Annotated in this window: 53 protein-coding genes; 38 read left to right on the forward strand and 15 right to left on the reverse strand. The window is 62.3% G+C overall.

Annotated elements, in window-relative coordinates; all coding sequences use genetic code 11:
• The 7 genes from BSIN_RS14560 to BSIN_RS14590 form a co-directional block, all read right to left on the reverse strand.
• Positions 1 to 826: hypothetical protein (locus BSIN_RS14560; RefSeq protein WP_143757450.1), on the reverse strand; the 826-nt coding region annotated here is incomplete at its 3' end.
• 137 nt (positions 827 to 963) lie between these two features.
• Positions 964 to 1,272, reverse strand: coding sequence for a hypothetical protein (locus BSIN_RS14565; protein WP_256583814.1), 309 nt, complete (start codon positions 1,270 to 1,272; stop codon positions 964 to 966).
• Between the two features lie 10 nt (positions 1,273 to 1,282).
• Positions 1,283 to 1,498 (reverse strand): hypothetical protein, encoded by a 216-nt coding sequence (locus BSIN_RS14570; protein ID WP_089341029.1) that lies wholly within the window; start codon positions 1,496 to 1,498, stop codon positions 1,283 to 1,285.
• A gap of 780 nt (positions 1,499 to 2,278) precedes the next feature.
• Positions 2,279 to 3,049 (reverse strand): Rap1a/Tai family immunity protein, encoded by a 771-nt coding sequence (locus BSIN_RS26790; protein WP_089341030.1) that lies wholly within the window; start codon positions 3,047 to 3,049, stop codon positions 2,279 to 2,281.
• Between the two features lie 64 nt (positions 3,050 to 3,113).
• A complete protein-coding gene (locus BSIN_RS14580; RefSeq protein WP_089341031.1) occupies positions 3,114 to 3,872 on the reverse strand; it encodes a DUF1828 domain-containing protein in 759 nt (252 codons plus the stop codon).
• Positions 3,869 to 4,321, reverse strand: coding sequence for a hypothetical protein (locus BSIN_RS14585; protein WP_089341032.1), 453 nt, complete (start codon positions 4,319 to 4,321; stop codon positions 3,869 to 3,871). The genes BSIN_RS14580 and BSIN_RS14585 overlap by 4 nt, the downstream gene beginning before the upstream one ends.
• A gap of 491 nt (positions 4,322 to 4,812) precedes the next feature.
• Entirely contained in the window at positions 4,813 to 5,265 is a 453-nt protein-coding gene (locus BSIN_RS14590; RefSeq protein WP_089341033.1) for a hypothetical protein, read from the reverse strand.
• Positions 5,266 to 5,335: 70 nt separating this feature from the next.
• Here BSIN_RS14590 and BSIN_RS14595 point away from each other — a divergent pair, with 70 nt between their 5' ends.
• On the forward strand, positions 5,336 to 5,572 hold the full coding sequence (locus BSIN_RS14595; RefSeq protein WP_089341034.1) for a transcriptional regulator: 237 nt from the start codon (positions 5,336 to 5,338) through the stop codon (positions 5,570 to 5,572).
• The gene (locus tag BSIN_RS14600) at positions 5,569 to 5,934 is read left to right on the forward strand and encodes a hypothetical protein (protein WP_089341035.1); all 366 of its coding nucleotides are present in this window, start codon (positions 5,569 to 5,571) and stop codon (positions 5,932 to 5,934) included. The genes BSIN_RS14595 and BSIN_RS14600 overlap by 4 nt, the downstream gene beginning before the upstream one ends.
• A gap of 30 nt (positions 5,935 to 5,964) precedes the next feature.
• Here the strand turns inward: BSIN_RS14600 and BSIN_RS14605 are convergent, their stop codons facing one another.
• The gene (locus BSIN_RS14605; RefSeq protein ID WP_143757451.1) at positions 5,965 to 6,243 is read right to left on the reverse strand and encodes a hypothetical protein; all 279 of its coding nucleotides are present in this window, start codon (positions 6,241 to 6,243) and stop codon (positions 5,965 to 5,967) included.
• A gap of 10 nt (positions 6,244 to 6,253) precedes the next feature.
• Here BSIN_RS14605 and BSIN_RS25405 point away from each other — a divergent pair, with 10 nt between their 5' ends.
• Complete coding sequence (locus BSIN_RS25405) at positions 6,254 to 6,433, forward strand: hypothetical protein (RefSeq protein WP_143757452.1); 180 nt, start codon at positions 6,254 to 6,256, stop codon at positions 6,431 to 6,433.
• 11 nt (positions 6,434 to 6,444) lie between these two features.
• On the opposite strand, the gene BSIN_RS14610 is transcribed toward BSIN_RS25405, so the two are convergent.
• Positions 6,445 to 6,744: a hypothetical protein gene (locus tag BSIN_RS14610; protein WP_143757453.1), complete on the reverse strand. Its 300-nt coding sequence runs from the start codon at positions 6,742 to 6,744 to the stop codon at positions 6,445 to 6,447.
• A 162-nt stretch (positions 6,745 to 6,906) separates the two neighbouring features.
• Between BSIN_RS14610 and BSIN_RS14615 the strand changes: the two genes are divergently transcribed.
• The 25 genes from BSIN_RS14615 to BSIN_RS14745 all read left to right on the forward strand — a co-directional run bounded on the left by BSIN_RS14615 (position 6,907) and on the right by BSIN_RS14745 (position 31,110).
• Positions 6,907 to 7,278 carry a hypothetical protein gene (locus tag BSIN_RS14615; RefSeq protein WP_256583815.1) on the forward strand — a complete coding sequence of 124 codons (372 nt, stop codon included), beginning with the start codon at positions 6,907 to 6,909 and terminating at the stop codon, positions 7,276 to 7,278.
• A gap of 2 nt (positions 7,279 to 7,280) precedes the next feature.
• The gene (locus BSIN_RS14620; RefSeq protein ID WP_143757454.1) at positions 7,281 to 8,321 is read left to right on the forward strand and encodes a DUF1376 domain-containing protein; all 1,041 of its coding nucleotides are present in this window, start codon (positions 7,281 to 7,283) and stop codon (positions 8,319 to 8,321) included.
• The gene (locus tag BSIN_RS14625; protein WP_089341039.1) at positions 8,290 to 8,925 is read left to right on the forward strand and encodes a hypothetical protein; all 636 of its coding nucleotides are present in this window, start codon (positions 8,290 to 8,292) and stop codon (positions 8,923 to 8,925) included. Before BSIN_RS14620 ends, BSIN_RS14625 begins: the two co-directional genes overlap by 32 nt.
• Positions 8,922 to 9,104, forward strand: coding sequence for a hypothetical protein (locus tag BSIN_RS14630; RefSeq protein ID WP_089341040.1), 183 nt, complete (start codon positions 8,922 to 8,924; stop codon positions 9,102 to 9,104). The genes BSIN_RS14625 and BSIN_RS14630 overlap by 4 nt, the downstream gene beginning before the upstream one ends.
• Complete coding sequence (locus BSIN_RS14635; protein ID WP_089341041.1) at positions 9,101 to 9,592, forward strand: RuvC family protein; 492 nt, start codon at positions 9,101 to 9,103, stop codon at positions 9,590 to 9,592. The genes BSIN_RS14630 and BSIN_RS14635 overlap by 4 nt, the downstream gene beginning before the upstream one ends.
• A complete protein-coding gene (locus BSIN_RS14640; protein WP_089341042.1) occupies positions 9,589 to 9,816 on the forward strand; it encodes a hypothetical protein in 228 nt (75 codons plus the stop codon). Before BSIN_RS14635 ends, BSIN_RS14640 begins: the two co-directional genes overlap by 4 nt.
• Positions 9,813 to 10,082: a hypothetical protein gene (locus BSIN_RS14645; protein ID WP_089341043.1), complete on the forward strand. Its 270-nt coding sequence runs from the start codon at positions 9,813 to 9,815 to the stop codon at positions 10,080 to 10,082. The genes BSIN_RS14640 and BSIN_RS14645 overlap by 4 nt, the downstream gene beginning before the upstream one ends.
• Positions 10,079 to 10,609, forward strand: a complete 531-nt coding sequence (locus BSIN_RS14650) for a terminase small subunit (protein WP_089341044.1) — start codon at positions 10,079 to 10,081, stop codon at positions 10,607 to 10,609. The genes BSIN_RS14645 and BSIN_RS14650 overlap by 4 nt, the downstream gene beginning before the upstream one ends.
• Positions 10,606 to 12,033 carry a TerL gene (locus BSIN_RS14655; RefSeq protein WP_089341045.1) on the forward strand — a complete coding sequence of 476 codons (1,428 nt, stop codon included), beginning with the start codon at positions 10,606 to 10,608 and terminating at the stop codon, positions 12,031 to 12,033. The genes BSIN_RS14650 and BSIN_RS14655 overlap by 4 nt, the downstream gene beginning before the upstream one ends.
• A gap of 292 nt (positions 12,034 to 12,325) precedes the next feature.
• The gene (locus tag BSIN_RS14665) at positions 12,326 to 13,975 is read left to right on the forward strand and encodes a portal protein (protein ID WP_089341047.1); all 1,650 of its coding nucleotides are present in this window, start codon (positions 12,326 to 12,328) and stop codon (positions 13,973 to 13,975) included.
• A 3-nt stretch (positions 13,976 to 13,978) separates the two neighbouring features.
• Positions 13,979 to 14,263: a Bbp19 family protein gene (locus tag BSIN_RS14670; RefSeq protein WP_089341048.1), complete on the forward strand. Its 285-nt coding sequence runs from the start codon at positions 13,979 to 13,981 to the stop codon at positions 14,261 to 14,263.
• 77 nt (positions 14,264 to 14,340) lie between these two features.
• On the forward strand, positions 14,341 to 15,069 hold the full coding sequence (locus tag BSIN_RS14675; protein ID WP_256583816.1) for a hypothetical protein: 729 nt from the start codon (positions 14,341 to 14,343) through the stop codon (positions 15,067 to 15,069).
• 9 nt (positions 15,070 to 15,078) lie between these two features.
• Positions 15,079 to 16,071, forward strand: coding sequence for a major capsid protein (locus BSIN_RS14680; RefSeq protein WP_089341049.1), 993 nt, complete (start codon positions 15,079 to 15,081; stop codon positions 16,069 to 16,071).
• Positions 16,072 to 16,128: 57 nt separating this feature from the next.
• Positions 16,129 to 16,539 carry a Bbp16 family capsid cement protein gene (locus BSIN_RS14685; RefSeq protein WP_089341050.1) on the forward strand — a complete coding sequence of 137 codons (411 nt, stop codon included), beginning with the start codon at positions 16,129 to 16,131 and terminating at the stop codon, positions 16,537 to 16,539.
• Between the two features lie 275 nt (positions 16,540 to 16,814).
• Positions 16,815 to 17,438 (forward strand): phage connector family protein, encoded by a 624-nt coding sequence (locus BSIN_RS14695; RefSeq protein WP_089341052.1) that lies wholly within the window; start codon positions 16,815 to 16,817, stop codon positions 17,436 to 17,438.
• An 8-nt stretch (positions 17,439 to 17,446) separates the two neighbouring features.
• Positions 17,447 to 19,762 (forward strand): phage nozzle protein, encoded by a 2,316-nt coding sequence (locus BSIN_RS14700; protein WP_089341053.1) that lies wholly within the window; start codon positions 17,447 to 17,449, stop codon positions 19,760 to 19,762.
• Positions 19,752 to 20,177 carry a GNAT family N-acetyltransferase gene (locus tag BSIN_RS14705; protein ID WP_089341054.1) on the forward strand — a complete coding sequence of 142 codons (426 nt, stop codon included), beginning with the start codon at positions 19,752 to 19,754 and terminating at the stop codon, positions 20,175 to 20,177. The genes BSIN_RS14700 and BSIN_RS14705 overlap by 11 nt, the downstream gene beginning before the upstream one ends.
• Positions 20,178 to 20,185: 8 nt before the next feature.
• Positions 20,186 to 20,734 (forward strand): virion core protein, T7 gp14 family, encoded by a 549-nt coding sequence (locus BSIN_RS14710; protein ID WP_089341055.1) that lies wholly within the window; start codon positions 20,186 to 20,188, stop codon positions 20,732 to 20,734.
• A 2-nt stretch (positions 20,735 to 20,736) separates the two neighbouring features.
• On the forward strand, positions 20,737 to 22,845 hold the full coding sequence (locus BSIN_RS14715; protein ID WP_256583817.1) for a hypothetical protein: 2,109 nt from the start codon (positions 20,737 to 20,739) through the stop codon (positions 22,843 to 22,845).
• Positions 22,845 to 25,094, forward strand: coding sequence for a lytic transglycosylase domain-containing protein (locus tag BSIN_RS14720; protein WP_089341057.1), 2,250 nt, complete (start codon positions 22,845 to 22,847; stop codon positions 25,092 to 25,094). The genes BSIN_RS14715 and BSIN_RS14720 overlap by 1 nt, the downstream gene beginning before the upstream one ends.
• The gene (locus BSIN_RS14725) at positions 25,095 to 27,686 is read left to right on the forward strand and encodes a hypothetical protein (RefSeq protein WP_089341058.1); all 2,592 of its coding nucleotides are present in this window, start codon (positions 25,095 to 25,097) and stop codon (positions 27,684 to 27,686) included.
• Positions 27,687 to 27,744: 58 nt separating this feature from the next.
• Positions 27,745 to 29,904 (forward strand): glycosyl hydrolase family 28-related protein, encoded by a 2,160-nt coding sequence (locus tag BSIN_RS14730; protein ID WP_089341059.1) that lies wholly within the window; start codon positions 27,745 to 27,747, stop codon positions 29,902 to 29,904.
• A 12-nt stretch (positions 29,905 to 29,916) separates the two neighbouring features.
• On the forward strand, positions 29,917 to 30,201 hold the full coding sequence (locus BSIN_RS14735) for a phage holin family protein (protein WP_089341060.1): 285 nt from the start codon (positions 29,917 to 29,919) through the stop codon (positions 30,199 to 30,201).
• A gap of 1 nt (position 30,202) precedes the next feature.
• Positions 30,203 to 30,622: a glycoside hydrolase family protein gene (locus tag BSIN_RS14740; protein ID WP_059570527.1), complete on the forward strand. Its 420-nt coding sequence runs from the start codon at positions 30,203 to 30,205 to the stop codon at positions 30,620 to 30,622.
• Complete coding sequence (locus BSIN_RS14745) at positions 30,619 to 31,110, forward strand: DUF2514 family protein (RefSeq protein WP_089341061.1); 492 nt, start codon at positions 30,619 to 30,621, stop codon at positions 31,108 to 31,110. Before BSIN_RS14740 ends, BSIN_RS14745 begins: the two co-directional genes overlap by 4 nt.
• A gap of 675 nt (positions 31,111 to 31,785) precedes the next feature.
• Here BSIN_RS14745 and BSIN_RS14750 read toward each other — a convergent pair.
• Entirely contained in the window at positions 31,786 to 32,262 is a 477-nt protein-coding gene (locus BSIN_RS14750; RefSeq protein ID WP_059518389.1) for a winged helix-turn-helix transcriptional regulator, read from the reverse strand.
• 186 nt (positions 32,263 to 32,448) lie between these two features.
• Between BSIN_RS14750 and BSIN_RS14755 the strand changes: the two genes are divergently transcribed.
• From BSIN_RS14755 to BSIN_RS14770, 4 genes are all read left to right on the forward strand, one after another.
• A complete protein-coding gene (locus tag BSIN_RS14755) occupies positions 32,449 to 32,886 on the forward strand; it encodes a PaaI family thioesterase (RefSeq protein ID WP_059518387.1) in 438 nt (145 codons plus the stop codon).
• 147 nt (positions 32,887 to 33,033) lie between these two features.
• Entirely contained in the window at positions 33,034 to 34,086 is a 1,053-nt protein-coding gene (locus BSIN_RS14760; protein WP_059518385.1) for an NADP(H)-dependent aldo-keto reductase, read from the forward strand.
• Positions 34,087 to 34,401: 315 nt separating this feature from the next.
• Entirely contained in the window at positions 34,402 to 35,463 is a 1,062-nt protein-coding gene (locus tag BSIN_RS14765; protein WP_089341062.1) for a permease, read from the forward strand.
• A 63-nt stretch (positions 35,464 to 35,526) separates the two neighbouring features.
• Positions 35,527 to 35,949, forward strand: coding sequence for a hypothetical protein (locus BSIN_RS14770; RefSeq protein ID WP_059518381.1), 423 nt, complete (start codon positions 35,527 to 35,529; stop codon positions 35,947 to 35,949).
• A gap of 361 nt (positions 35,950 to 36,310) precedes the next feature.
• Here the strand turns inward: BSIN_RS14770 and BSIN_RS14775 are convergent, their stop codons facing one another.
• Both BSIN_RS14775 and nodI read right to left on the reverse strand, forming a co-directional pair.
• A complete protein-coding gene (locus BSIN_RS14775; protein WP_089341063.1) occupies positions 36,311 to 37,141 on the reverse strand; it encodes an ABC transporter permease in 831 nt (276 codons plus the stop codon).
• A gap of 6 nt (positions 37,142 to 37,147) precedes the next feature.
• The gene (gene nodI / locus BSIN_RS14780) at positions 37,148 to 38,062 is read right to left on the reverse strand and encodes a nodulation factor ABC transporter ATP-binding protein NodI (protein WP_089341064.1); all 915 of its coding nucleotides are present in this window, start codon (positions 38,060 to 38,062) and stop codon (positions 37,148 to 37,150) included.
• Between the two features lie 229 nt (positions 38,063 to 38,291).
• On the opposite strand from nodI, the gene BSIN_RS14785 reads away from it, so the two are divergent.
• Positions 38,292 to 38,786 carry a universal stress protein gene (locus BSIN_RS14785; RefSeq protein WP_089341069.1) on the forward strand — a complete coding sequence of 165 codons (495 nt, stop codon included), beginning with the start codon at positions 38,292 to 38,294 and terminating at the stop codon, positions 38,784 to 38,786.
• A gap of 99 nt (positions 38,787 to 38,885) precedes the next feature.
• On the opposite strand, the gene BSIN_RS14790 is transcribed toward BSIN_RS14785, so the two are convergent.
• Genes BSIN_RS14790 through lexA form a run of 3 tightly spaced genes read right to left on the reverse strand, consistent with a single transcriptional unit; the run spans position 38,886 to position 40,661 of the window.
• Positions 38,886 to 39,599, reverse strand: coding sequence for a DUF2939 domain-containing protein (locus tag BSIN_RS14790; RefSeq protein WP_089341065.1), 714 nt, complete (start codon positions 39,597 to 39,599; stop codon positions 38,886 to 38,888).
• Between the two features lie 35 nt (positions 39,600 to 39,634).
• Positions 39,635 to 39,955 (reverse strand): hypothetical protein, encoded by a 321-nt coding sequence (locus BSIN_RS14795; RefSeq protein ID WP_059518374.1) that lies wholly within the window; start codon positions 39,953 to 39,955, stop codon positions 39,635 to 39,637.
• A 58-nt stretch (positions 39,956 to 40,013) separates the two neighbouring features.
• Complete coding sequence (gene lexA, locus BSIN_RS14800; RefSeq protein ID WP_069234534.1) at positions 40,014 to 40,661, reverse strand: transcriptional repressor LexA; 648 nt, start codon at positions 40,659 to 40,661, stop codon at positions 40,014 to 40,016.
• A gap of 271 nt (positions 40,662 to 40,932) precedes the next feature.
• Between lexA and BSIN_RS14810 the strand changes: the two genes are divergently transcribed.
• The 5 genes from BSIN_RS14810 to BSIN_RS14830 all read left to right on the forward strand — a co-directional run bounded on the left by BSIN_RS14810 (position 40,933) and on the right by BSIN_RS14830 (position 46,081).
• Positions 40,933 to 41,970 (forward strand): sulfate ABC transporter substrate-binding protein, encoded by a 1,038-nt coding sequence (locus tag BSIN_RS14810; RefSeq protein WP_059518370.1) that lies wholly within the window; start codon positions 40,933 to 40,935, stop codon positions 41,968 to 41,970.
• 147 nt (positions 41,971 to 42,117) lie between these two features.
• Complete coding sequence (gene cysT / locus BSIN_RS14815) at positions 42,118 to 43,008, forward strand: sulfate ABC transporter permease subunit CysT (RefSeq protein WP_059518367.1); 891 nt, start codon at positions 42,118 to 42,120, stop codon at positions 43,006 to 43,008.
• The gene (gene cysW, locus BSIN_RS14820; RefSeq protein WP_256583818.1) at positions 43,005 to 44,018 is read left to right on the forward strand and encodes a sulfate ABC transporter permease subunit CysW; all 1,014 of its coding nucleotides are present in this window, start codon (positions 43,005 to 43,007) and stop codon (positions 44,016 to 44,018) included. Before cysT ends, cysW begins: the two co-directional genes overlap by 4 nt.
• A 12-nt stretch (positions 44,019 to 44,030) precedes the next feature.
• The gene (locus BSIN_RS14825; protein WP_089341066.1) at positions 44,031 to 45,086 is read left to right on the forward strand and encodes a sulfate/molybdate ABC transporter ATP-binding protein; all 1,056 of its coding nucleotides are present in this window, start codon (positions 44,031 to 44,033) and stop codon (positions 45,084 to 45,086) included.
• Positions 45,087 to 45,154: 68 nt separating this feature from the next.
• Complete coding sequence (locus tag BSIN_RS14830; protein WP_059518363.1) at positions 45,155 to 46,081, forward strand: CysB family HTH-type transcriptional regulator; 927 nt, start codon at positions 45,155 to 45,157, stop codon at positions 46,079 to 46,081.
• Positions 46,082 to 46,158: the final 77 nt, after the last annotated feature.

The following is a 46,158-nucleotide window of genomic DNA, read 5'->3' on the forward strand; positions in this document are numbered from 1 at the left end:
CGTACACCCACGCGTCGCCGTACACCCACGCGTCGCCGTACACCCGCGCGTCGCCGTACACCCGCGCGTCGCCGTACACCAGCGCGTTGCCGTACACCCGCGCGTTGCCGTACACCCGCGCGTCGCCGTACACCCACGCGTCGCCGTACACCCGCGCGTCGCCGTACACCCGCGCGTCGCCGTACACCAGCGCGTTGCCGTACACCCGCGCGTTGTCGTACACCCGCGCGTTGCCGTACACCCACGCGTCGCCGTACACCCACGCGTCGCCGTACACCCGCGCGTCGCCGTACACCAGCGCGTTGCCGTACACCAGCGCGTCGCCGTACACCAGCGCGTCGCCGTACACCAGCGCGTTGCCGGACACCCGCGCGTTGTCGTACACCCGCGCGTTGCCGTACACCCACGCGTCGCCGTACACCCACGCGTCGCCGTACACCCGCGCGTCGCCGTACACCAGCGCGTTGCCGTACACCAGCGCGTCGCCGTACACCAGCGCGTCGCCGTACACCAGCGCGTTGCCGGACACCCGCGCGTTGCCGTACACCCACGCGTCGCCGTACACCCACGCGTCGCCGTACACCCACGCGTCGCCGTACACCCACGCGTCGCCGTACACCCGCGCGTCGCCGTACACCAGCGCGTTGTCGAATACCCACGCGTTGCCGGCATGCGCCAGATTGGAATCGGATTCGATATAGCCACCGAGATTGCCGGGTGCGACAAGTGATCCAATTGCAACGAGTGCACGAATACGCTTCAACGTGCGGCCGTCGATCGTGATAATGGTGTCGTCTTCAACGAATTCGTATTTACGAGTAGTCATGGTGGTCCTCGGTGTGGTATTGCGTTGATCAGTGCAAGTGATGCTCGTCATCGTTGATGTGCTTGAGGCCGAAATAGCACTCGACGGCGAGCCAGATAACCAGCGCGACGATTGCGCCAATGGCGATGAAAGCCATGTCAGTTCTCCCGGCGTCGAGCAATACCTTCTGCCGCACGAATCGCCGCGTCCTCGAACAGGTTGTCGAGCAGCCACAGGTAATACGCATGGTTCTCTTTGCTGTCGTGACGCGCGCGGTAGGCGTTCATCAGCTTTGTGAGTCGGGCATCATCGAATTCGCAGGCTTCGGCCAACACATCGCTGGCGTCCATGTCTTCGGTCACGCGATCGACTGCGGCATGAAATGCTTCGCTTTCGTCGTCCAGTGCTGCAAGCACACGACTGTCGCGAGCCTCTACCGCACCGGAGAGTTGAAGGGGGGTAAGCATGGCCCCGACCTCACGCCGACAGTTTTTCAATCGCGACAGCGAGACGCTCGCGAGCAACCGCGATCACGATCTTCGGATCGATACGGCCGAAATTGACGCGCTTTTTCGTTGCGGCGATGTAGCCCTCAAGAAGCGTGATCGCATTCGGCTGTGTCGCGAGATACCAAATGAAATCGACCTCGGCGGCGGTGGACCAGCCGATCGAATCCTTGTTGTCACTGCTCATGATTGCCTCACACTCTATTAATTTGAAATCCTAGATAATTTGTGGTTACGTCTACAGAGATATCGACTTGTGCTGCTGGTCGGCAATCATCATCGATATGAACTGCGTTTAACGGATAGCACTACGAATCAATGCAGTCCGGTCAACACAGTGGAAACTCTCAAGGGCGCGCACTCAGCAATCGATGAAGCTTGCAGGTAGGTTGATGGATGCGGAAGATTCCGCGCCGAATGCGCGCTCTTGAGGGAATGGTGGCTGGTTTCTCGCTGAGCCGACGCCATATATGGCATCAACTCAGCGCCGTCCGCCGTAAGTGGACTGAACTTGCACACCGTCCTTTACAGGCCACTTGGGCGTGGTGTGCTGCAAGGTCTCTCCCGGCTATACCGGCCCTTGCTGGCTTCTGGTAGCCCTGCTGCCGATCACTATCGGCAACCGTTTGACCCATCGCCGCGAAGGCGAGTCCCGTCACGTTCCGGATTTTTCATCGGGGATCGGGGTGCGCTTTTGCTTCTGCCGCGCGGTTCCAGGGGCAGGAGGCTATCGGCCTTTCGGCACTCGCCTCTGTTCATCCGCCAAGTTGTTAAGGAGCGATCCGCCCGGGCGGTGGCGCAGCGCGTTGTGGGCTGCGTTGGAGTGAAATATAGCAACGCTACATAGAAATCGCAATAGCAGAGCTATATTTTTCGTGGGGAAATTTGTAACAGGCAGGAAGATCGGGGGCATTGCGTAGGCGCAAAAAAACCCGCCGAAGCGGGTTGTGTGGCAAGGTCGGGACAACTATGGCAGGGATTTGACGCCGTGCGCGAGGCAATCTCCAAATTGGTACAGCGCCGTCAGAATGCCGTCCTCTCGCGCAGCGTTAGCGGATGTTAGACCGTCACCAGCATTGCCGTGAGATCCAGCCCCAGTCAGTTCGTACCATTTGATCGACTTTGCCGGTATAGCGTCTCGCACCTTGTTGGCAACGGCGGCGTTGGCCTCTCTCTCGCTCAACGATTTTCGGTCGTCCCGGCTAAGATTCGCCGAGGCGGCGAAATACGTAATCTCTGCCAAGTCACGGCATTCGTAATAGCTGCGGGCCGGAGTCTGATTATCGGAGCATGGGTAAGCCTCCCCAATCGCCTTGCGGACTAGCACCACTGCTGGCATGCCCTGGTACTCGCGATGCTGCGCGAGAAAGTTTTGAACCAGTGCGCGAAGGCGCGATGAGCCTACTCCGCTGGGCACACACATTGACCCTTGAGCGCTATCTCTGCGATCGACAGCGCTCTGAATTTTAGTCAACTGGTGAGCCACAGTGTTCTCGTCTATCACGCCAGCAATGAAGGCTGTGGCCGCTAGATGGAGGGCGCCATCGTCAGATGTTATCCAAGAATTGAGCGTGGTTGCCGTGATCCCTTCGGCGCTTGCGCAACCATAGGTGCAGCCGATAGCCACGGCCAGAAGTGTCCGGATTTTCATTTCGCTGTTAGCTTCCCCGTAGTGGTTGTTGTGCCGACTCGGTGAGGATAGACGACTGAAACATTTCCGGAAAGCGCTCGACCCCATCCGCTGACGCGCGCGGACGACCCCCCGCCCCAAATGAAACGCCCCGCGCGGGGCGGGGCGTCGGCTAATGAAGCGTAGGTTGTCTTGCGGCTTTGATGAGCGACGAGTAAAGCATGGCGCTCGCCATCGACCCAATAATTTGTTTTTCGGTCTCGGCTTTCATCAGATCATCGCGGTCGTCAATCACGACTCGAATCTTTGGGGATTCTCCAGGGGCGCTTAATACGTCCCCGAGTTTTCGCATTAGACCGCCTGTCGCTTGCGGGCTCGGGCTAAGCACGTCGACAAGCTCATCGCCCCACATGAACTGAAATACGTATTCGTGATTTGAGATACCTTTTACCTTTGGATTGCGAGTAATCGGCTGATCAGGTTTCAGAATACGCAAGTAGTGCTCAACCTCGTCCGCAAGGTTATTCACGGATTCCGGTATGCCAGTCCACGCTCGCTCCTGTTCGATCAGAGCGAGCATCCCGGTAATGTATGCGGCTACCGATGCGCTGGTGTTTTCGATCTGGCCGATAGCGCGTATCTCTCCATTTTCCTCGACGGTCATGCCATGCTGGGCCAACAGGCTCCGAATAGCCGATAGCCTCCGCCCATGGAACGGATCGATTCCGCTCGAACTCAGATGAAACAGCGTGTCACCGTTGTCGCTGATGAGCGAATGTGCACCTTGTTCGACTACGTAGAACGTGACCGCGCTGCCATCCGCGAAGCTAAAGGGGGTTCCGATCTCGAACGCGCGCTCACCGTTCACCGTTTTCACGGTGCGGCAGTCATAGGCGAGCCTCTTGTGCAGCCAGGCGCAGTCGATGGTCATGGTATGTAGATATTTCCGTCGAAGCTAATGTTCGATCTGCAGAATACCGCAAAAAACTCGTCGAGCGGGGTCTGGCAGGACAGCGCCACGTCGTCCAGAGGCAGCGTCGTGTCGCCGCGATGCTCGTGCGGGCCGTAAAGCGCTCCCGCCGGGCCGTTATGTGATCGCCGGTGCACCGGCTGGACTTCGATCTGGTGAACGCGCCACTTTGCGCCGTGACGGAGGACAAATACGGTTGCCGTCGTTCGACATGCATCGACAAGCAACGGAGCCTTTGTTTCCACCTCGATCGTCATGCCTGGAATCGTGGCGCCGAGCTCGTCTTCTGGGCGCACAATTGCCAGAAGGTAGCCGACATGATTCCGCCGAGGCGTCAGCGCAATGTCGCCGCGCAGGGCCTTCGTCATGGCAATTAGCGGTTCGGCTTCTGCACGTGAAAGGTCGGGCATACACTGTATCGTGCGATTGTTGTACGCGATCCCCGGCTCGCGATCAGCCTTATCGTAACCGCACCATGCAGAACGCGTCTGATGGCAGGTTGCGAATTATAGCAGGCGGTCCAATCCTGCTCCGATCGATCGTGTCGCAGTGTGCGCCCCTTCCAGCAATCCGATTGAAAGCCCCGCGTTTCCTTGGCAAACTACTGTACATGCATACAGTGTTTCATCACAAGAAAGAGCGGAGCGAGACATGGGCGCGGATGGCAAGGGGGCGGGGCTGCGGTGCAGGGTGGGGGATCTGGCGATCGTGACGAAGTGCGGGGTGCCGGAGCGGATCGGAATGATCGTTAGAGTGGTCGCGCCAGCGGGCGATGGCAAGCACGATTGGCTAACGAAGCTTCAAGGAGACGGCATCCATGCCAAGGATGTCCATACGGGTAGGTTCCGGATGTGCGTCGAGGCCTTGGTACTCGATTGCAATTTGACGCCGATTCGCGGCCTCAGTCGCCCATCTCAAACCGTCCGGGGGGATCGTCTCGGCGAAAAAGCTTGAGTGTTTGATGTAGCGCTTTGAAAACTTCCGGGCTCATGCCCTCGTTGCTCGCCTCGACGATGGCCGAAATGAGCGCGCGGCCTTCCGGGTGCAATCTCTTCGAATTCTCGGAAGCCACCTCTTGAGCGGCGGTTTCGACGATTTTTCTGTTTCCGACGAGTTCGGCCGCAGCCATGACATCAAGCGCTATCCGCGGACTGATTTCCTCAAGCCCACATCCGAATGCCTTTGCATAGGCGATGGCAGCGTCGCGCCCAATGGGGCGCTTCGCGGTGATGTGCTGGTAAACCATAGCATCGCCACCCGGCAGTGAATGTTCGACGGCGAATTCTTTTCGATTGATTCCTCGAAATCTATCGGCGAGGCGCTCGGCCTCTTCAGCGGGTGTCCAGATCTTCATGTAGCGATGCTATTTAAAATTTCATGGAGCATGGCTTGCTTTGTTGATGTAGCGCTGCTACATTTCGGCCATGGACATTCTCACCTACCTCTCGATCCGGAATACCTCCCAAGCTGATTTCGCTAAGGCGCTTGGCGTATCGCAAGGGCTTGTTTGTCAGTGGATCAAGAAGCGGAGGCCTGTTGCTGCCGATCGCTGCGTTTCCATTGAGCGAGTCACCGGTGGCGCAGTAGGCCGCCGCGACCTCCGCCCCGACGACTGGCAAGACATCTGGCCTGAACTAACAGAGCAGCAGGAGGTGGGGTGACCAAGAACACAATCGCATCGGTCACCCTGATCGGGGTGACGGCACTTGAGGGTGCCGCGTTCGTCGCATGGAAGGGGTTCGGCATCGATGCGGCGGGCAACGTCCTGATGTTCTGGCTGTCGTTCATATCGGTCATTGGCATTCTCTTGCTGGCCGCTCTCCCGCGGGACTTCGGGCCGCAGTCCGACGTGCCGAAGTCGGCGTTTCGCCGGAGCGTCGAATCGATTTCAACCATTGCGATGATCGCGGCGCTTGCGTGGTACGGACACTTTGTCATGGCTGGTTTCTATGTGCTGGGACAAGCCGAGTTTGTTTGGTATCGCAGCCGGCTTGATGCATGTCGAGAAAGGGAGGTGGCATGAAACCGCAGCTTGACGGTGACAAGCAGGTTGTCACGTGCCTAGGTTTTGACCGGAATGGGCGGCCGTGCCGTTTAGTAATTGGTCAGCCACTTCCCGATACCGCCGGACTCCCGCGTCCGGGAGGCCGCTTGCGAGAAAGATTGCGGTCTGCTGCTCGAAGTGCGGTGTCAGCATGGCGTGCAATTGCGCGTTCTGTTCGGGGGTAAGGACTTTGAAGAGTATGTCGAGCGTCGATAGCGCCGCCGCAGCCATCGCGAAATTTTTTGCGTCATGGTCGTCGGATGGCATGCCTGATCTTCTGGTTTCCATGGAGGTTCCTGTGTCGAGAGGGTCTTGCGATGTGAGCGCGGTCGAAGCTTCATCGTCTGTCACGCTGGTCGCGGCATTCGCATGGTTCGGACATTTCGTCACGGCGGCTGCCTTCGCAATTGGGCAGGTGCTCATCACCGCGTTTCGTGCGCAGTTCGATGCCTCCGGCAATCCGAAGGAGGGCGCGTGAACGTTTTGTTTTCAGTGCGGCGCACGCCGCCGGCGCTCCGCGCCCTCCATGGCGAATATCTGACGTGCGCGGGCGTCGACTTCCAGCCTGCGGGCAGCGCACCAGGCGGGGAAGGTTTTCGGATCGATGTTCACCTTGACGACGGCGAATCCTTGACGCTCGATCTCCTTGACGCGGTTAACCGCGCCGCGCTTCCACTCCTGGAAAGTTGGCTGCAACTGGCCTTTGAAGATGATGAGCAAGTCGTTGTAATCCGCTTCGTTAAACCACGCGACGCCGATCAGCGGCGGGGCGGTTGTTTTTTCAGTCATGGGAATCCCCTTGGTAGTGGTGTTGCTGGTTGTGGTGATCACGATTCTACGACTGAGCAGGATTCCCGCCCTAACGCCCACGGAAAGGAAGTCGCCTGAGAGTCTTCATTTTGCTCCCCGCGATTGATAACACCGGACAACCATTGATACGAAGTTTGCTCAATGAAGATCAAACCCTCTGAGAATCAACTGCTGCTGGACTTCGAACCGGGCCTTGTTGACCGATACCGAAATGTCCGCGAATGCGTTGCCCAAGGCGTCTATCAGCGCGGTCTTAAACGCGTGGCAATGGACTTGGATCAGGCGCCGGGCAATCTCAGCGCACAACTGGCCGATGACACGCAGCGGTATTTCTCGATTGATTCGTTCGAGCGGTACCTGGAAACGTCTGGTGATATGACGCCGCTTTATTACTTGTGCGAGAAATTCCTTGGGGATAAACGCGACGGCAAACGGGCGGCTATCGACCGCATACAAAGGCTTGCACCGGAGCTGATTGAGTTGCTCCAACGGGCAGGAGTAAAGGAGCGTTGAACATGAATGACCTCCCGAATCCCCTCACCCCGGCGGATTGTGACCTGCGCGGTTACACCTGGATGCCGCTGGATGTCGTGCGCATCATCGATAGCGATACCTTCGGCCTGTCGACCGGCGACGAATTCAAGACCGCGTTCCGACTCTGGGCGAAGTCGTGGCTGCAGGTTCCGGCCGCATCACTGCCCGATGATGACCGACTGCTCGCTCATCTGGCCGGCCTGTCCGAGAACATGCCAAAGTGGAAGAAGGTGCGCGCCATCGCGCTGCGTGGCTTCGTTAAGTGCAGCGACGGGCGCCTGTATCACCCGGTCATCGCCGAGAAAGCGATCGAGGCAATGGGTAAGCGTGAGGCTCGCGACGAGCGTGACGAGAACACGCAAACGCGACAGCAGCAGCACCGGGAGCGCCGAAAGGCCATGTTCGAACAACTTCGGCAGCACGGGATCGTCCCCGCATGGGATACGAAAACGGCCGAACTGGAACGCTTGATCGCGTCCCTTGGCAGTCCTCAATTTGTTACGCAAACCGTCACGCCTGAGACGAAAAACGTAACAGGAATCGTCACCGGTGACGTCACATGTGACGCACCCGCAACGGCTAATACAAGACAGGACATAACAGGACAGGACAGTAAACCCTTAGGTACTGTCATCGCTCCCGCTAAACCCGCGCGCGTCGCCGACGGCGATTTCCGCCCGAAGGATGCGGCCGAGTGGCTGCGACACCTGAGCGACCGTCATGGCTTCGAGGCTGACCCGACCAACGTCAACGACCGCAAGAAGCTCTGGCCCGTGTTCGCCGGATGGACGAACGCCGGGCTGACGGCAGCCTTCGTCGATGCGGCGATAGCCGTCGCGATTCGCGATGCGAAGGAGCCGATCGTCTGCCTGCCGCTGTACGTCGATCGCTGCATGGCCAACGCCAACGCGGCGCGCGCCTCTCCGCAGCCGAGCTGGAGCGACCAGAACGCCGAAACGATCGCAGCACTCACCGGAAGGAATCGAAGCCATGAACCAGATGACCGAACCGTCGACGTTTAAGCGCCCGGACTGGCCGCTCAACGCGCTCCCGCCGCACTGGGTCGAGGCGCTGTTCTCGAAGATGGCCGCGTTTTACGGCTCGCGCTTCGCGTCGATGTGGAACGGCGTGAACGTAGCCGAGGTGCAAAAGGCGTGGGCGATCGAGCTTGGCAAGCTGTCGCGCGACCAGCTCAAGGCGGGGAGCGACAACCTCACGGCGCTGCCGAAGCCGCCGACGCTGCCCGAGTTCGTGGCGCTCTGCCGGCAGGCGCGAAGTGAGCAGGCTGCGTCCGCCGCGCCGCGTCTTGCTTTCGGCTCGAAGGCTACCGAGGCGACTGTGCACGCAAATCTCGGCCAGATTCGGCCGTCGATCGACCGGATCATGCGACGCGAGCCGACTGCCGAATGGGCGTTCAAGCTCATCATGCGCGGCACATCGCGGTCTGGCTTGCCGCTCACGCCGGGCGTGACGAAGTGTGCGACGGATGCAATCACATCGCCAGCTGGAGGTCGAGTCGTCGACAACTGCATCGACCCGGAGTTGAAGCAACAATACGCCGAGATTCGGCAGACGGTCATCGACAACTATCGCATGCGCGGTCAACGGCTTTGGAGCGTCGCATGACCATCGCATCCACTACGCCCGCGCGCGACCTTGATGCTCGCGACGCTCAGCGCTATCGCTGGCTGCGCCAAACCTGCCACCGTGACGAGATCATCAACGAATTCGTCATCGGCACGCCCGAGGATCTTGATGCCGCCATCGACGAGAATCTTCCGCCCGAAAAACAGGAGGTCGCATGACGATCATCATCGGCTGCGATCCGGGCCTTACCGGCGCGCTCGCATTTCTCGACGCCGGTGGCGATCTGCTGTCGGTCGAAGACTTGCCGACGTGCCCGATTCAGACCGCTGGACCGAAGGCACGCGTCAAACGCAAGCTGGATGCGAAGGCATTGCGCGAAATCCTGCGTCGCGCAGTTCCGGCTGACGAGCGGGCAATTTTCGCGATGGAAGACATGCAGCTGCTCGGCGGCTCGTCCGTGCAAACGATGGGCGCTTTGGCGCATACGCGGGGCGTTCTGGAGGCCGTCGCGATCCTCTGCGACATGCACATGGAATACGTCACGCCGCAGCGCTGGAAGCGTTTCTATGGGCTCGGCGCGGATAAGGGGGAATGCCTCGACACGGCGCGCCGGCTCTATCCGCATGCATCGCTGAATCGGGCGAAGGATCACAACCGTGCGGAGAGTGTGTTGATCGCGCGATTTGCGCAGAGGAATCTCGTATGAACCTCGTTCAGCTCGCCGGCGCTCTTCCGCGCGACCCGCTGTTCCGCGAATGGGTCGGCGGCTTCATCAACGTCGATCCGGTCACGGTCGAGCAGGCCGCGCAATTCATCCGCGCCGTGTGCAAGGTCGAGTCGCGTCGCGAGCTGGCGACCGATCAGCATGCGATCGATCGATTCCACCACTTCCTGCGCCGGCCGTTTTGCGAATGGCGAGGTAGCCTATGACCCCTATCGAATTTGACTGGCGGGAGATTCTTTTCGACTTGCGCCGCCTCGGGCTGATGCCGACTCAGGTGTCGCGCGAACTGCGCGGGGCGATCAGCGAGCGCCAGCTACGGGACTACGCCGAACAGGTGAGCGCACCGTCACACTGGCGTGGCGAATTGATTCTCGATCTTTGGTGTCGGCGAACGGGCCGCGCGCGCGGTGATGCGCCGCGCCGCGCGTCGATGCTGCGAACCATGCCGAGCGCGCGCGAGGTGCAGGTATGAGTGGGCTGACCGCAAAGCAACAGCGATTCGTCGACGAGTACCTTGTCGACCTGAACGCGACGGCCGCCGCTCGGCGTGCTGGGTATAGCGTCAAAACGGCGGATCGTATTGGCCCTGAATTGCTTGGGAAAACTTGGGTGGCGGCTGCGATCGCGGCTGGCAAGGCCGAGCGCAGCGAACGGACCAAGATCGACGCGGCTTACGTTGTTCAGCGGCTTGTCGAAATCGATCAGATGGACGTGCTCGACATCCTGGCTGACGATATGGCTCTTAAACCGGTCAGTCAATGGCCGCGCGTGTGGCGGCAATACCTCAGCGGGTTCGATCTGGCTGAAATGTTCGATGGGAATGGCGAAGCGCGCGAGGTGATCGGCATCATGAAGAAAATCAAATGGCCCGACAAGGTGAAGAACTTGGAACTGCTCGGGCGGCACTTCAGCATCTTCAACGACAAGCTCGAACTGACGAAGCCACGTGTGAAGCTCAAGGACATGACGGGGCGCAAGCCGAAGGACGGTAGCAAATGAGCGAAATAGAATTCCACTACAAGCCGCAAGGTGACACGCTCGAGCAATATATCCTCTCGCGCGCGCCGCGTACCGTGATTCGCGGGCCGCTCGGCAGCGGCAAGACGAACGCGAGTTGCTGGAAGGGATTCCGGGCCATGTGCGAGCAAGCGCCGGATGCGGACGGCGTGCGCCGGACACGTGGCATTGCCGTGCGTAACACGTACCCTGATTTGCTGTCGACGACTGTTAAAGACTGGCTCGATATGTTCGAGGACTTGGGACGGTACGTAGGCGGTGGGATGGAACCGCCTACGCACTATCTCTCGTTCGATCTCGAAGACGGCACTACCGTCGAAGCCGAGGTGCTGTTCATTGCGTTCGACAGGCCCGAGCACGTTAAGAAAGCGCGCGGCTTGCAGGCAACATGGGTGTGGCTGAATGAGGTGAAAGAACTTGCAAAACCCGTCGTCGACATGCTCGACTTGCGCGTCGGACGTTACCCGAAAGACGTGCCGCCGACGTGGTACGGCGTGTTCGGCGACACAAATTCGCCTGATTCCGACCACTGGCTCTATCAGCTCGCGGAAGAGGACAAGCCCGACGGTTGGCGATTCCTTGCGCAGCCTGGCGGCGTTGTGCGCGACGGCGACCGATGGGTCGTGAACCCGAGGGCAGAGAACCTGCACAATCTGCCTGACGGGTATTACGAGCGCGGGTTGCAGGGCAAGAAATTCGACTGGATCAAGGTCAATCTGGCGAACGAATACGGGTTCGTGGTCGACGGCAAGCCAGTGCATCCCGACTACGCCGACTCGTTCCACTGCAAGCCGTTTGAGCTGATCCGTGGCGTGCCGATCGGTATCGGCATGGACTTCGGTTTGACGCCGGCCGCCGTGTTCGCGCAGCGCAGACCGATGGGTGGCTGGCGGATTCGCAGCGAACTGGTGGCCACCAGCATGGGCGCGAAAAAGTTCGCCGAGGAAATCAAGCGCCACGTCGCGACGCTCTATCCGGGCTTCGAGTTGCAGGCGATCAGCGGCGATCCGGCGGGCGACCAGCGCTCACAGGCGGACGACGAAGACACGCCGTTCAAAATACTGCGCGCGGCCGGCCTCGAAGCGAAGCCCGCGCCGACAAACGACACCGCGCTGCGCTACGGCGCCGTCGACGAGGCGCTAACCCGGATGATCGACGGCGAGCCCGGCCTGGTGATCCATCCGGATTGCCGTCAGCTACGTAAGGCACTGTCAGGCGGCTACTGCTTCCGCCGGATGGCTGTCGCTGGTGAGCGCTATGCCGACAAGGCCGAAAAGAACATGTACTCGCACGTCGCCGAGGCGCTGCAGTACCTGCTAGTCGGCGCAGGCGAACACAAGCATCTCGTGAAGCCGGTGCGGTCGCGTGCTGCGGGCCCGCGCCCGACGCGCGCGATTACCGATTAAAAGACGGGGGATTCCCCGTCCGTATCCGCATAGCCTCTCCAGTAACTTTCCGGAGAGGCTATGAAATTTCTCGGACTCAGCCCCGATATTCCGGCGGCACCGCCCGTCCCTGACACGACCCAGCCAACGACCGATACGTCGGCCGCTGCCGACGACGCAACTGCGCGCCTACGTAAGCGCCGTGGCACGGCGGCAACCATTCTTGCGGGGGATTCCGCGACCGTTGGCGCGTCGTCGGTGAGCGCCCCCGCCGCCACTTCCGCTGCCGGTAAGGCAATTCTGGGCCAGTGACGTGACAAACGACGACGCAAAGATTATCGACGCGCTGCGCGCGGATCATGGGCGCTTGAAGCAGAAGCGCCAGTCGTATGAGGCTGTCTGGAACGACGTCATCGATTATCTGATGCCGCGACTGGATAAGTTCGGGCAACAGCCGCGTGAGGCGAACGATCGTGGCCGTGAGCGTTCACAGAAGATTTTCGATTCGACCGCGCCGCTCGCACTGCGCAATTTCGTCGCGGCGATGGACTCGATGATCACGCCAGCGACGCAGTTTTGGCATCGGCTCGCGACTAGCTCGGAAGCGCTTAATCAGCAGCCGAACATCAAGGGCTACGTGCAATCGGTCGTCAACATGCTGTTTGCCGCGCGTTATCGCTGGCAAGGCGGGTTTGTGACGCAGATCGGCGCGACATACCAAAGCATCGGCCTGTTCGGCCCCGGTGCGCTGATGATCGAGCACGACGTCGGGCACGGCATCGTTTATCGGAATCTTCCGCTTGGCCAGCTATGGTTCGCCGAAAACAACGCGGGCCTGATCGACAAGACGCATGTCGCGTGGCGGCTCACGGTTCGGCAGGCGGCACAGCGCTTCGGGCGTAATAATTTGTCGCCGTCGATGCAACTCGTACTCGAACGCGACCCCGAGAAGGAATTCGACTTCCTTCACGTCGTCGAGCCGCGTGCCGACCGTGATCCGCGCAAGCTCGATGGCCGCAACATGAAATTCGCGTCGTACTGGCTCGACGAAGGCCGTGAGCGGATCGTGCAACAGAGCGGTTTTCGCACGTTCCCGATCGCGGTCGGGCGTTTTTACGTTGGCACCGCTGACGTGTATGGGGGCAGTCCGGCTTACGACGCGATCCCCGACATCCGCATGGCAAACGAGCAGGCCCGCACGAATATTCGTGGTGCGCAAAAGCTGGTCGATCCGCCGATGCTGCTGTCGGAGGACGGCGTACTCGAAGGCTTCGATTTGCGTTCAGGCTCGTTGAATTGGGGTGGTTTGGACGACCGAGGCAACGAGCTTGCGAAGCCGTTGAATCTCGGCAAGCAGGCACAGATCGGCATCGAGTTCGCGAACCAGACGCGCGAAACGATTAATCAATGGTTCTACGTCACGCTGTTCCAAATTCTTGTAGACAGTGGTGACATGACCGCAACCGAAGTGCTGCAGCGCGCCCAGGAGAAGGGTGTCTTGCTCGCGCCGACCCTCGGCCGCACGCAGGCCGAGTTGCTCGGACCGATGATTGAGCGCGAGATCGACATCTTGTCGGAAGCCGGTCAGTTCCCGCCAATGCCCTCCGAATTGCGAGACGCTGGCGCGGACGTTGATATCGAATACGACAGCCCGCTCAACAAGGCGATGCGCGCAGGTGAGGGCGCGTCGATTCTGCAATGGTTGCAACAGCTTGGCGTCGTTGCGCAGTTCGATCCGGGCGCGGCGAAGCTGGTCAATGGTCAGCGAATCGGCAAGCTACTGGCCGACTACGGTGGTGTGCCGGTCGAAGCGATGAACACCGACGACGAGTTGCAGGCGAGCGCCGAGCAGGAGGCGCAAGCGCAGCAGATGCAGACGCTACTCGCGGCGGCGCCGGTTGCTGCCGGCGCGGCGAAAGACCTTGCCAATGCACAAGTCGCGGCGCAGACATCGAGAGTTTGACGCATGAGCCGTTTTCTTCATTTCTGGAACCGCCGCGCGCATTACCGGCATTGCTTCTGCGACGAACGCGGAATATTGACGCTCGCTGGCGAGCGCGTGCTCGCCGATCTGGCTGTGTTCTGCCGTGCCGACCGCTCGACCGTCATCACGTCACCGCTGCAGCGCACGGTCGATCCGTTCGCGACGATGGTCGCCGAGGGACGCCGGGAAGTATTCGTGCGCATCCTGCAAATCCTCGGCATGTCCGACGCGCAACTCAATTCCTTGAAGAACGAGGCTGACGAATGATCCCGATGAAGCTCACGTCCGTCGAGGTGAAATTCTACAGCAGCACCACTGGCTCGACGATGTAACAGGAGGTTAGCGTGTCTATTTTTCGCAAGCGATTTGCATTCTTTGAAGGTGAGAGCGGTGACGGCGGTGCGCCGGCGGGCGGTGCGGACGCAGCAGCGCCGGCTGGTGACGGTGGAACGCCTGAGGGCGCTAGCGCGAAGCCGATAACAAATACGGGGGATTCCCCGGTTGCATGGCTTCAAGCTATCGAGGACGCGGATTTGCGCACTTACGCCGAAGGTAAGGGGTTCAAGTCCGCAGGTGAGGCGTGTGCCGCGTTGCGTGATGTCGAGTCGAAATACGCTGCGCCCGAGAAACCGGAAGGGTACGAACTCGGCGATGGCGACTTCGCGAAGACGGCCGCGACGTGGTTTCATGAAAACGGCGTGCCTGCCGCCACGGCAAAGGCGCTCGCCGGTAAGTGGGATGCCTACGTGCAGGAGCAGAACACGGCGGCCGAGACGGCGAGGCAGCAGGCCGGCGAGCGTGAGTTGGCTGCGCTCAAAACGGAATGGGGTGGCGACTACGACAAAAACATTGAACTCGGCCGGCAGGCGATGCGCAAGTTCGGAATTTCGGGCGAGGTCATCGACAGGCTGTCGAGCACGACGGGCGACGCGCAGACGATCAAGGTGTTTTCGCAGATCGGCGCGGCGTTGAGCGAAGGCGTACTTAATCCGGGTGGCGACGGCGGTGGCAGCGGCGCGGCGCTTACTCCTGAACAACGCGCTGCGAAGTTCTACAGCAATACGAAACAGTAAGGAGCAGATATGGTCACTCTCGCAACGAGCAACCCGACCTTGGCGGATATCGCTAAGGGACTCGATCCCGACGGCACCATCGCGCAGACCGTCGAAATCCTTGATCAGACGAACGAAATCCTGGCGGATGCGACGTTCATCGAAGGCAATCTGCCGACAGGCCATCGCACGACGATTCGCTCGGGCTTACCAGCGCCGACCTGGCGCAAGCTGTATGGCGGTGTGCAGCCGACGAAGGCCACCAAGGTGCAGGTGACGGATAACTGCGGCATGCTCGAAGATTATGCCGAAGTCGACAAGGCCGCCGCCGATCTCAACGGCAATGCGATGGCGTTCCGGCTATCCGAGGACCACGCGCATATCGAGGGCATCAACCAAGAAGCTGCGCAGACCCTGATCTACGGCAACGAAGGTACGGCACCGGCTGAGTTTACCGGCCTTGCGCCACGCTACAACTCGCTGACGGCACAGAACGCCGACAACATCATCGACGCGGGTGGGACGGGCAGCGACAACACGTCGATCTGGCTTGTCGTGTGGAGCCCGGCTACTGCGCACATGATCACGCCGAAGGGCTCGAAAACCGGGTTGACCGTGACTGACAAAGGGCAAGTGACTGTCGAAAACGCCGATGGCGTCGGCGGGCGCATGGAAGCCTACCGCACCCACTATAAATGGGACCTCGGTTTCACGGTTCGGGACTGGCGCTATGTCGCGCGCGTTTGCAATATCGACGTGGCTAACCTCGGCACGATCGCGAACACGAAGAATCTGATCACCTGGATGATCGAGGCGTCGGAACGAATTCCACAGTTTGGCATGGGACGCGCCGCGTGGTATGTGAACCGCAACATTCGAGAAAAGCTGCGGCTCGGCATCCTCGAAAAGATTGCGAACAACCTCACCTGGGAAACGGTCGCGGGCAAGCGCGTGATGATGTTCGATGACATTCCGGTGCGGCGCACGGACGCGATTCTGAGCACCGAGCAGCGCGTCGTCTAACGTGTGGGGCGGTGATGTGCCGCCCCATTCTTGATCTGTTTCTCGGAAGGAAAAATCATGTATATCGACTCTCTTCTCGAATTTTCCAGCGCACAGGCACTGACCGCGAGCGCGCCGTCGCAGAAAGTTATTGACCTCGGCACCGATCGCGACATCGGGCCGGGCCGGGCGCTTTGGGTTGTTGTCGCTATCGCGGCGGATGCGGTGGCGACCGGCACGTATCAGATCGATCTTGAAACCGACGATAACGCTGAGTTCGCGTCACCCGAGAAGATCGCATCGGTCACGCCCAATCCGGCCACGTTGAAGGCCGGCAGTCGGCTTGTACTCGGCATGCCGTTTGAGAACGAACGCTACTTGCGCCTGAACTACACCCTTGGCGGCACATCGCCGAGCGCAACGCTTAACGCGTTCCTGACGGATCAAGACCCGGCATCGTGGCAGGCATACCCGGACGGTATTGCGTAAACCTGGGGCTAACCAATTTCACTTGCGGGGTAAGGTATGCCGAAGGTTAGGGCAATCAAGACGGGATTCTTCGGCGGCGCACGCCGCTATCCCGGCGATGTATTCGAGGTGCCAAAGGGCATCAAGGCAAAGTGGTTCGTGCCGGCAGACGGTGAGGCGGCGACCGGCCCAAAAGCGCGTGGGCAGTTCGGGAGCGGGTCGAGTACGGAGCCGACGAATGGTGTCGGCTCGTCCGGCGCGCTCGCCGCCGACGATTTGCAATAACGGACTGACGCATGGCATCCGAGGTGCAAATCGCGAATCGCGCGCTGACCAAGATCGGGTCGGCGCGCGTGACTGAGCTAGGCGAAGATTCGAAGGCGGCGGCGGTGCTGAATTCGATGTTTGCAACGGTGCGTGACGCTGAACTGACCGAACACCGTTGGCATTTCGCGAAGTCACGCGCGCTGTTGCCGAAGCTTGCCAAAGCGCCGGTCTTCGGGTTCGCGAATCAGTATCAGTTGCCACAGGACTACCTTTCGTTGATCCAGATCGGCTCTTTCCTGGTTTATCCGCGATCGGACACGCGAGGACTCTACGGTATCGAGGGGGGCAACATTTTGACCGATCTCGATGCACCGCTGCCCATCCGGTATGTGCGTCGCGTCACCGATCCGAACATGTTCGCGCCGTTGTTCATCGAGGCATTCGCTTGCCGACTTGCCGCCGAATCGTGCGAAGCGATTACACAGAGTGCGACGAAGCGGCAGGCAGCGTGGTCGGAATACGAGCGCGCGATCACGGCAGCCGTGCGCATCAACGCGATCGAGCGCCCGTCGCAACCGATCGCGAATGATACGTGGCTCGAATCGCGTCATGGCGCACCATGGGCGGGTGAGCCACCGCTGATCCGGCGATAGGAGCAGACGTGCCGAAAGCCTCCCCGCAGAAAGTCTCGTTCGACGCGGGTGAACTCTCGCCGCTGATGGGCGCGCGCGTCGACCTTGCGAAATACGAGAACGGTTGCCTGACGCTCGAAAATTTCATCGCCACGGTACAAGGTCCGGTGATTCGCCGAGGCGGCTTGAGTTACGTTTCCGGCACGGCCGATTTTAACAAGCGCTGCTGGCTCGTGCCGTTTGTCGTGTCTGACGGCATTGCGTACATGCTGGAATTCGGCGATCGCTACATCCGCTTTTACGCGAATCGCGGTCAACTTGTGAACGGGGATGGCACGCCGGTTCAGGTGTGGACGCCGTATGCGCTGGAAGACCTGATGTCCGTGGACGGGACGTTCGCGTTTCGCGTGACGCAGAGCGCGGACGTCATGTATCTATTTCATGGCTCGTACCCAACGAAGAAGCTCGTGCGTACATCGGCAACGACATTTGAATTGCGGGATGTAGCGTTTGTATCGGGTCCGTTCCAGGACGTGAATTCCAATGAGGGTATTCGCGTGAAGGCGTCGGGGCAAACCGGTGCAGTGACGTTGACGGCGGAGGGTGGCGACATATTTACTGACGCGGACGTCGGCACGCTGTTTTATCTCGAGCAATTCGATAATTCGTTTCATCTGCCGTGGGCCGTTCATCAGCGAATTCGTGTTGGCGACATCCGGCGGGTTGAATCACGCACGTATCTGTGCACGGCAATCGGCGGTGAGGTGCCCGATTATGTCCAAGTGACGGGCACGGAAACCCCGACGCACACGTTCGGGCAGCGCGCTGACGGCGATTTTCAGGACGTGCCGGGCGACGCATACGGTGCGATCGGCGCGATGTGGCAGTACCAGCATTCCGGTTATGCGACGGTGCTTATTCAATCCGTGATCAATCCGCGCGTGGCAACAGGCATCGTCACGACGAACGACCCCGCCACGCCGGGCATGATCCCGAAGCAGATCGTGGACCAGGGCTCGTACAAGTGGGCGCACGCACTGTTCAACAAGCGAGACGGCTATCCACAGATGGGTACGTTTTGGCGCAACCGTCTTTGCATGATGCGCGACCGGTGGCTCGTCGCGTCGGTGTCCGCTGACTTTGAGAATTTCGCGGCGAAGGATGCTGACCAGCAAACCGACGATTCAGCAATTCGGGTGCAGTTGAATGCGCGACAACTCAACAAGCTTGCATGGATGGTCGAATCCGATAGCCTTTTGATTGGCATGACTGGCGATGAGTGGGTTGTCGGGCCAGCGAACGCATCGCAGCCGGTTAGCGCGACGAACTTGAACGCTGCTCGTCGTACTTCGTATGGCTCGAAGCGCTTGCAGCCCGTGCAGGTTGGCGGGACGATTTTGTTTGTCCAGAAGAGCGGGCGCAAGTTGCGTGATTTTAAGTACGATTTTTCGTCCGACAACTACGCGTCGACGGACGTGACAAAGCTTGCCGATCACGTGACGCGCGGCAATTCCGGCACGGCGAATGGGATTGTTTCGCTTTGCTATCAGCAAGAGCCCCATTCGGTGATATGGGCAGCGCGTGCGGACGGGCAACTGATCGGCGTGACATATGACGAGGAGGCTGGGCGCAGCGATGTGTATGGCTGGCACCGGCATCCGACGGCGAACGGCTTCGTCGAGTGCGTCGCGACCATGCCATCACCGAATGGTGATGCGGATGACCTATGGGTCGTTGTTCGGAGGTGGGTCAACGGGCAGTACGCACGGTATATCGAATACCTACATCCAACGCTGCAAGACGATGAGAATCAGAGCGCCGCGTTCTACGTCGATGCCGGAATGACGTACCGTGGCGCTCCGACAACTGTCGTGTCGGGGCTGACGCATCTCGAAGGGCAGACCGTTGCGGTGTTGACCGATGGCGCTGCTCACCAGACGCGGGTCGTTTCGAGTGGTTCGATCTCGCTCGACTGGCCGGCATCGGTTGTTCATATCGGAATTCCGCAGACATGCCGTATCCAGACCATGCAGCTAAACGCCGGCGCCGCCGACGGGACGGCGCAAGGAAAGACAAAGCGCGTCACGAATATCGTGACGCGGATTTCGCGGAGCCTGGGCGGCGAGGTTGGACCGTCGTTCGCGGACGCCGATCTCGAACCTCTGAATTTCCGTAAGCCGTCGAATTCGATGGATCGCGCGGTGCCGCTCTTTACCGGCGATGTCGAGGCGAATTGGCGCGGCGGCTACGAGGGACAATCATGGGTTTGCTACCAGAACGACCAACCGTTGCCGGTTACGCTGCTCGGTTTCTTCCCGATCGCGGTGACGCAGGATGATCGCTGAACGACTGGCCCCGGAGCACATTCTGTCGATTGAGTTGCAGCCCGCCCAGGCGCGGGTTGCTGGCGCGCTCACGCGCGCCTACGCGGAACACCTGAGCGCGTTGCCAGGTATCGGATGGGCGCTCGTTGACGGTGGCATGACGCTCGGCTGCGGCGGCATCGTCGAGATATGGGAGAACCGCGCACAAGCGTGGACACTGATTTCGCCCGTGTTGTTGCGGCGCTTCCATGTTGCGCATCGCATGGTGCGGGACGTACTGCACGATGCACCATGGCGGCGTATTGAGATGGACGTTGACGCGACGCACGCCGCTGGCATTGCATGGGCGCGGCGGCTCGGCTTTGTAGAAGAGGGCGTGCGGCGAAAGTACACCATCGATGGGCGAGACGTGATTCTTTTTGCGAGGGTGAAATAGTGGACCCCATGACTCTGGCTATCAGCGGCGCGGCGCTCTCGGGCGTCGGCGCGCTGTCGTCCGGCATCAGTCAAGCGAGTCAGTACGGCCAGCAGGCCGATGTGCTGAATCGCAACGCCGCGCTGTCCGATCAACAGGCGAAGCAGGTTTACGCGCAGAACGTGAATCGTGAGGAAGCGCAGCGCCGGCAAGCGGGGCAGCAACTCGGCGCGCAGCGCGCGGCCGTGGCCGAGTCAGGTTTCGATCCGAACTCCGGATCGATGCTCGACACGCAGGTGCAGAGCGTGCGCAATGCTGAACTCGATGCGCTGCAGTTGCGTTATCAGGGGCTGTTACAAGGCGAATCGCTTGACGATCAGGCTCGGCAGCAGCACTACCAAGCGCGTGTCGCGCGCGCGAATTCTCGATCGTCGTTGCTGTCTGGCGGAATTTCAGCCGCAGCGTCGGCACTTGGCGGGTTGTCGGCCTACACGAAGTTCGGCGGTGTGGGCTCGAATCTTAAAACGTTCGGTACGACATCTGCTGGCAATCCGATTTATTTCTCGATGCCTTCCTGATCATGGCAATCCGAATCCCGACATACGAACCGCAGGTTACACCGCAGTTGCAGACATCCGGCGCGCAAACGCCGTTCTCGAGCGTCCAGGACGGAACAGGCGCTGCGTTGCAGCAGGCCGGGGGCGCGATGATGCAAACCGCTGGCGTTCTGGAAGCACAGCGGCAGCAGGATGAGCAAGCCACGGTTTCGCGGAGGATCGGCGAGGACAAGGTGACGTGGCTGCAAAACCTACAGCAGATGAAGGACAGCGCGGCACCCGGCGCGCCGGACTTCACGCCGGGCGTGTTGAAAGGATTCGACGACTATGCACAGAAGCAACTCGGACAGATGCCGGAAGGGCGCGCCAAGAACTTCTATGCATTGCAGCTTGACGAGTTGCGAACTTCACTTGCATCAAACGCGATTAACTGGCAGGCCCAGCAGCACCGCGCGTACAACGTTAGCCAGTACCAGCAGGGCAACGACACGGCTGCGCGCGCGATCGCGATGGACCCGAGCCTGTATGGAGCGACGCGCGCATCCCAGCTCGCGTTGATCGACACCGCGCAGCTGGATCCGCAGACCAAGGCGAAGCTCGTCGACAATTTCAAGGACGTTGCGTCGACGGCGGCCGGCATGCGCATGGTGTCGAACGATCCGGCCACAACGCTCGGCGTGCTGACGCAGAAGCCAGACGAGCCGTTGCCGGCGGGCTACGAGTGGGTCGGCGATCTGCCGCCGACGAAACTGGTCGCGCTGCAGAACCACGCACGTGCGCTCGTGGCACAGCAGCAGAACGCGGCTGAGCGTGAGGCGCTCCAGCGCGAGAACGCCGCCGTCGACCTGCACAATCAGGCGCTCACGCTCGTGAACGAGGGTAAGCAGCTTAGCCCGGAATTCACGAACCAGCTTCTCACGTCGACGCAAGGCACGAGCGTTGCCGGGGCCGTGCGCGAGTTGATCGGAATGGCGAGCCAGCGCGCCGGCTTCGCTAGCGCATCGCTGTCGCAACAGGCCGCGACGCTGCAGCAGTATCAGGCCGAGGCCGCGACGCGCGGCACCGATCCGGATCAGGCTGCGGCGGTGAAGCAGCTCGAGCAGATCCATACCGCGAGCGTCGCGGCGTACAAGGCGGACCCGTGGAACGCAGCACTCGACCGCGGCGTGCTTCAGGGCGTGCCTCAGGTGGACACATCGAGCGTACCCGGCCTCGTCGCGTCTCTCGCTGGCCGCGCTCAGGCGGCAGGCACTGTGGAGCAGGCCGCCGGCCGGCGGGTGTCGCTACTCACCCCGGACGAAGCGCAGACCGTCCTCACCGCCGTCGACGTGTTGCCGATCGACACAAAGGCGCAGGCACTGAACCAGATCGGGCAGGCGTTCGGCAATGCTGGTCGGATCGCGGATCTCGCCGCGCAGTGGAAAGAGAAGAGTCCCGCGATGGCGCTCGCGCTGAAGGCCGGCGCCGCGGATGCCGGCGGTCGACCGCTGATGACGACGAGCGGCGCGCCGCTCAGCACGTTCATTCTTGCCGGCGCGCAGGCGCTGAAAGACAAAACGGTCAAGATCGACGACGTGGCCGGCACCGGCATGCGCGCCACGATCGCGAACGCTATCGGCGATGCATTGCCGCCGGAACAGGCCGAAGACGCGAAAGAGGCTGCGTACTTCATCGCCATTGGGAGCGCCGCGCGAGGCGGTCGCGCGCAACCGAGCAGCACCGATGTGCAAAATGCGATCAGCGGCGCGACGGGCGGAATCTCGACCACGGGCGGTATGCAGATCAACGGGAAGCCGAACATCGTCGCGATGCCGTACGGCTGGCGCGAGGAAGATTTCCAGAGCGCTGTGAAGCAGGTCACGGCTGCGAACATCGAGAATCCGGGCGTCGAAAGCGTATTCGCGAACGGGCACGAGATCCCGGTCGCTGACTTCGTGAAGCAGTTCTCGAGCTACCGCCTGGTGCGAATCGGCGTGCGCGGCACGTACGCCGTACAGTCTGGCGCGAAATTCGTTACCGACAAGACTGGCGCGCCGGTCACGGTGCACCTGACGTTTCCGACGAAGAACACGCCGAGCGCCGCAGCGCCGGCCGGGCAATCTCCGGCGATGCCGTTCCCGGAGGGTATGTAATGCCGATCGATTCGCTTTACGCCGACCAGACCGCCAGTTTCCTGAACGGGCAAAACCAGATCGATGTGCCCGAGCCGCGCGTCTACCCGTCGACATCAATCACTTCGATCGCGAGTGCAGTAGGGCGCGGCGTCGGGCAAGGCAGTACGGCGCTGTTCGGCGCGGCGTCTGATCTCGTTGCCGGTTTGAGCCAGGCGTACGTCGACCCGGATACGCTGACGCTGAACCCGCAGGCGCAGGCCGATGCCGACAAGCAGATCAATGAGGCTGTCGCGAAGCAACGCGCCGGGCATCTGTTCGAGTCGGCGCTCGGCACACGTGCGTACGACCTATCCGACACGTTCAAACCGGACCCGACACGCACGACGGCGATCGACCAGACCGTGCAGGGCGTGGTGTCGGGGCTGACACAGATCGTGCCCGCCGCGGTGCTTGGCGGTCCGCTGGCTGGCGCAGCCGTCGGCGGCACGTCGATCGGCATGTCGCGCGCCGAAGACCTGAAGCGGCAGGGTGTCGACGTCGGCACGCGGACATCGGTCGGCGCGGTCGAGGGCGCGATCACTGCTGCGGGCGCCGTGCTGCCGGTCGCCGGTACGACCCTCGCGCGCACGGCGGGGCTCGTTGCGGCCGGCGGCCCCGGCGCCGCTATCGCGCAGGCGACGATCGAAAAGGCGATTCTGCGCAATGCGGATTACGACCACCTCGCCGACCAGATCGACCCGCTCGACCCGGTGAACATCGCCGCGTCGACGTTGATGGCCGGCGCGTTCGCCGGCGTGCACACTGCGGTGTCGGCGCGCGCCGCCAAGCAGACGGCCGCTGCGGCAACGGCACCGCTCGAAACCCTTTCGATCGACGCACGCCGCGCACTGCCGTACAACTCGCCGCAGCTCGACGCGTACGCCGTGCAAGCCGCGCAGGCGGCCGGTGTGCCGCCTGAGCTGATGCTCGCGCTGAAGAACGCTGGCGAGAAGTCGAATTCGGGGCAGGTGTCACCGAAGGGAGCGGCCGGTGTGTCGCAGATGATGCCCGAGAACCGGATCAAGTACGGCGTAACCGATCCGACCGATCCGGTGCAGGCGCTCAACGGCATGGCGAAATACCTGGCCGACACGCAGAAGCAGTACGGCGGAAATCTGCAGGCGATGATCGCGGACTACAACGGTGGCCCCCGGCAGGCGGCCGCAGTGATGCGCGGCGAACGACCGCCGGCAGACGAGACGGCGGCGTATCTAGAGCGTGTGAACAGCTATCTCGCGACCCGCGGCATCGACTCTGCGACGTTCCGCGTGACGCCCGAACAGGTCGACGCGGCGCTGCTCGCGCGCGGCCAGCGCATTGTCGACGACGCGTACGTATTCGGCCGGCCGGACGACATCACCGCGATGACAGCGCATCAGGACGCATTCGAGCTCGCCGCACGCCAGATGGACGCCGGCCAGTTTCCGGACGTCGCTCGGTTCGTGTCCAGTGATGATTCGGCCCGCGCGACCGCGCTCGACTCGCTGATCGCGGAAGCCGAGGCGCAGCGTACCGACGTCGCGCAGCAGACCGCCGGGCTCGCCGATCAGGGCGCTGTGTCGCAGATGCGCGCCGAGCTCGATCAGCTCGTCGCCGCGCGGCCTGACGATTCCGCCGCTGGCGTGAAGGAGTTGACGCGCCAGTTGCAGGATCAGGGCATGAAGTACAAGGCCGCGGCCGCGAAGGCGCAGAAGCAGATCGATGCGGCAATCGCTGATCACGAGGCGCAGGTGCAGCGCCTGCGCGGCGCGATCGAGGAAAATGCCCGCGCGCAGCAGGCACACCAGCAGCTCGGCGCGCTCGACGCGCAGCTGGCCGACCTGCGTTCCGCGCGCGCTGGGATCGACGCGCCGGCCACGCGCCGCACGCCGCTGTCGAAGTTTGTCGAGGATGTCGTGCGCGCGCAGACGCGGCGTGAGCCGGTGATGTACCGTGAGTCGCAGGAACCTGTGTTGCAGGCGGCCGATACGATCCCGGCCAGCACCGCGCCGCGCGCTAGCACTGCGCCAACCGGTGCCGCGCCGAGTGCGCGCGCCATCAATGCCAATCTGCGCGATACCGCCGCGTTGCGCCCGGACATGCAGGTCACGATCGACACGCCGGCCGGCGAGCGCACGGGCACCGTTGCTGAGCTGCTGCAGCAGATCGACGACGAGTACGCCATGAACACGCAGGACGCCGGCCTGTTCGAAGTCGCTGCGAACTGCTTCATTAGCCTGGGAGGCTAAATGCACCAGAAGTGCGTCAATGCGGTCGAGGCGGCCGCCGGCCGGAAGCTTACGCAGGCCGAGATCGATGGCATCGAGAACCGCGTGCGCGCGGGCATGCGCGCGAAGGCGCGGCAAGATCCTGCCGCGTGGTCGGCAATGTCGCAGTCAGATCGCGTCGCCGCTGGCGCTGAATGGGCTCGGCAGCAGCTTCTTCACGAGGCAGAGCTTGACCGCGCCCGCAAGCAGTTGCAGATCGCCAAGCAGATCGAGACGACCGATCGGATTCAGGAAGCATTGTATGCCGATCCCGAAAATGCTCACCGAAAGGGCGCACGAGAGAAGATCGTCAAGCACGACATCGAGCAGACATACGTGCTGGCCGGCGCGATCAAGTCGGATTACATGCGGCAGACGATGGGTGCGATCGACGCGATGAAAGTCGGGCAGAATTTCCTCGCGCGCGCGTTCGATGTCGACAACCCGGCGATGGAGCGCGACATCATCCGCGAGGTGTACCGCGGCGCGGATGGCTCGACAGGAAATGAAGTGGCGAAGGCTGCCGCAGAGCAGATCGCGAAGACAACGAGCGCGATGCGCGAACGCTTCAACCGCGCCGGCGGGAATGTCGGCGAACTTGACTACGGCTACGTGCCGATTCGACATTCACAAAGCAAGGTGCTCGGCAACGGCTCGGATGCGCAGCGGCACGCGTGGGCAGATGCCGTCATGCCGCTGCTTGATCGCTCGCAATACCTGGACGATGCCGGGAACCCGCTGAGCGACGTCGAGCTGCGCAAGGTGCTAGTCGGCGAGGATCGCGAAGCGTGGGAGCGTGCGAACGCGGCCGCGCGTGGCAACATCGCGCCGCGCAAGCAGGGGGTGTGGGACACGATCGCGTACGGCGGCGTCAACAAGATCGTTCCTGGCGAGACGTCGGGGGGCGCCGCGCGTGCAAACACCGGTTCCGCGCACCGCGTGCTGCACTTCCGTGATGCTGATGCGCATATGCAGTACAACCGCCAGTTCGGTGAGGGATCGCTGCTGAACGCGCTGATCGATCACGTTGGCGGCATGGCGAAGAACATCGCGCTCGTCGAGCGCTACGGCCCGAACCCGACGCGCAACATGAAGACGCAGATGCAGCTGACGGCGGTGCACGACGGCACGGAAATGCGCACGCTCGAGGGCGGCATGACGTCGGTCGGCGCGTACTGGAACTACGTTACCGGCGCCACGAACACGCCCGTCAATCCCGCGCTCGCGCGGAAGATGGAGACGCTGCGAACGACGGTCAGCGCCGTGAAGCTGCAGGGCACGATCCTTGCCGCGCTCGGCGACGTGGGCACGATGTTCGTTACGGCCGGCTACAACAAGGTGCCGTTCTTCAAGACGCTCGGCACCGCCGCGCGGCTAATGGCGCCTGGCTCGAAGGACTTCCGGTCGTGGCTGTCGTCGCAGGGGCTGATCGCCGAATCGCTCGAGCACGGACTGAACCGGTGGGGTACGGACAACCTCGCGACGACGTGGGCCCGCAATCTGTCCGCCGCGACGATGAAGTTCGGCGGCGTTACCGGTTGGACCGACGCATTGCGCACGGCTTTTCAGTCGCACATGATGCGCGGCCTTGCCGGCATCGGCCGCACCGACTGGAACAGCCTGACCGAATGGGATCGCCGCGCACTCACGCGCGCCGGCCTGACGGCTGACGATTGGGCGGTCGTGAACAAGGCGACACCTGGAAAGTACGGCGATGCCGAATACCTGACGCCGGACGCGCTATACGCAACCGGCGACGCGCGGGCCGCCGACGTCGTGCCGAAGCTGCTCGGCATGATCCGCGAGGAAGGCGAGTTCGCGGTGCTGAACCCTGATCTGCGCACGAAGGTTATCGCGTCGGCTACGCCCGGCACGGTTACGGGCGAACTGAAAAAGTCGTTCATGCAGTTCAAGTCGTTCCCGATGGCGATGATCTCGCGGCATTGGGGGCGCATCGGTGACATGCGGCGATCGGGCGACTTCCGCGTAGACGGCGCGCCGGCGCTCGCGAACCCGATGGCCTACGCCGCGGCACTCGTCGTCAGCACGACGCTGATCGGCGCGATCTCGACGCAAGCGAAGAACCTGATCGCGGGGAAGGATCCCGAACCGATGTTCGACGATGTGAAGCACGCGGGTAGCTTCTGGACGCGGGCATTCTCGGTCGGCGGGGGCGCCGGCTTCGCGGGAGACATGCTGGTCGCGGCGTTCGAGTCGGCCGACTACGGCTCGCTGCTCGGGAGTGCTGTCGGCGGCCCGCTACTGTCGACGCTGTTCCAGCCGCTGCGCGCGCTGTCGTCAAACGTGCAGGACGCGGCGCAGGGCAAGGATACGCACGTCGGTGCTGACTTGTTGAAGATCGCCCAATCTAATACGCCACTCGTCAATCTCTGGTATTGGAAAACGGTGTGGAACCGGTTGTTGTGGGACAACATCGCCGAGAATCTTTCGCCCGGTGTGACGCAGCGGAACATTAGCCGATCCAACAATCAGTACCACAACGATTACTACTGGCAGCCAGGTACGTCTTCCCCGCAGCGTACACCGGACCTGAACCGGGCATTCAGTGAATAACGGGGGATTCCCCGTCTGATGTTCGTCAACATGGGGCAGTTCAGTCAAGGACTGCGCCATGACGGTTACATCCGATTTTCAGGAAATTTCATATCAGACGGACGGGACGACTTTTCATTTCCCGATTCCGTTTTATTTCCTCAGCGACGATCACATCGTCGCCTATGCTGTTGCGCCTGATGGAGCAGAGCACGACCTCGTGCATGGCACCGACTTCATTTTGTCTGGTGCAGGCAACGAGAGTGGAGGATCGCTTACGCTGCTTACGCCACTCGCGGCCGGTAACCTGTTTACGATTTCCCGCGTTGTGCCCATTACGCAGGAATCGAAATATCAGCAAAACGATCCGTTTCCGTCCAGTACGACCGAGAAAGCGCTCGACAAGCTGACAATGATCGATCAGCAACATGCGAGCGCGATCGGGCTCGCGCTGCTGTTCCCGCGTAACGACAAATCACTGTCGCTAAATCAAAACTTGCCGGCAAAGTCGGTGCGCTCCAATGCCGCGCTTGGTTTTAACAACGACGGCAACCCGATTTCGATATCGTTAAAGATTGGGTCGGTCGAGACGCCCGTCGTCGATAACCGCACGATGTTGCGGGCCGTCGATCCCAGCACAAAGCACGTATTCGTTGCGGGTGCGGACGCCCCGGCAGACGGTGGCGGGGGGCTGTACATCCCACGACAGAGCAGCGCGCCGGCTAGCTGGGATAACGACGGGACGCAGATTACCACCGCACACGGTATTGGCTACGAGCTACAGTACACCGATGCCGTGTCCGCGTCAGTCTTTGGCGCGCGTGCCGACGGCGTGGCGAACGATCACGCGGCTTACCAAAAGGCGATCGATTACATGTTCGCGCGCGGTGGTGGGGTCGTCTATATCCCGACGGGCGGCCGGTCGCTGATCGACAATGACCTGGACATTTTGCCGAATGTCACGCTGCGCGGGCATGCCGAGGGGTTCGGCTCACCAGGCAACAACTATTCAACGCCATACGGAAACGTATGCGGCGCACTGATTCTCAATCCCGCCGCAACGATCCGCGTCCACAGCAACGCATCGCTTACACGAGCGCTGATTTACCGAAAGGGAATGACCTTCCCGGTGACCAGTATCAGCGACTGGCAAGGCACGGCAGTCACGATCAACGGCGACGACACAACCGTCGAGCGGTTGCTCGTCATGGGATTCGACAAGCTCCTGAAGCTGAACGGTTTCGCGCGGCCACGAATCATGTACGTCTATGGGGACTGTAACAACGGGTTCGATATTGCTGAATGCCGTGACATCCCACACTTTAACAAGTGCCACATGTGGCCGTTCGCAACGATCGCGGCAGTCGCGGCAGGGGCCAATCCGGCTTTGCTGGTTCGCCCCGGAACGGCTTATGCGTTGCACGACGGCGTAGACGGTGCGATGTTCGCGAACAACTTCAGCTTCGGGTACATGCGCGGCCTTCTTCTGCTCAACACCGACTCGACGACCGTCATGAATTTCTGGTCCGATGGACCTTACGATTTAATCAACGGTGCCTACAAAGGTGCCATCGGGATGCAGGTCGAAGGGAAGTGTCAGTACGGTACACGGCTCATTGGGTGCCAGGCGTCGTCGCAGATGTGGGGGGTTCACGTGAACACGAACCCAGGGCTCGTGACGATGATCACGGATTGCTCGTTCTGGTACAACCTTGAGGCGGGCGTTGACCTTGCGCAGGGCGATGCCATTGTCACCACCAACAATTTCTACGACGCCAACTACGGTGTCGTTACGCGCAGCACATCGCCCGCCATCATCTCGAACAACCGGTTCCAAGCCCAGCGTGTACGGCCGATCGAGTCGACGGTAAAGACCGCCACGATCTTACTTGAGACGAATCATTTCGTTGATCTCCCAGCAGGGCAGCCGCCAGTCGGGGCGAGTCTCATATTGACCGGTCGATCTTTGGATGGCTCCGCGCTGAATTTGCCCCCGACGATTCCGCAGGACACGCTCGCCATTTTGGGGGGCGGTCGTTTCAATACGGTCAACGGTGGATTTGCAGGACAGAAGGTGTGCTTTTCCATGCTGGCCGACACTACGATTGCCCACACACCTTACGGCGGCGATCAAGCGCCCATGAATACGATCGTCAACAAGGCGGGGCGCGACGCAACCGTGCTTGCGGGACTCATGGCCGAGTATCGGTTCAACGGTCGGCAGTGGATCGAGCTATAGGGAGCGGGGGATATGCAAGAACACGAGAAGACGATTTTGGAGTTGATTGTCATGGGCGCGGCGATCGGTATCGCGAAGGTGTTCGTTGGTGATGAGCAACTGACATTTCGTCTCGTCGTCGGACGCGCGATGCTGGGTTCGGCAACATCGATGATCGCTGGTGTTGCGCTACTTCAAATTCCCGATCTGCCTCCGATGGCACTGCTCGGTCTTGGCAGCGCGCTTGGTATCGTTGGGTCGCAGTATTTGGAAGTGTTGCTGCGCCGGAAAGCCAAGGTGATTTTCGGAGAAAAGTGACATGGGCACCTTTGATCGTCGGCAACTCATTGCCGAACTGAGCCGCGACGAAGGGCGTCGGCTGAAACCCTACGTTGATACCGTCGGCAAAACGACGATCGGTGTCGGCCGCAATCTAACCGATGTGGGCATCAGCGATCCCGAGTGCGACGCGATGCTGTCGAGCGACATTGATCGGACGGTGGCCTGGCTCGATCGGAATTTATCGTGGTGGCGTCAACTTGATGGTGTACGTCAGCGCGTGGTGATCAACATGGCATTCAACATGGGCGGTGCGCTGCTCACGTTCACGAATACGCTCGCGGCGATGAAGCGCGGCGACTACGCGGCGGCGGCCGACGGCATGCTTGCGTCGAAGTGGGCGCAGCAGGTCGGCGCGCGTGCGACGCGCCTCGCCGCGATGATGCGGAGCGGGGCATGACTTGGATCGATCCCCGTGTCTGGCTCGCCGTGATTGCCGCCGCCGTAGTGGGCTCGGCAACCGGCTATTTCAAGGGGCACGCCGACGGCGTGCGCACGACGACGGTCGCCGCGCAGAAAGCGCAACTCGACGCCGTTACCGCTGCGCGCGCGGAGGAACAACGCCGTACTGCGGCTCAACAGGAGATTGCTGAAGATGCTGCGAAACAACGTGATACGGCGCGCGCTGACGCTGCTCGTGCCGCTGATGCTGCTGACGGCCTGCGCAAGCAAGTCGCCGTGCTGGTCGAGCGCGCCCGCCATCCCGCCGTTGCCGCCGGAAGCTCGCCAACCGGCGATGCCCTCGATCTGCTCGCCGACGTGCTCGGCCGGGCTGACCAGCGCGCGGGAGAGCTGGCGGAATATGCTGACCGTGCCCGCATCGCCGGCCAGCAGTGCGAGCGCGACTACGACGCGTTGACGCGCGGTACACAAACCGACCAACCGTAATAGGCGCGGTATAGGCCCGATGACAAGAAACGGCCATATCCGTACTCGCCAAAGTGCTACGCACGTGCTACACAGGAAAAATAAAATCCTAAAAGGGCTTTCTACATAAGCCTTTACGTACTTTGCTCTATCCCATCCATCATCGGCGCAACCGATACGCGGCGAGGACTCAGCAAGGGTGAAACTGACATAAGCGGGGACCGTAAGACGCGGCGACGTAGAGATAACCCATAATTTTACCGCAATGAAACCGGGTGGGCCGCCGAGCGAATGAGTCAATTCCGTCGACGCGAAACGCGCGACCCGCAGGCCACATCGTCGCGGGCCGATCGGAGGAGTGGCAAGCTTGAACCGCCGAGCGCGAAGCCCGGTCGACGGAAAATCGCTCGAGCGTCAAACGTCATCCGCCATAGCGAATCCCCCGCAATGTGTTTTACTCAACCGGTGTGGCAGATCGACGGCGCGGGGCGCCGGTAGATTTTTTTACTCCAGCCGAATCAATCGCATTTGCCCGCGATTCGTAACCCGGCTGAATCGCGCAGGCGGCCGGAAGAACGCGCTGTCATGGCGCAGCGAGCGGAACTGCGCGCTCTTTGAATGGCCGCGTCAAAAAATGGCCGCGCTCACAAGCGGCGGAAACCGCCCGTATCGTTCAATTTCTGCGCCCGAGTGCGATTACCCGACCTTGCTTTCCATTCTCTGTTGCCAATATGGGCCTGGCACCGGCTCGACGTCGTGCGGATCGAGCGGGTCGCCGCATTGCGCACACACGGTCACGGGCCTGATCAGATGGCCGCATGTCCGGTGCCGCAGCAGGATGGGTGGCCCGTTGCCATCGTCTTTCCAGCGATCGCCCCACGCATTGAGCGCGAGCAGCACGGGATAGAGTTCGAGCCCTTTCTGGGACAGTCGATATTCGAAGCGCGGCGGCCGCTCCTGGTATGCGCGCTTTGTGAAGATGCCTTCGTCGACGAGCCGGGCGAGCCGATCCGCGAGCACGTGGCGGGTGAGGCCGAGCTGCGCCTGGAACGCATCGAAGCGGCGCACGCCGAAAAACGCGTTGCGCAGAATGAGCATGGTCCAGCGGTCGCCGAGAACCGCGAGCGTGCGCGCGATCGAGCACGGCATCGAGCCGACGTCATCCCATTTCATGATTGATTTCCATCGTGGATCAGGTCCTGCATTCCATTATAGAACTTAGGTTCGGATCGGATACGGCCATGCGTGTTGACAAGCCTTTGATCGCTTATCAATAATGAGTGCCATCATTAGTTCTTTTTTGGAACTTACAGAGGTGCGATGCGCGTCGTTCCAGTGTCGCGATAACGAGGAGTATTGATGAATCCGCTTTCCATGTCCGGTCTCGAACTGTTGCGCGCCGCCGCAGCGGGCGATTTGCCGGTTGCGTCGATCGCCGAGACGGTGCCGATGCGCATTGACGATGTCGAGCTCGGTTACATCAGGATGAGCGCCCGGGCCGACGGTCGCCATTTGAATCCGCTGGGCGGCGTGCACGGCGGTTTCGCCGCGACCGTGCTCGATTCCGTTACCGGCTGCGCGGTGCATACGATGCTCGATGCGGGAGTCGGTTACGGGACGATCGATCTGCACGTGAAAATGCTGCGTCCGGTGCCGCGCGACGCCGACCTGATTGCCGAGGGGCGTGTGATCCATTTGTCGAAAAGCCTGGGCGTCGCGGAAGGGACGCTGAAGACATCGGATGACAAACTGGTTGCCCACGCATCGGCCACCTGCTTCATTCAGCGGCAGCCCTGAGCGGCGGGACGGCGCATTTGCGCTGCCGCTCGAGCCGCGCCGGCAGCGTAAGCGCCGCTCGAGCGGCGCAGGGCCGGGCGCGCCGTGAAGCAATCCCGCCGATGTGCTAGCGTCGGGATTTTCCACTCGACGCAACAGGAAACCAGCATGAAATACCGCACACTCGGCGATTCGGGCGTTGAAGTCAGCGTGATCGGCCTCGGCACGATGACCTGGGGCGAGCAGAATACGGAAAGCGACGCGCACGCGCAGCTCGATTACGCCGTCGACCAGGGCGTGACGCTGATCGATACGGCCGAGATGTACCCCGTGCCGCCGAAGCCGGAAACGCAAGGGCGCACCGAATCCTACCTCGGCACTTGGCTCGCGAAGCACCGCGCGCTCAGAGACAAGCTGACGATCGCGACGAAGATCGCCGGCCCGGTGCGTCAGCCGCATCAGCCCGCGCATATCCGCGGCACGGGCAACCAGTTCGACCGCAAGAATCTGACCGAGGCGCTCGACGGCAGCTTGAAGCGCTTGCAAACCGATTATGTCGATCTGTACCAACTCCATTGGCCAGACCGGAGCACGACGACGTTCGGCCGCTCAACCTACCCCTGGGTCGACGATCCCTATACGGTGCCGATCGAAGAAACGCTCGCCGTGCTCGGCGAGTTCGTCAAGGCGGGCAAGGTGCGGCATGTCGGCGTGTCGAACGAAACGCCGTGGGGCGTCGCGCAGTTTCTGCACGCGGCGCGGCAGGCCGGCGTGCCGCGCATCGTCAGCATCCAGAATCCGTACAGCTTGCTGAACCGCACGTTCGAGAACGGGCTGTCGGAGTTCAGCCATCGCGACGGCATCGGGCTGCTCGCCTATTCGCCGCTCGCGTTCGGCTGGCTGTCCGGCAAGTATGAAGGCGGCGCGCGCCCTGCCGGCGCGCGCATCACGCTGTACGAGCGGTTCCAGCGTTACAGCAAGCCGAAGGCGCTCGAGGCGACCTCGCGCTATGTCGCGCTGGCCAAGCGCCATGGGCTGTCGCCGGTGCAGTTGGCGCTCGCGTTCGTCAACAGCCGGCCGTTCGTGACGAGTAATCTGGTGGGCGCGACGTCGCTCGAGCAGTTGCGGGAGAACATCGCCAGCATCGACGTGACGCTGTCGCCGGAAATTCTTGCCGAAATCGACGCGCTGCACGAATTGCAGCCCAATCCGGCGCCTTGAAGGGTGCATCCGGGGCGATGGTGCGGCTTTTACGCGGGGGCGCCAGCGCGAGCGGCCGATGGGCGCCACGCGCAGTGCATGCGTGCGGCGGCACGGGTGTTGATCGGAGAATCGCGCATCACGTGCGATAATTCCGGTTTCCCGTTACCGGCCCGGTTCGGTCGAACCGGGTAGTGATTTCCCGTATCCGAGGCCGAAGCGTCGATGAGCGGCCGCCATCGCTGCATGCGGCGCGGGCGGCCGCTCATTCATCCGTTTCCGGCGTTTCGCTTCGATGCGCAATAGGCTCCGATACACGCATTCACGGCGACCAGCATGACCACTTCCCGTTCTCTTAATCCGCATCCCGCGCTTGGCTTGGCTGCGTTCGTGCTGCTCGCTGTCGCAGGGCTCTTCTATGTGAAGTGGTTTCCGTACTACCACAAGGCATTCGTTGCCGCCGATCATCATTCGATCGGCCAGTCGATTCTGATGGGAACGGCGGCGCAGCCGCCCGAGCCGTCGTTGAAGGCGGCGCTCGACTATGCCTGGGCGTATGGCAAGGCGATCTGGCAGGCGATGGTGCTGGGTCTGCTGCTCGGCTCGGCGGTGCAGGCGCTGCTGCCCGCGCATTGGGTCGCGCGCGCGCTCGGCGGCACGGGGTTCGGCAGTGTCGCGGCGGGCGGTCTGCTCGCGCTGCCCGGCATGATGTGCACGTGCTGCGCGGCGCCGGTCGTCGCCGGTTTGCGCGAGCGTGACGCATCGCCGGGCGGGGCGGTCGCCTTCTGGCTCGGCAATACGGTGCTCAACCCCGCTGCGCTGGTGTTCATGGGCTTCGTGCTCGGCTGGCAGTGGAGTGCGTTGCGGCTCGTGCTCGGCATCGCCATGGTGTTCGGCATTGGCTATCTGCTGAACCGTCTTGCCGGGCCGCAAACGCGTGCGATCGACGATGCATTGCGCGCGCGGCTGATTGCCGGGCAGGTCGAGGCCGGCAACGCGTTCGTTCGCTGGGCGAAGCTTTTCGTGCGAATGGCGGTGCGCCTCATTCCCGAGTATCTGGTGCTCGTGCTGCTGCTCGGCGCGGCGCGCGCATGGCTTTTTCCGCACATCGGGCCGGACATTGGCAACGGGCTTGGCTGGATCGTCGCATTCGCGGTGGCAGGCATGCTGTTCGTGATTCCGACCGCGGGCGAGGTGCCGATCATCCAGGCGATGCTGTCGCTCGGCATGGGCGTCGGGCCGGCCGGCGCATTGCTGATGACGCTGCCGCCCGTCAGCGTGCCGTCGCTCGCCATGCTTGCCCGCTCGTTCAAACCGGCGACGCTCGCGCTCGTCGCGGGGCTCGTCGTCGTATTCGGAATCGTCGGTGGCCTGGCCGCAATCGGGCTCGGATTCTAATCGGGCCGGCCTCGGCGCAGAGGCCGGCCGCTATTTCAGCAGTGGAAACAATCAGGAAAACGCATGACGCAACACAAGGTACACCCCCGGCTCGAACAGGCGCTGACGCGCGGTGATCTGGCGATCCGCCAGGCCAATTCCACGCGCGCGACTGCCGTGCTGAACGCGCTTGGCAAGATGATCGTCGAGGCGTCGGCGACGATCGGCGTCGAGGCGAGCGTGGAGATTCCGCAAGGCGAGCGAGTTTACGATCCGATCAACGGGCTGTGGCCGCAGAAGATGCTGGTGTCGTTCGATGGGCCCGTCGCGGATGCCGATCCGGAAGAGCTGCGCACCGTCTATTTGCTCGCCGACGATCCGGGCACGGTGTTTCGCGTCGAATGGCATCGCGCGGATGGCAAACTCGGCCGGCAGGAGGGCGGTCCGATTGCGACCGTTGCGTTCTTGACCGATGTCGAGATGCCGTGGAGCGACGACGACGAGTGAGCGCGAATGAGCACGGCGGGCCGGCGCGGGCCATCGGCTGCCGACCACGGGATGCGGTTCGGACGGCCAGTGCGCGATTGATGAAGCGCGGCCGGTGAGATGCGGCTGATGAAGCGCGATGCCGCGCGTGCAGGCGTCATTTGTATGGCGATGCCGCCAGGCGGAGCGCGCTGCGTGAAGCCGCGGCTGCAGACGAGCGCGGCGGATCGGTCGTGCAGCATTCGGCAAACGAGCCGCGTGCAGAAATAGCCGCTGGCGAAACTGGCTGTTCGGGCCGCCTGGGCCGACAATCCGTGCGGCTCAAAGGCTCAAAGGCTCAAAGGCTTAGCGCGGGCCGCGGTTGCTTGTTACGCCTGCGTATTCAGCGCATCATCCGCCTCCTGAATAGCCGGGCGCAGACGAAAAAACCGCCAATCGCATACGCGGCAAGGATTGCGACGTGCATCGCGACGCCGGTGGCCGGCCGATCGAGCATTGCAGGGCGGATCAGGTCGACGGCATTCGCGAGCGGTAACGCATAAGCAGCATGCCGTGCGAAATCGGGTAACTGCGTGAGCGGAAAGAACACGCCGGAGAGCAGCAGCATCGGCGTCAGCACAAGCGTCTGATAGAACATGAAGAAGTCATACGACGGCGCGAGCGCGGTGACGATCATCGATAAGCTCGCGAATGCAAGGCCGGCGAGCGCGATTACCGGCAACGCAAGCAACATCGACGGAAATGTCGCGTAACCGAGGATGCCAGCGACGAGCATGATCGCGGCACCCGACAGCATCGCCTTGCTCGCTGCCCAGACGATCTCGCCGAGTACGATATCGCCGAGCGCGAGCGGCGTGTGCATGATCGCCTCCCAGGTGCGCTGCACGTGCATGCGCGAAAAGCCCGAATACATTGCTTCGAAGCTCGCCGACATCATCACGCTCGAGCCGACCGTGCCGGCCGCTAGAAATGCAATGTACGACACGCCGTCGACATGCCCGACCATCAGCCCGAGTCCGAGCCCGAGCCCGAATAAATAGATCATCGGATCGGCGAGATTGCCGAACATCGACGCGAGCGCGAGCTTCTGCCAGACGAGATAGTTGCGCCGCCAGACGGCGATCCAATTGGTCGCGTTCGCGGGCAGCGCCAGCAGGGATTCGCGCTCGCGGGGCGCGGTGGCGGGGGGCGGCGTGTAACGGCGGGTGTCCATCGTGCGTCAGTCCTGCATCTCGCGGCCCGTCAGCCGCAAAAACACGTCTTCGAGATTGGCCGGCCGGTTCAGGCAGCGCAGGCCGTGACGGCCTTTCAGCCGCGTATTGATCGGCTCGGGATCGTCGACATAGCAAAAGAGCGTTTCGCCGCTGATTTCGGTGCGCTTGACCAGGGGCGCAAGTTCGTCGCGCAAGCTCACGGGATCGGGGCCGTAGATTTCGATCACATCGCAACCGATTTCCTGCTCGATCAACGAGTGCGGCGCGCCCTCCGCGATCTTCCGGCCTTCCTCGATCACGCACAGCCGATGGCACAGGCGCTCGGCTTCTTCCATGAAATGCGTGGTCAAAAGGATCGTCTTGCCGCGTGCGAGCAGCGAGCGCAACCGCTCCCACATCAGATGCCGCGCTTGCGGATCGAGCCCTGTCGTCGGTTCGTCGAGCACGAGCACGTCAGGGTCGTTGACGAGCGCGCGCGCGAGAGTCAGCCGCCGTTTCATGCCGCCGGACAGCTCGCTTACCTTCGCATTCGCCTTGTTTTCGAGCTTCGCGAATTCGAGCAGCGGCGGCACGAGCGCGCGCGCATCGTGTGCGGTGAGCCCGAAATAGCGCGCGAAGACGATCAGGTTCTCGCGAACGGTAAAGTCGGGGTCGAGGTTGTCGAACTGCGGCACCACGCCGATGCGCCGGCGCGCATGGCGCGCGCGCGCCGGCACCGGTTCGCCGCATAGTCGGATCGAGCCCGCATCGGGATGGATGACGCCGAGCAGCATCTTGAGCGTCGTGGTTTTGCCCGCGCCGTTCGGACCGAGCAGGCCAAAACATTCGCCGGGATGCACATGAAACGACAGCCCATCGACGACGAGCCGGTTGTCATAGCGTTTTTCGACTTCCTGAAAATCGATCGATGCGACGGACATGGGCGAGCGGAGGTAATAGGAATCGTGCGGCACGAACGGGCCATTCTAGTGCATCGATTGCATGATTTCAGCGGCGCGAGACGTGCGGATCACGTGTCGGCCGGTATCGTTACATCACATCATTGAGCATTTGCGGCGCGCGGCGAATCAGCGTTTTCCAGCTCTTGCATCTGCGATTGCGTCGCACCATGATGAACTCACGCGCCTGTTGCGTAATAGGGAGATCATCATGGCGAGCTATAAAAAAATTCTACTGTGCTACGACGGTACGCTCGAAGGCCGCAAGGCATTGCGGTGCGGAGCCGATTTGGCGCTCGATCTGAAGGCGGAAACGCATTTGCTGTCGGTTGTCGACATGCGATCGAGCATTGCTCAAAGCGCCGGCTTGCTGACCGACGTTGCATGCAGCCGCTTCGAGGAAACCGCGCGCGAAATCCTGCAAGAAGGCGTCGATTGGCTGACCGCGCGCGGCGTGCAGGCGCAGGGGCACTTTGCATTCGGCTATCCGATCGACGAAATCGCCAATCTCGCAACGAAGCTCGGGGTCGATCTCGTCGTGGTCGGCCATCGTTGCCGGAGCGGCTTGTCGCGATGGTGGATGGGTTCGGGCAACACGCAATTGCTTGACCGCATATCGTGCAGCATTCTCGTTGCCTGCTCGTCGCCTACCGAACAGCGCGCGGAGAGCCAGAAAGAGGCGGCGCAGGTGGCGACCGGACGATAACGTTCGCCGCGACGGTGGGCGACTGCGACCGTGCGGCGCAACGGATCGTATTCGGTTGCGCCGACCACTGTTCGAACGGCTGGCGTGCCGGCTGCCAGCTCAATTGTCATGCTCGTGCAGGTCGATTGCCGACAATTTCCAGCCGAACAGCCCGCTGCGATGGAAAATTGCGGCGTAGTGTGCATTGCTGTTGTTACGGCGATAGATGACGACGAATTCGTCTACCCCTCGGTACGATGCACTAGTGCGCGGCGCCAGGTTGGACGGCGCATCGGACGCCGGCGGCGGCGCAGTTTGCGTCGTGGTGTCGGTGGCGGCTCCAGATACGGACGACGAAACGCCGCCGTTGTTTAACGGCGGCGCCGCGCCGGGCGCCGTGGCCGCTGCGGTGGACGGCTCGCTGCCGGCCGGGTTCAGTTCGGGTGGACGTTCACCAGGCTGAGCGCGTGGCGGTAAACCGCTCATCAACGCAGCGACGCCCTCTGGGGTTGCATACGCATCGACGAGCGGACCGACGAGTGCCGAACCGACGAGTGCACCGATGATGGCCAATGGATTGTCGCGCTGCCGGGCTTCGATACGCTGCATCAATTCATTGGTGAGCTGCTGCTTCAGGCTGCTGCGCAGCGCCGGAAAATCGACGTATTGACTGATCGCGTGAGCGTCGCGCGCGTCGATCGCCTGCTTGATTTGTCTGAGCGCGAGATAAGGCGACGCGTACCCATAGACAATCATCGCGACGGCAATAACGAACATCGCGATGATAAAAAGCGGTTTCAGGACCCGTCTTTGCGGATGCGCGATAGCACTCAAACAGCCCCCTCGACGAACGAAATAGCGCTCGAGGATCAGAGACCTTGCTGTGTAAGCGAATGTTCCTCGGCGATGCAGCGATCGATCATGCGGCAGATTGCGTCGACCGTGCCGACCATGATGAACCGGGATGGCCCGTGGTAAACCCTTACCGGTGCACGTCGAGCGGGCTCCGCGTGGTGGAGCGCGCTGTTCAGCGATACGCGTGCGAATGCGGGCAGTGCAGACGGCAGCAGCGACGGCTGCACGCCGGCGGCATGCGAATCCTCGACGAGCGGCGCGCAAGGCGTGCGTCCGCGCAGATGGCGCAGGCGGCCAAATTGTCGAAAGGGCAGCAGGCGGGCGAGGCGTTCCATAGGGTTCTCCAGATCCAAGCGAATGGAAAGGCGAAGCTGTAGCGGGGCCAACGGGCGATCAGAATTCGCCCGGGCGAATCAGTCCGACGGCGATACCTTCGAGCGCGAATTCCGCGCTGCCCGCCTTGACAAAGATATTTTCGTAATCCGGGTTTTCCGCGATCAACTCGACGCCGCCAGCGTGACGCTTCAGGCGTTTGACCGTGACGTCATCGCCGAGCCGCGCGACGATGATCTGGCCATCCTTCGCCTCGCTGCGTTTTTGTACCGCGAGCAAATCTCCGTCGAGGATGCCGGCGTCGCGCATCGACAGCCCGCGCACCTTCAGCAGGTAGTCGGGCTTACTCGAGAAGAGCGCCGGATCGCACGCGTAATGTTGTGAGATGTGCTCCTGCGCGAGGATCGGGCTGCCTGCGGCGACACGGCCGACGAGCGGCAGCGACAGCTGCATCAGCGCCGCATGCGGCAGCGGAAGCTGATGCGGCGCATCGTCGGTGCCGAGCAAGCGGATGCCGCGCGATGCGCCGGCCGCCAGTTCGATCACGCCCTTGCGTGCAAGCGCGCGCAAGTGCTCCTCGGCGGCGTTCGGCGAACTGAACCCCAGTTCGGCGGCGATTTCCGCGCGGGTAGGGGGAAAGCCGGAGCGCTCGATCGCGCGGCGGATCAAGTCGAACACTTGCTGCTGACGGGCGGTGAGTTTGATCATGAGATGACTGTATGGATAGACAGTGTCTGTATTTTTATACAGTATCCACGGAAATTCAAGCGTTACTTGAAGTTCGACGCTATCGCATCGTTTCCGCCGTGGCTTCGCGCCGTCCCAACGGCGTTTCGGCGGCAATAACCGTCCAGCGGCGTTTCATTACCACTTTTGAGTATTAAAAAATAAGGAACGATTATTTTTAATGATGAAACCCGTTCGTTAGACTGGCCCCACCTTGAACTGACGGCCTGCACATACACTTGGAGAACAACGGATGGTCAAGCGCAAAACGGGGTTGGGCAACGGCGCGCGGCGTCTCATCGCATCGGTCGCGCTCGGCGCGGCAGCCGTGCTCGGCGTGCTCACGCCCGCGCTGGCGGACACGACGTTTCTGAACGTCTCGTATGATCCGACGCGCGAGTTGTATCAAGACGTCAATCAGGCGTTCAGCAAGGAGTGGAAAGCCAAGACGGGTGAGACGGTCAATTTCAAGCAGTCGCACGGCGGCTCGGGCGCGCAGGCGCGCTCGGTGCTCGACGGCTTGCAGGCCGACGTCGTGACGCTCGCGCTCGCCTATGACATCGACGCGCTCGCGAACAAGGGCCTCGTCGACAAGGATTGGCAGAAACGTCTGCCGGACAACGCGTCGCCTTACACGTCGACGATCGTGTTTCTCGTGCGCAAGGGCAATCCGAAAGGCATCAAGGACTGGGACGACCTCGTGAAGCCGGGCGTGTCGATCGTCACGCCGAACCCGAAGACCTCGGGCGGCGCGCGCTGGAACTATCTCGCCGCGTGGGCGTATGCGCAGCACAAGCCGGGCGGCAGCGCGGAAACGGCCAAGGAATTCATCACGAAGCTCTATAAGAACGCGGGCGTGCTCGACTCTGGCGCGCGCGGCGCGACCACCAGCTTCGTGCAGCGCGGCATCGGCGACGTGCTGATCGCATGGGAAAACGAGGCGTTTCTGTCAGTCAAGGAATTCGGCGCCGACAAGTTCGAGATCGTCGTGCCGTCGGCCAGCATTCTGGCCGAGCCGCCGGTTGCGGTGGTCGACAAGGTGGTCGACAAGAAGGGCACGCGCAAGCTTGCACAGGCGTATCTGCAGTTCCTGTACAGCAAGGAAGGGCAGGAGATCGCCGCGCGCAACTATTACCGGCCGCGCGCGAAGGATGTGCCGGCCGCGCTGACGAAGCAGTTTCCGAAGCTGAAGCTGTACACGGTCGACGACACGTTCGGCGGCTGGACGCAAGCGCAGAAAACGCATTTCGCCGACGGCGGTGTGTTCGATTCGATCTACAAGCCGCAATAAGCCGGCGCGATAAGCGCCCGGTTGGACGCCGCGCGCGGCCCGCGCCGGTGCCGCCGGCGCAGATGGCGAACCGGACGGTGTTCGTGCTGTAGTGGCGCGAGCACCGTCCGGCGCCCCCATGTGCATCATCCAGGAAGAGCATTCCGCATGACGACGTTTACCTTGCGCAAACCGAGCGCGTTGCCGGGATTCGGTGTGACGCTCGGCATCACGCTGGCTTATTTGAGCCTCGTGGTGCTGATTCCGCTCGCCGCGACTTTTCTGAAAACGGCAACGCTTACCTGGGATCAGTTCGTCGCCGCGACGACGTCGCCGCGCGTGCTTGCGTCGTACCGGCTGACGTTTCTCGCCGCGCTCGGCGGCGCGCTCGTCAACGCGGTGTTCGGTTTTCTCGTCGCGTGGGTGCTGGTGCGCTATACCTTTCCGTTCAAGCGGCTCGTCGATGCGATCGTCGATCTGCCGTTCGCGCTGCCGACTTCGGTGGCGGGCATTTCGCTCGCGGCCGTCTATGCGACCAACGGCTGGGTCGGCAGTCTGCTCGCGCCGCTCAATATCAAGATCGCGTTCACGCCGCTCGGCGTGCTCGTCGCGCTGACGTTCATCGGCCTGCCGTTCGTCGTGCGCACCGTGCAGCCGGTGCTGGAGGATTTCGAGCGCGAGCAGGAGGAGGCCGCCGCGTGCCTGGGCGCGACGCGCTGGCTCACGTTCCGGCGCGTCGTGCTGCCCGCTGTGCTGCCTGCGCTGTTGACGGGCTTCGCGCTCGCATTCGCGCGCGCGCTCGGCGAATACGGTTCGGTGATCTTCATCGCGGGCAACGTGCCGATGAAATCGGAGATTACGTCGCTGCTCATCATCACGAAGCTCGAGCAGTACGACTATGCGGGCGCGACGGCGCTTGCCGTGGTGATGCTCGTCGTGTCGTTCGCGATGCTGCTCGTCGTCAACACGCTGCAGTGGTATTTGCAGCGTCGCACGAGCCGCGGCGCGAGCGGTCCCGCGCCGGCGGCCGGCGCCGCGGCGCTGGGAGGCGCGCAATGAGCGACGATCTCGTGCAGAACCAGAACCGCGCGCCGGTATCGGCCGCGCCGCGCAGCGGCGGCGCCCGCGGGGGCGCCGGTACGCAGGCCAGCGCGGGCGCGTTCGCGCGCCTTGACCCGGTCAGCGAGTCGCGCGTGGTGCGTTGGCTGCTCACGGGCATAGCGCTCGCGTTTCTCGCGCTTTTTCTCGTCGTGCCGCTCGCCGCGGTGTTCGTCGAGGCGCTGCGCAAGGGCATCGGTTTTTATCTGGCGTCGCTCACCGATCCGGATGCGTGGTCGGCGATCACGCTGACGCTGAGCGTCGCGGCGATCGCGGTGCCGCTCAATCTGGCGTTCGGCGTGTGCGCATCGTGGGCGATCGCGAAGTTCGAATTCAAGGGCAAGGCGCTGCTCACCACGTTGATCGACCTGCCGTTCTCGGTGTCGCCCGTGATCTCGGGCTTGATCTACGTGCTGCTGTTCGGTGCGCAGGGGTGGCTCGGGCCGTGGCTGCAGGCGCACGACGTGCAGATCATCTTCGCGGTGCCGGGCATCGTGCTCGCGACGATCTTCGTCACGTTCCCGTTCGTCGCGCGCGAATTGATTCCGCTGATGCAGGCGCAAGGCGCGGATGAAGAAGAGGCGGCGCGCGTGCTCGGCGCCTCCGGCTGGCAGATTTTCCGGCGTGTGACGCTGCCGAACGTCAAATGGGGACTGCTGTACGGCGTGATTCTCTGCAATGCGCGTGCGATGGGCGAGTTCGGGGCGGTGTCGGTCGTGTCCGGCCACATCCGCGGGCAAACCGATACGATGCCGCTGCACGTCGAGATTCTTTACAACGAGTACAACTTCGCGGCCGCGTTCGCGGTGGCGTCGCTGCTTGCATTGCTCGCGCTCGTCACGCTCGCGCTGAAGTTCATCGCCGAGCGGCATCTGTCGGCCGAACGCGGCCTGCTCGACGAGCCGGCCGATACGCACCCGGCCGCCGGCGCGCCAGCGGCGCGGGCTGCCGTCACTTCGTCGATTTCATAAAGAGGCACCGAGATGGGCATCACCGTTCGCAACCTGCACAAGCGCTTCGGCGACTTCACCGCGCTCGACGACGTATCGCTCGACTTTCCGCCGGGCGAACTCGTCGCGCTCCTCGGGCCGTCCGGTTGCGGCAAGACGACGTTGCTGCGCGTGATCGCGGGCCTCGAGTATGCGGATGCCGGGCAGGTTCTGCTGCAAGGGCTCGATGTCGCGTCGGTTGGTGCGCGCGAGCGGCAGGTCGGTTTCGTGTTCCAGCATTACGCGCTGTTCCGGCACATGACGGTGTTCGAGAACGTCGCGTTCGGGCTGCGCGTGAAGCCGCGCCGCGAGCGTCCTTCGGAGGCGGCGATCCGCGACAAGGTGCACGAATTGCTCAAGCTCGTGCAGCTCGACTGGCTTGCGCAGCGCTATCCGTCCGAGCTGTCGGGCGGCCAGCGGCAGCGCATCGCGCTGGCGCGCGCGCTGGCCGTCGAGCCGAAGGTGCTGCTGCTCGACGAGCCGTTCGGCGCGCTCGATGCGAAGGTGCGCAAGGAATTGCGCGGCTGGCTGCGGCGGCTGCACGACGATCTGCATATCTCGACGATCTTCGTCACGCACGATCAGGAAGAGGCGCTCGAAGTCGCGGACCGGATCGTCGTGCTCAATCATGGGCACGTCGAGCAGGTCGGCAGCCCGCAGGATGTCTACGACCATCCGGCGAGCGCGTTCGTCTACGAATTTCTCGGCGCGGCGAACCGGCTCGCCGGCACGGTCAGCGGCGAGGGCTTCGTGGCCGATGGCGCGAGCGACGCGATCGCGGTCGACGCCGATTTCGCGGGCCGGGCGTTTGCCTACGTGCGCCCGCACGATCTCACGCTGGTTCGCGCCGACGCGCGCGCGAGCGGTATCGCCGCCGACGTGCGCCGGGTCGTGCCGCTTGGCGGCTCGGTGCGCATCGAGCTGGCCGCGCGCGCGGGCGGCGTGCTGGAGGCCGAACTCGACCGCAACGTGTGGCAGGCGCTCGCGCTCGACGTCGGCGACGGCCTCACGGCCGTGCCGCGCGCTGTGCGCGTGTTTCCCGCGTGTTGACGCTCTTTCGCGCCGCGTCGAAACCGTTGCATCACATCAACAAAGACATTGCCCGACAGAGGCTACCCATGAATTTTCAACAATTGCGCTTCGTGCGCGAAGCTGTACGGCAGAACATGAACCTGACGGAAGTCGCGAACGTGCTTTACACGTCGCAGTCGGGCGTATCGAAACAGATCAAGGATCTCGAGGACGAACTCGGCGTCGATATCTTCATTCGCCGCGGCAAGCGTTTGACGGGGCTCACCGAGCCGGGCAAGGCGGTTCACCAGCTGATCGAGCGGATGCTGCTCGACGCGGAGAACCTGCGCCGCGTCGCGCGCCAGTATGCGGATCAGGACAGCGGCCACCTGGTGGTTGCGACCACGCACACGCAGGCGCGTTATGCGCTGCCGAAGGTGATCCGCCAGTTCACCGACGTCTATCCGAAGGTGCATCTCGCGCTGCGTCAGGGCAGCCCTCAGCAGATCGCGCAGATGATCCTGAACGGCGAGGCGGATCTCGGCATCTCGACCGAGGCGCTCGACCGCTACCCGGACATCGTCACGTTCCCGTGCTATTCGTGGCATCACGTCGTCGTCGTGCCGAAGGAACATCCGCTCGTCGGCCGCGAGAAGGTAACGCTCGACGACATCGCCGAATATCCGATCATCACCTACGATCAGGATTTCACCGGCCGCTCGCATATCGATCAGGCGTTCGCGCAGGCAGGCGCGGTGCCCGATGTGGTGCTGACCGCGATCGACGCGGACGTGATCAAAACCTACGTCGAGCTGGGGATGGGCATCGGCGTGGTCGCCGCGATGGCGTATGACGCGCAACGCGACACGGGCCTCGTCGCGCTCGACACGCAGCATCTGTTCGAGGCGAGCACGACGCGGGTGGGGCTGCGCAAGGGTGCGTTCCTGCGTGCCTACGCATACCGGCTGATCGAAATGTTCGCGCCTCATCTGTCCGAAAGCGAGATCGCCGGGCAATTGCGCGAGGCGGCCTGACGCGGCGGCGGGCCGAACCGGCTGGCGGTTCGGCCGACGCGGGTCGCGCGGATGCCGCTGGGCCGGCTTTGCGGAGC

Origin of the sequence: Burkholderia singularis (assembly GCF_900176645.1) — a bacterium.
Classification (GTDB): Bacteria; Pseudomonadota; Gammaproteobacteria; order Burkholderiales; family Burkholderiaceae; genus Burkholderia; species Burkholderia singularis.

What these genes read in the sequence shown, in the direction of transcription:
- BSIN_RS14765 (WP_089341062.1), top strand. Translation starts at nt 34,402, where the DNA reads ATGACCACTTCCCGTTCTCTTAATCCGCATCCCGCGCTTGGCTTGGCT.
- BSIN_RS14685 (WP_089341050.1), top strand. Translation starts at nt 16,129, where the DNA reads ATGTATATCGACTCTCTTCTCGAATTTTCCAGCGCACAGGCACTGACC.
- BSIN_RS14605 (WP_143757451.1), bottom strand. Translation starts at nt 6,243, where the DNA reads ATGGAAACCAGAAGATCAGGCATGCCATCCGACGACCATGACGCAAAA.
- BSIN_RS14720 (WP_089341057.1), top strand. Translation starts at nt 22,845, where the DNA reads ATGCCGATCGATTCGCTTTACGCCGACCAGACCGCCAGTTTCCTGAAC.
- BSIN_RS14620 (WP_143757454.1), top strand. Translation starts at nt 7,281, where the DNA reads ATGAATGACCTCCCGAATCCCCTCACCCCGGCGGATTGTGACCTGCGC.
- BSIN_RS14645 (WP_089341043.1), top strand. Translation starts at nt 9,813, where the DNA reads ATGACCCCTATCGAATTTGACTGGCGGGAGATTCTTTTCGACTTGCGC.
- cysT (WP_059518367.1), top strand. Translation starts at nt 42,118, where the DNA reads ATGACGACGTTTACCTTGCGCAAACCGAGCGCGTTGCCGGGATTCGGT.
- BSIN_RS14825 (WP_089341066.1), top strand. Translation starts at nt 44,031, where the DNA reads ATGGGCATCACCGTTCGCAACCTGCACAAGCGCTTCGGCGACTTCACC.
- BSIN_RS14615 (WP_256583815.1), top strand. Translation starts at nt 6,907, where the DNA reads ATGAAGATCAAACCCTCTGAGAATCAACTGCTGCTGGACTTCGAACCG.
- BSIN_RS26790 (WP_089341030.1), bottom strand. Translation starts at nt 3,049, where the DNA reads ATGGGGTCGAGCGCTTTCCGGAAATGTTTCAGTCGTCTATCCTCACCG.
- nodI (WP_089341064.1), bottom strand. Translation starts at nt 38,062, where the DNA reads ATGTCCGTCGCATCGATCGATTTTCAGGAAGTCGAAAAACGCTATGAC.
- BSIN_RS14630 (WP_089341040.1), top strand. Translation starts at nt 8,922, where the DNA reads ATGACCATCGCATCCACTACGCCCGCGCGCGACCTTGATGCTCGCGAC.
- BSIN_RS14755 (WP_059518387.1), top strand. Translation starts at nt 32,449, where the DNA reads ATGAATCCGCTTTCCATGTCCGGTCTCGAACTGTTGCGCGCCGCCGCA.
- BSIN_RS14735 (WP_089341060.1), top strand. Translation starts at nt 29,917, where the DNA reads ATGCAAGAACACGAGAAGACGATTTTGGAGTTGATTGTCATGGGCGCG.
- BSIN_RS14785 (WP_089341069.1), top strand. Translation starts at nt 38,292, where the DNA reads ATGGCGAGCTATAAAAAAATTCTACTGTGCTACGACGGTACGCTCGAA.
- BSIN_RS14705 (WP_089341054.1), top strand. Translation starts at nt 19,752, where the DNA reads ATGATCGCTGAACGACTGGCCCCGGAGCACATTCTGTCGATTGAGTTG.
- BSIN_RS14830 (WP_059518363.1), top strand. Translation starts at nt 45,155, where the DNA reads ATGAATTTTCAACAATTGCGCTTCGTGCGCGAAGCTGTACGGCAGAAC.
- BSIN_RS14680 (WP_089341049.1), top strand. Translation starts at nt 15,079, where the DNA reads ATGGTCACTCTCGCAACGAGCAACCCGACCTTGGCGGATATCGCTAAG.
- BSIN_RS14585 (WP_089341032.1), bottom strand. Translation starts at nt 4,321, where the DNA reads ATGCCCGACCTTTCACGTGCAGAAGCCGAACCGCTAATTGCCATGACG.
- BSIN_RS14715 (WP_256583817.1), top strand. Translation starts at nt 20,737, where the DNA reads ATGGCAATCCGAATCCCGACATACGAACCGCAGGTTACACCGCAGTTG.
- BSIN_RS14595 (WP_089341034.1), top strand. Translation starts at nt 5,336, where the DNA reads ATGGACATTCTCACCTACCTCTCGATCCGGAATACCTCCCAAGCTGAT.
- BSIN_RS14725 (WP_089341058.1), top strand. Translation starts at nt 25,095, where the DNA reads ATGCACCAGAAGTGCGTCAATGCGGTCGAGGCGGCCGCCGGCCGGAAG.
- BSIN_RS14565 (WP_256583814.1), bottom strand. Translation starts at nt 1,272, where the DNA reads ATGCTTACCCCCCTTCAACTCTCCGGTGCGGTAGAGGCTCGCGACAGT.
- BSIN_RS14570 (WP_089341029.1), bottom strand. Translation starts at nt 1,498, where the DNA reads ATGAGCAGTGACAACAAGGATTCGATCGGCTGGTCCACCGCCGCCGAG.
- BSIN_RS14655 (WP_089341045.1), top strand. Translation starts at nt 10,606, where the DNA reads ATGAGCGAAATAGAATTCCACTACAAGCCGCAAGGTGACACGCTCGAG.
- BSIN_RS14635 (WP_089341041.1), top strand. Translation starts at nt 9,101, where the DNA reads ATGACGATCATCATCGGCTGCGATCCGGGCCTTACCGGCGCGCTCGCA.
- BSIN_RS14810 (WP_059518370.1), top strand. Translation starts at nt 40,933, where the DNA reads ATGGTCAAGCGCAAAACGGGGTTGGGCAACGGCGCGCGGCGTCTCATC.
- BSIN_RS14670 (WP_089341048.1), top strand. Translation starts at nt 13,979, where the DNA reads ATGAGCCGTTTTCTTCATTTCTGGAACCGCCGCGCGCATTACCGGCAT.
- BSIN_RS14695 (WP_089341052.1), top strand. Translation starts at nt 16,815, where the DNA reads ATGGCATCCGAGGTGCAAATCGCGAATCGCGCGCTGACCAAGATCGGG.
- BSIN_RS14750 (WP_059518389.1), bottom strand. Translation starts at nt 32,262, where the DNA reads ATGAAATGGGATGACGTCGGCTCGATGCCGTGCTCGATCGCGCGCACG.
- BSIN_RS14625 (WP_089341039.1), top strand. Translation starts at nt 8,290, where the DNA reads ATGAACCAGATGACCGAACCGTCGACGTTTAAGCGCCCGGACTGGCCG.
- BSIN_RS14770 (WP_059518381.1), top strand. Translation starts at nt 35,527, where the DNA reads ATGACGCAACACAAGGTACACCCCCGGCTCGAACAGGCGCTGACGCGC.
- BSIN_RS14580 (WP_089341031.1), bottom strand. Translation starts at nt 3,872, where the DNA reads ATGACCATCGACTGCGCCTGGCTGCACAAGAGGCTCGCCTATGACTGC.
- BSIN_RS14740 (WP_059570527.1), top strand. Translation starts at nt 30,203, where the DNA reads ATGGGCACCTTTGATCGTCGGCAACTCATTGCCGAACTGAGCCGCGAC.
- cysW (WP_256583818.1), top strand. Translation starts at nt 43,005, where the DNA reads ATGAGCGACGATCTCGTGCAGAACCAGAACCGCGCGCCGGTATCGGCC.
- BSIN_RS14775 (WP_089341063.1), bottom strand. Translation starts at nt 37,141, where the DNA reads ATGGACACCCGCCGTTACACGCCGCCCCCCGCCACCGCGCCCCGCGAG.
- BSIN_RS14795 (WP_059518374.1), bottom strand. Translation starts at nt 39,955, where the DNA reads ATGGAACGCCTCGCCCGCCTGCTGCCCTTTCGACAATTTGGCCGCCTG.
- BSIN_RS14745 (WP_089341061.1), top strand. Translation starts at nt 30,619, where the DNA reads ATGACTTGGATCGATCCCCGTGTCTGGCTCGCCGTGATTGCCGCCGCC.
- BSIN_RS14760 (WP_059518385.1), top strand. Translation starts at nt 33,034, where the DNA reads ATGAAATACCGCACACTCGGCGATTCGGGCGTTGAAGTCAGCGTGATC.
- BSIN_RS14650 (WP_089341044.1), top strand. Translation starts at nt 10,079, where the DNA reads ATGAGTGGGCTGACCGCAAAGCAACAGCGATTCGTCGACGAGTACCTT.
- BSIN_RS14710 (WP_089341055.1), top strand. Translation starts at nt 20,186, where the DNA reads ATGACTCTGGCTATCAGCGGCGCGGCGCTCTCGGGCGTCGGCGCGCTG.
- BSIN_RS14590 (WP_089341033.1), bottom strand. Translation starts at nt 5,265, where the DNA reads ATGAAGATCTGGACACCCGCTGAAGAGGCCGAGCGCCTCGCCGATAGA.
- BSIN_RS14640 (WP_089341042.1), top strand. Translation starts at nt 9,589, where the DNA reads ATGAACCTCGTTCAGCTCGCCGGCGCTCTTCCGCGCGACCCGCTGTTC.
- BSIN_RS14610 (WP_143757453.1), bottom strand. Translation starts at nt 6,744, where the DNA reads ATGACTGAAAAAACAACCGCCCCGCCGCTGATCGGCGTCGCGTGGTTT.
- lexA (WP_069234534.1), bottom strand. Translation starts at nt 40,661, where the DNA reads ATGATCAAACTCACCGCCCGTCAGCAGCAAGTGTTCGACTTGATCCGC.
- BSIN_RS14730 (WP_089341059.1), top strand. Translation starts at nt 27,745, where the DNA reads ATGACGGTTACATCCGATTTTCAGGAAATTTCATATCAGACGGACGGG.